Genomic DNA, 54,423 nt, shown 5'->3' with positions numbered 1-54,423 from the left:
GCCTCGCGTACTGGCAAGACTCCGTTTGCAACAGCTATGTGCAGCTCGGGTGTGACTGATTCACTCGAAAGGGAACGTATCAAGACGCTCATAACCGTTCTCGGTCACCAACACCTGGGTTTCCAGTTTTACGCTCTCTGATCCTTCCTCGGCGATGAGGCTTTCGACACAGACGACCATGCCAGCCTCTAGCCTGCCTGAGCTGACTCTGGGGCCCCAGTCTATGTGCAGAGGCACAACGGGCCATTCATCAGCCATCCCCACGCCATGAAGGGCAAGCGAATAGCGGTATGGGATGTGCTTATCAGGGATCCGCCAGCTTTTTTCGTTGAATTCAGCAAAACTGACCCCGGCGCGGACCAAGGCCAGGTTGTGATCTATCTGCTCCTTGGCTGTGTCATAGAGGCGTCTTTGCTGGTCGCTAAAATCGGTGTAACCGCATGTCCAAGATCGGGACAGATCAGCACAATATCCATAAGGGCCGATCATGTCGGTGTCGAAAGAGATCATCTCTCCTCGTTGGCATACCCTGTCGGAGCATTCCTGATACCATGGGTTGGTGCGTGATCCGGAGGTTAGCAATTTGGTCTCAAGCCAGTCGCCGCCGGAGCGTGCATTCTCAAAATGCAGGTGGGCCCACAACTCCTGTTCCGTAACGCCGGGCACCGAATGCTGGTATATCCGCGCCATGCCCGCCTCGCAGACCCGGATTGTCCAGCGCATCAATTCTATCTCATCCGCGGATTTAATCGAACGCGCGGTTTCGGTGAGTTTTGTTCCGTCCAGTAGTGACAACCCAAGTGCTTGCAAAGCTGCAACGCCGCCCGCCTGCAATGTATCGCAGGCTATGCGACGATTGCCGCCGCCATGCTGATACACAAGCTCTGCTACCTCATTTCCCCAAAGCTCTGTCGCATCTTCGGTCTTGTCACCCGATGCCATATACATCCAGGTCTTCGCGACCCTGAGTTCATCAATTCCCGGCAATCCTTCGGACTGATGCAGGCATCCTGCGAACTCGAACATGATGGCCGGGCCTCCGGCCAAAATCAGTGCGTAGCGCATTGGGTTGTGCAGCGTCCAAACCTGCATGTTTGAACAATCAAATGCGTAGCGGATGTTGCAGGGGTCGTATAACAACAAAGCCGCACAATTTTCTTTATCCAACTGTTCGCGCAACCGGTGCAACCGATAGCTTCTGGCCCTGTCCAGGACGTCCTGCCCGACCGGGCTTTTCAACGGTTTGTCCGCACCTTCGGCGTTCAGATATGTCAGCTTTCGCTCGTCTTTGAAGGCGTGCACTCCGTTCATGACACGCGCCCGTAAAAGCCCATGCGCTCTTCGTCCGAAAACTGAAACCCGGACCGCTCGTAAAACGAAAAGACCGCGATAATCCTGTCTCGGTTGCCACTGACAGGGGTCACGCGATGCGCAGTGTTCTTGCCTTTGAAGATATTGAGCGTCCCAGCCTCCAGGGGCATTTGTTTCGGAGCCAATCGATCCGTTAGCAATTGGGCGACGCCTTCATAATTCGGGTCTGTATCGCTGCGCAGGTCTTTATAGTACTCAAAGGCCCCGCCACTTTCTGGCGCCTGCAACAGTAACGTGGTCGTAAATTCCGAACGGTCAAAATGCCAATTCAATGCCTGACCCTGCGAATACCCCATGACGTTCACTCGGGCCAGAGGGTCATCCATTGTATGCAGTACGTCTTTTTCCATCACAGCAGCCAAAAACCGTGCGAATTGCGGCCATTCATACAGGCGCAGAATAGTCGATTGATCCATCTGATCGGCGCAGATCGTGCGGTTTGATGTTTCAAACTCGGTAAGGGCCGGGTGATCTTCGGGCAGTCCTTCGATCGATTTCTTGAAATAGATGTTGTGCCGTCGTGCATGGACAAACGCGTTTTTCGACAACAGCTGTACCAAATGCGCAACCGCTTGGTCCATCGCAGTGCGGCGAAAGAACCCCGGCAAATTGAACATCCCGTCCCGCGTCAAATCAGCTTGGCAGCACTGCACCAGAGCGCTCCAACTTTTGCTATTTGGCTGATCCAGCGGGTACCGGACTAGGTCGACAAGATCCTGCATTCATACGCTCCAACATCTGAGACAAGCCAATCTTGTGCCCAGTCTTCGTTTGCATCAACAGGGAATCTTTTTATGATACCTAAGATTTTCTTAGGGTATTGATCATGTCCAAACTCGCACCTCTTAATGCGCTCCGTGCGTTTGAAACAACCGCGCGCACCGGATCCTTCACCAATGCAGCGCGTGAACTCGGTGTGAGTTCTGCGGCGGTAAGTCAGCAGATCAAGCTGCTCGAGGATTTCTGGGGCGAAATACTTTTTGTACGTCAAGGCAACCGAATTTCTTTGACCGATGCGGGGCTAACTGCCTACCCACAGCTTTCGGGACCGATGTTGGCGCTTGCAGAACTGTCGGACAAAATGCGGCGCAGCGAGACTCGAAAACGCTTTGTGCTGAGTGTGCCGCAGTCGATTGCAGAGACATGGTTGGCGCCGAGACTATCAGGTTTGGGTATGGAACACTGGAAATCGCCGGTCAGCATTCGCGTCGATGACGATCCTGTAGACCTTGTTCGCGACCGTATCGACATGCGCGTGTTTTATGGTCATGACTTGTACAATGAATATCAGGTCGAAACCCTTTTCACCGATCAGCTTATCGCGGTCGCATCGCATGAATTTGTCTTGCAACACGGAACGGATTTGGCGGCGATTGACGCCAACCTCTTGATTCATACAGATTGGGGGAAAGGGTTTTCCTCTTCGCCTAATTGGACAAGCTTCTTTGCGAACGAGCGGACCATTGATCGCAACAAGGGCATCTTGGTGCAAGCAAGCAGCACCGCCCTTGCCTTCGCACGAAACGGATTGGGGGTAGCCTTGATGCCTGAACGAATGGCCGAAGATTCTCTGGCCGCGGGTCAAGTTGTTTCAATACCGATCCCACCCGTAGCCATGCCACAGCCTTACCGCGTCGCCTATCCGAAAAGGTTTTCGCGTGACCCGGTTGTGCGCGCCCTGGTTCACGCTCTTGCCGGGTTCGATATTGAAAACCCCAAGGAAACGCGCCCTTTCACGTCAGAGGGTCCGAGTTAACCCAGTTCAGGGCTGTACCTTGATCTACCCGATCAGCCCGCGCCCGCGACACTCCGCCAACGAGGGCCGCAGCGCATTTTTTTGTCTCTAGATCTACTTCGAAACCGAAACAATTTCGCTTTCAGGGCGTTTAGCTTCGAACGCACGAATATCGTCCATTAGCCCCAAAGAGTCGCTGAGTTCGTTACGATCCTCTACAAGAGCAGTATGAGTTGCGGTGTCAATTTCCACGTCAAAACTTCCAATCGGCGTATGCAATGCTCGTTCTTTGATGTCGAATGTCAGCTTTTGTGGTTGATCGCTCAAGTGATCCAAAAGCCCGTCTCGATCTTCAGCCTTGAGCATCGCCAGTGCCAACCCGTTCTTGCGCGCGTTGTCGTAGAATATGCCTGCAAATGACGTACCGATAATGGCGCGAATGCCGAGTTGTTTCAGTCCCCACACCGCGTGTTCCCGGCTGGAGCCGCATCCGAAATTATCACCGACGACCAACAGAGCACTGTTCGCGAATTCCGGTCGGTTGAGGACAAATTCAGGGCGCTGCGTGCCATCAACTGTGAACCGGAGATCAGAGAACACACCTTCAGCAAGACCCTCGCGTGTGATCGTGCGAAGAAAGCGTTTTGGCATGATTACATCGGTATCGACATTGTGGTGTGGAAACGGGGCCGCCAGGCCTTCGATCAAGCTGGGCATATTAAGCCTCTTCCAGAGGTGGAAAATCGCGAACGTCAACCAACCGTCCGGCGACAGCAGCCGCCGCGACCATCGCCGGGCTCATTAAATGTGTGCGCGCCCCGCGCCCTTGCCGCCCTTCGAAATTGCGATTTGTCGAGGACGCGAAACGCTCACCCTCCATGGCGACATCATCGTTCATCGCAAGACACATGGAACACCCGCTTTCGGCGCGCCAATCAAAGCCGGCCTCACGGAAAACCAGATCTATGCCCTCTGCTTCTGCCTGCAACCGCGTCAGCGCAGAGCCCGGTACAGCGATTGCCCGAATCCCATCCGCGACTCGGCGTCCTTTGAGTACGGCAGCCGCCGCGCGCAGGTCCTCGATCCTTGAGTTGGTGCAAGACCCGATGAACGCGCCGTCGATGGGAAGGTCCTGAAGTTTTTGACCGGGCCTGAGACCCATATAGGTCAGCGCGCGCTCTGACGCCTGGCGCAGGGGATCATCCGCAACCGGTACGGTGCCAGTGATCGGAGCGGATTGATCAGGGCTCGTGCCCCAGCTGACCAGCGGCTCGATCTCGCCTGCGTCGATCACGACCTCACGATCAAAGGTCGCGTCCGGATCGCTACGCCAGGTCTCACGCTCGAACTTGAACGTCGCTTTAGTCGCCGCCGTGGTAACTTCGTCGACGCCAATGAGAGCTGCGCGCGCGCCAAGCTCGACAGCCATATTGCAAATCGTCATCCGCCCCGTGATGGACTGGGCTGCGATCGTGTCTCCGGCAAACTCGACCGCATAACCGTTCGCACCACCGGCGCCTATGACCTGGACCACTTTCATGATGATGTCTTTGGCGCTGCAACCCGGCCCAAGAGCACCGCTGATCGTGACGCGCAGGTTCTTCATCCGACGATAGCGAAGGGTTTGCGTGGCCAAAACATGTTCGACCTCGGACGTACCGATCCCAAACCCAAGCGCACCAAATGCACCATAGGTGGTGGTATGACTGTCGCCGCAAACGATGACCATACCCGGCGCGACCAGGCCTTGCTGTGGGACAACGACATGCTCAATGCCCTGACGGGGATCACCCAGCCCGTAATAGGCAATACCATGCGTGTCACAGTTCTTTTTCAGGTTTTCGATCAAAAGCTTCGACGCCGCATCTGGCGGTTCGCGCCGACGCGTGGCGTTAACATGATCAACCACAGCCAATTGGGCATCCGGTCTAAGAACCGGCAGGCCTTTTTCAACCAGCCCAGAGAAAGCTTGCGGGCTTGTATATTCGTTCATGACATGGAAGTCGCAATACAGAAGGATCTCGCCCCCCTCCAGGTCCGCGACTTTGTGGGTATCGACAAGTTTGTCGTAAAGCGTTCTTGGCATCAGCCATTTTCCTTAAAGAATGCCAACATGAGCTCGGCGATCTGGTCTGGTATTTCCTCGGCCATGTAATGTGTTGCGTCAAGCACTGTGCCCTGGACCGTGTCGGCGCGCAGCCGCCAGAGTGCAAGTGGATCAAAACAACGGCCAATTGCGCCCTGATTTGCCCAGAGCGCCAAGACCGGCATCGCGAGTTTTCGGCCGCAATCAGCGTTGTCGTGGTCGATGTCAATACTTGCTGCAGCGCGATAATCTTCACAGGTTGCGCGGATACAGTCCGGATCTTCGAACGTAGACAAATATTCTTCCAGGGCGTCCGGATGATAGGGTGTTCCTCCTCCTGCCTGTCGCGTGTTCTTACCCAGCCAAAAGGCTCTTGGATCCGCCTCGATCATCCGTTCAGGTTGCGGGCTGGGCAGAATGAGGAAGAACCAGTGCCAATACGCACGCGCAAAAGCCTCGGTGGTGTTGGCATACATTTCGCGCGTCGGGGCAATATCCAGGACCGTCAGCGCCCGGACGCGATCAGGATGGTCAAGACCAAGCCGATGTGCCACACGCCCGCCCCGGTCATGACCGCAAACCAACGAGGTTTCGTAGCCGAAATGATCCAATACACCCACGATATCCTGCGCCATTGCGCGCTTGGAATAACTTGAATGATCGGGTTGTGAGGCTGGTTTTTCAGAGCGCCCGTAGCCACGTAAATCCGGGCAGATCACATGGTAATCTTCGGCGAAAAACGGAGCGATGAGGTGCCACATTGCCGAGGTTTGAGGGTAACCGTGCAGCAGTAGCAGAGCCGGCTTTTGGGGTGTCGCATTGTGCCGCACGAAAAGCTCAACCGCGCCGCTGTCGACGGTTTCCTCAACAAAGCCTGTAAATCCCCTCATGCCACCATCACCTCAAGTGCAGCCAAACGCGCCCAACCGAGTTCTACCCAATAAGCGCATCCAAAGGGAATGGTATTATCGTTGAAACCATAGGCAGGATGATGAAGCCCGGCCATGTCGCCCTGACCCAGAAACATGTGCGCGCAATGTGCCGCGACACGTTGGACTGCACAGCATCGCGATCGTGGGACTGACCGGCAGTTATGCCAATTTGCTCCCACAAGATTTCATAGCACTTTTCCCAGAGAATTTGGAAAACTGAGGTGAAGAACGTTGCTTCCTTTTGTGCCCTTAAACTGGGTGCCAGTTTAATGCGCAATAATTTTCCATGTAGATCTGGGTAATAAGTTTCGGATCGTTCGACCATAGGCCGATGTCAAAACATAAGCCAACTATCAGCTAGGCCCAGCAGCCACCGCTGCACGCGCAGGAGCAAATCGGACCGCCGAGATGCTTCAGGCCAAGGCCGGGCGCGCCTCCTACATCAATGCCGAACAACTTGCAGGCCATATCGACCCAGGCGCCGAAGCGGTCGCGCGTCTGTTCGAAACATTGGCCGCAAATCCAGAGCTGGTTGCTGCGGAGTAAGAATAATGGACGACCGCGTCTCTGACACGGTCTTCTTCCCACCTTTCATATGGCGCAGGAAAAGAAGTTTAATCGTTAAACTAAAATTTTGACCTTGTATGTGATCATATCTCGCCGTCCGGGAAGGCTATGAATCTCAGTGGTCAAATAAACGCTCTCAACCTATCCAGATCCATTCCTGGGGCCTTGTGAAGCAACGAAGCCGGGTATGATTTGTCTGTTATGAGTTGATGTACCGAAAAGTCAGGCTCAAGCTCTTTTAACAACGTCACTGCTTTCTCAACTTCGCCTATGCGTTCCATGTTCGAATACAATGCAACAAGATACCGAAGCGGGGGCCTGAAACCTGGATTTTGTGCATGGCATTCCTCGGCAAATGCAAGCGCAAGCTTCAATTTACCAGCAACCAAAGCTGACCCAAACAACTGATTATCCCACCAGAACTTGTTTGGAAGAGTCGTGACTAGACGACCTGCACGAACAGCATGCTTTAAGGAAGCTTCGATTTCGCCAATGTATACCGAGGCTGAACTGAGAGCCCACCACGCCATAGGGTTGGCTGGGTTAAGCTGTACAGCTCGTTTCGCCAATGCAAAGCTGTTTTTATGATTGCGGAACAATTGGCCTTGTGTATTCGCAACGGTTGCAAGGACCATTGAATTGTTTGGTTCTAACTCAAGAGCTTGCGCACATAGTGCATCAGCGCGCTCTTCCAACGCTTTCGGATCTGATGCGTAACGCTCGGCTTTTGTAATAGTCAGACATTGTGCTCGCCAGGCCAGATAGAGCCCTCTTGGGTTGGTCGCAAAGGCAGTCGCAAACAGCTTGTCAGCTTCCGCCGCAGCATTTTCGTTCATTTTGAAAAGCGACCGAATGGCCAAACGGCAATCTCGATCCGCACTTTGTACGCAATCACCTCGAACGAGCAACTCGTCCCCGACGGCCTCGATAAGTTGATTGCAAACAAGTTGGACATGCGGATGCGCCGTCGGCGGAGATCCCGCGACCGGAATGATTGCTTCATTTGCCCATATGCGCGTTTTTGTAGACGGACATTCCAAAGACAATCTCAAGCGAACATTGCTATGTTCGAATGCCCAGGTTCCAATGTGGACCTGCCAATGAGCTTCGCTGTTGTCGCTTATGCCCGGGGTTCGCACATCAACTGAGAAAGACTCGTTCAAAAGACGCGCAACAGAATCCGTAACGGATTGAACAAACCACTCCATCATTGGTTCATTCGGAGCTTCTGTGGTGATGGAGACAATTTTTCTTTGTGGAATTCGCGCTAGTGTCTCAGTGGGTGTAGCTGGGGTTTTGAGTGGCTTTGTTGACAAGCTCTGACGTTCTTTGTGCAACCAAGTTTCAAACGCGTCATCAAAGATCGGAGCCCCTTCCAGCAACTCCCCACGGGCAGGTTCATGAATTTTGACCTTAGCCAGCTCAAGGGTCACATTTTGCCGATCGGATGAAATTGCCGGCTCTGCTGATCTAAGAGATCGACGAATCTGGAGTAAACACTGTCGTAAACTACCCGCTGCTTGTTTCGGTGCGCGCGTGCTCCAGAGTGTCGATTTCAACCACTCCCGACTGCGTGTTCCATTTGGAGCGACCGCAAGCATAGCCAACAAAGCCTGAGCTTTGGAAGATGTTGGAGTTACATTTGATCCGTCCGGTAATTCTATCCGGAACGGTCCCCGCATATGTAAAACTGCAACGTGTTTCGTTGTTTGCGACATAGGCTGTGTCTCAGGATGGGCTAGGCGACGCTAGCAGCCAGGTAAGAATGGATCAAGAAACGCCAAATCGTCAATGCTCCGTCAAAAACGCGAACACCTGAGATCAGGTATTGATCGGATCGCCAAGTTGAATTGCAGTGCCTTTACCTAAGGTAACTTGCGAAGGGGGAGTCGATGCCAAAATATGGTGGGAATACTGGGGGCAACACCGGCGGTAATACTGGCGGCAACACAGGCGGAAATACCGGGGGAAACACGGGTGCATTGAACGCCTTTTCCCGAGATCACGCGGATAGCCCTGCTTCTCCTTTACTCAGCAACGCGCTCATCACATCGCGAGACGGCGTCACGGGATATTGGAATGGTGAACCGAGTCCTCTTATCAATGATCTGGATGATCTGAAGCTACCATTCGATAACGCATATCTTGATCATTTGCGTCGGCCATACCACGCCAAAGTTCTTTCTTCGCTTCTGGCCCAATACGTTCAGTTTGACGCTATCGAAGAAGATCCGAAAGACCCAAAATCTCTTGCTGGCGCTGCTATCAAAGTTGAAAACAGGGAACTTACGGTTCTTACCCGGCCAGATCAGACTTTCTTTGCCTCGCAATTGAAGTGGCTTCGGGCATATGCCGATCTCAGAGATGACCGGCTCTCAGAAATTCATATGCAACTGGATGACATGCTGTCCTTTTTCGGTGCCCAGGCCTATCTGGACAATGGGCGCAGGAAAAACAGCTTGATGCTTCTCGATATTGTGCGGGACTTTGCGATACATATTGAAACCCCGCTAAAATTCTATTGCCGAGCTGCACGACCGATCGATTTCGCCGAGCAGGTCCAACCGATGATTCAAACGCCGGATCACTCAAGCTTTCCGTCAGGTCACAGCTTAGAGGCTTTTGCAATCGCCGCTGTTCTTTATCGACTTCAGTCTGGTCAACCTCCCGAGACAGGCTGGGGAGGCAACGGTGCTGTTTCTGCGCTCCCATTTCGTCTTGCGCATCGAATTGCGACAAACAGGACGGTTGCAGGTGTGCATTTTCCGATCGATTCGCTTGCAGGCGCTTTTGTGGGATGTCTCGTCGGAGACCTTCTATGGGCCATAGCATCCGGCAGCAAATTGGAGCCGAAAGATGTAGACATTGGTGATTCCGAAGCAGACTTTTTGCTAAGCAACCTATCCGGCCAGACAAATGGCCGTCGAAGCTTTGCAGTCACGCAGAACCTTCTTGCCAAAGAGATTTGGAACCGCGCAGCCAGAGAATGGCCCGGTCAACCGGCTTTGATTTAAGAGGGCAAGGAGACATGGATCTGAAATGGAAAACAGAAAAGAAACCAACAAATAAAGATCGGGGGCCTTATGCCCATTGGTGGGAAGAAAAGGAAATGCCCTATCTTCCTGCCGATTTGCTCGATGATAGAAATGCAAGATTGGATCTAGAGCAGCCGTTTCGATTGAAATCACGCGAAGGCCAAAGGTTGTCGGATGCGTTCTACGCCGGGGGTGCAATCGTACCACTTCCGGTCGGGGCCGGAAACGGTGGGAAAATAGCCGATTGGGACGAAGACAGAACGAAGGCAAAGCTCCCTCTGGTTCCGGATGACACAGTGCTAGTTGGCATAGTGGATACGGGAATTGCGCTCAGCAATTCTCGGTTTCGTTCCGCTGATGGAGAAACCCGTTTCATCGCCGCATGGCAGCAATCAGCACCATTCATAGATCAGTCGGATCTCCCGTGTGGGCAAGAAATCTACGCTTCGGATATTCAAGCCAAACTCAAAGAACACAGCCAGTCAGATGTGCTTGGATATGTAGATGAGACTGCTTTCAATCGCGATCTTTACCTGACAGAGCCAACAAAACCTGCGGGCCAGAGGGACCTTGAAATGGCGGCGGCCCATGGGACACATGTACTTGACCTTGCTGCGGGTTTGGATCCCGATGGAAGCCAAGCTGATTTGGCAGATCGTTTGCGATTGATTGCGGTGAACCTACCCGCACAATATGCTCATGGCACGGCTGGCGGGTTTCTTGCCTATTTTGCGGTCTTCGCCATTGATCGGATTATCCATTTGGCGGACGCGCTTTGGAAGCGAAACAATCCAGATAAAGACGGCGGCTATCCCTTGGTGATCAATTTTTCATATGGGATGACTGCTGGACCGAAGGATGGCACGCATGTTTTCGAACGTGCGATAGAACGCATCTTGCAAGAACGCGAAGCGCGGCAACGTCGAACGGGGTCGAAAGGGGCACCAATTCGTCTACTGTTACCTGCAGGGAACGACAATCTTGAACGTTGTGCGGCGTCATGTGTTCTGGGTTGCAAAGACAAACATCATGCGAACACCGGCGACGAAGCGCAACCAAGTGTAACACTGCCTTGGCGTATTTTACCCGCTGACACGACAGCAAATTTTGTAGAGATCTGGTTTGAAAGCAGATCACAAGATGACCTCATCACGCTCATGAATGATCTGGTGGTATCGGTCAGCCCACCGGGGACCGGGGATATGACGCTCGAACCCTTGCAACTCGGACGCTACCAAGATCTCGGATCTTTTGCGCGGGTCTATGTGAGTGCAAGCGAAACGAAACCAGGCCAAAGCAGATTAGCGCTGTTGATCTGCGTTGCTCCGACAGTATCGGACAATGCGCGCGCGCCAATCGCACCCGCCGGGCTATGGCAAGTTAAGGTCGAATATAATGGCGAGCCGGTCGATACATCGTTCTATGTTCAATCGGATCAATCTGCGGTTCGTACCAGCAAAACTGGGCGCAGATCCTATTTCGACCACGAAAAATACAGGGTTAACCTCGAGAATGGCAGTCCAGCAGACACGTTCAGCTATGAGCCAAATCAGGGGAATGTCACAGATAACGACTATTGGCCAACCTTCGGTCCCGTGCAGCGAAAAGGTACACACAACTCTCTCGCGACATTAGGGGACGGAAATGTTGTTACAGTTGGCGGTTTTGACGACTGCTACGGATACCCTGCAAACTATTCCTCCTCTGCTAATGAAAACCGGACAAAACCAGTGGGAAGTGAGGCAATAACAGTCTCCTATCCCAGTGAAAACAGTCCATCGCTCTTTGGGCTTCTCGCTGCTGGCGCCCGAGATGGATCGGTGACCGCATACAGAGGGACCAGCATGGCGACAGCGCTTGCCACCCGAGAGGCCGCGTTTGCGTTTCTCGGACGGAAAGGCTCTGGAGAGCGGCTAGGGAACGAGTTCTGGTTCAGAAAGCGGGCAGAAACCTCAGAGCAAAGGACCAAATTTGCAAAGATCAGCGATCACTGGGGCCAATATCTTGGCTGGCCGAGTGTCAGGTTACTTAAGAGCGGTGTAGGCCGCATTGACTCACCCGATGTCGATCGAATGTGGAAACGTTTAGGCGGCACCAAATAGGCCGCAATAAGCCAATAAATACAAAGAATTTTGGACGAGATCCCCTGGGGCACACACCCATGGACAGGCGATTGTTGTCTTAGTCAACCAACTTAGGACCCCGACATGGCCAATGATAGCGTAGTCTTATCGAAATTCAGAAGAGCCTCGAAAGCCTGATCAAAGCTCCACATCAGGGCACCCTAAGACCACATCTTGGCCATAACATTCGGAACGTCACCAAGAACAAAGCGATCATCTATTTTGAAGTAAACGATGACGAACTGGTCGTACGTGTACTCGCCATCTTTTACAGTGGCCAAAACCACGATGCGCACATTCTGCTGCGCCTATTGTCCTGACCCCAAAGCATCGATTGGATGTGCGATCATTCGGCAATTCTCATGATTGGACTACCATTTATGAAAATCGAACGGTGCTGAATTTCGGGTGCTTTCCCACGGTCCGAAACCAAGGCCCATCCAAAGTCTTCAATTCCGCCCCAACGAAACTCCCTTATGTTCCGGAAGGGGCATGTTCAGGACTGTGGGGTTTTCCAAAATACCAGCGTCCAATACCGGCAACTCAGCATTCAAGTTTTCTGTTTCCATTCTGATCGCTTCGACCAAGTCCGTAACAAGCGACACTTCAACGTCCTCACGCGCAACAAGTGCGGCAACAACTGAAATGGTCTCGACGCTGCGCGGGGGCAAGCCGTACACTCCCAAATCGATGGTGGATCTCTTGAAAACCGGGTTTTTGTCCAAGAACTCGTTAACCGCAGGACCCGAAACCTGAACCAGCCTTGTATCACACTTCTCAAGAGCATGTTGGATCAGATCGCTTGGATGTCCCAGAACAAAAATACTGGCGTCGATCTCGTCATCGCATAGCTGTTCTAAAGCATTAGATGGCTCCAGTTCCTGCGCTGAACCAAAGAAATTCAGATCAAGCCCCATCTCTTCCAAGAAATTTCGGATTGTTGCATTCCGTCCGGATGCGGAGCGACCAATGTCTACCGACTTCCCTCGCAGATCGCGGAGGGTTTCTATTTCCGAGTTCGGCGATGCCAGAATTGTCACAGATTCCTTGAATAAAGGCATGACAATGCGCAGGTCATCTATCGGTCCGTTTTTGGCAAATATGGCACTACCTTCGAAAGCTGCTTGCTGCCAGTCGGACTGCGCGATCGCAAAATCCAATTCTCCGGAATTCATCATTGTCAAATTGTAGATACTGCCCGGAGTGGGTTCAGGGCTGCACCTGCGACGCGAGTCGTCGCGTGCATTAAATGCATCACAGATTGCGCTGGCGACCGGGAAATAGTTACCCGCAACATTTCCAGATCCGATGCTAAAAACCCTGACGTCCTGAGCGGCCAGAAAACCCGGAAAAAATAGGAGAAACCCGAGGAAAATTGCGAATAACCGTTTTGTCATTGTCCGAACCAATCGTACTATTTCTGGGGTACTAACAAGCGGCAGAGATATGCCTGATTTTATTTACGACATCCCGACGCGGAACCTGGCAATATGGTTTGTTCTGATTGCTCTGGCCGCGGTCGTGATCGGGTTGTTTGTCGTCAAACCCATTCTTCGCATTCTTCTGGGAACGGGTCCCGATTTCAACTCATCAATTAACTATGTGACCTCCGGGTTCAGCCTTTTTTATGGCCTTTTGTTGGGTCTGTTGACTGTTGCAGCCTACCAGAATTCTGAACGTGTCAAGGAAAGCATTCTGCTTGAGGCGACATCGCTGGGATCGCTTTATGCACAGCTCAATGTCTATGCCGAACCCTACCGCAGCGAAGTCAAACTGATCATGCGGGACTATGTCCTCTACACCATCCATAATGAGTGGCCTGCGCACCGAGAGGGCGAAATCCTAAACGGCGGATACAATCGCGCAGAGGCCATTCGGCGCAAGCTGGCCGAGTATTCCCCCGAGACCGGGGCTGAGCAAATCGCGCACACCGAAGTTGTGTCATCCTTTCAGGACTTTTCGGATGCGCGGCAGCTACGACTGGCCGGCGTGGGGACCGCCATCCCCGACGTGCTTTGGCAGGCTGTGCTGGTAGGTGCCGTGATCAGCATCCTTTTGATGACCATGTTTCGGATCAGGATCCGTCAGCACCTTGTGCTGGGGAGTATCACAGCCGTATTCCTGGGTGTGATCCTGTTCGTTATCGTGACGCTTGATCGACCCTTACGCGGTGGCGCGGCGCTGCAACCTGAACCCTTCAGACTCCTCTGGAGTCGCCTGATGGTCTGGGATGAGCCCCCGGGCGAGAGGTTCTGACATGGCCAGGTTCGACGTTACAAATGTTGAGGGAATGCGCCAGTTGCGTATGCATCTGGATGAGGAAACGGTTCAGGCGGCCCGAGGCGCGTTGTCAAACTTTCGCGGCGACATCTCGTTTACGCCGAGACTGCCTGGGGTGAGAGATATTTTCCGCAACATCTTCGCCCGTGAATCCCGGATCAGGCCATATTACAGCGGTACCGGAACGATCCACTTGCAGCCATCTCTTGCGGGCTTTCACGTGTTTGACGTTCAGCCCGACGAGACATGGATTCTGGAACCCGGTGAATACTGGGCCAGCGAAGGAACAGTGCGCCTTGGCCTAAACCGTGACCCAATGCTCGCCAGTTGGTGGGCCGGAGATGGCCTGTTCGCATGGAAGACAACATTGCGCGGGGCAGGCAAAGTAGCGATCAACGCACCCGGCCCTGTGGAGGAGATTTCTGTCACTGATGGAGAGCTCAAGGTGCAAGGTCGCCTTGTTCTTGGCCGCACATCGGGGCTGCGATTTCGGTCTGTCCGATCGGCGCGGTTTCCCCGGAACCTGATTTCTGGCCAAACCCGGCTTAGGTTGTTCGAAGGGACGGGAAAGGCGCTTGTGTCATGGACGCCTTACTGGAACGAATACCTGCACAATCAGATGAGCGGCGGGGACCATGTCAGAGGATCTTTGTTTGAATAACCGTGGCACGGGTCGGTCTTCGTACGACACAAATTCAGCCTATCTGATCATCGCAGCGGGTAGGCGTCAGGTAGAATAATACCAGGCTCTTCTAACGTCCAATCGCGCGCGTTCAACTTGTCCGCCGCAAGTTCAGAAATTTCGCCCGAAATATAGAGCACGACCGGGCCTTCGCTCACCTCTGCAAGATTTGCAGAGAATGTATCCAGCGTTTCGGTCCAACTCAGATAATCCACCGGGGCCATGACCAAGGAATTCCCGTCTCCACCAACACCAATGATTGTGCCTAGAACTTGCAAACGGTTCAGTGGTTCTTTGGTCAAGTGATACGTTTTAAACATGTCTAAGGTCTGGACAAGGAAACGCGCCTGACCTTCGGAACCAATACTCAGGATTAACGCAAGGACTTCCGCCCTGCCCTGCACACCGTCAAGCGATCGCAAAGAATCCGCCACCACGGCCTGCATGCTGAGCGTGTAATAACTGTGCCGTAAAAAGCGGTCGACCTGATCGCCCGGCACACCGATGGACAACAGCGTTTCCTCAACCTGCACACGCAGATCCCCAGGGGCCGTATCCCAGACCCAATCACTTAGCCGCGAGGATGACGACAGGATCAGCCCACCCGGAACAAGACTGGTCAATACGTTGACGCCCAGCCCACCGGCAAACGCGGCCCACGTGACCTCGTCCAGACGCGCTGCCAGCAATTGATTGGTGGTGTAGGGATCGACACCCAATTCCTTGGCCAACCGGCGGCGTTGTTTGTCAAACCCGAGTATGTTGACCGCAACATCGCCCCCAGCGCGTGCAACATTCTCAGTAAAGCTGCCCTGCGGGCTTGCATGTTGATCCGCCGAACCGCCGGGAAGGTTCGAAACATTCTCGGGATCAACGCCTGGCAAGTTTCCCTCTCGAACATCACCCAGTTTTTGCAGACCGGTCTTGGCCGACCGTCCTGTGCGTTTGAAAAACCGCCCGATGCCTTCGGGCACGCCTTTCAAAGTTTCTTTCGGCTGCTTGGCGAATTGGCGCAGGTTTCCGAAGGTTTCTCCGGCTGTTTCCTCAGCCGCATCGATGAATTGCTGATCGTTCTGGATGTGATCAAGTGCGGCAAGAGCCTGGATTTCGGTCAAACGCACCTGCAACATGCCTGGACCCGAGGCCGAGAATTGTCCAAATGCGGTATTGATCCGGTAGATCGCCATGAACCCGTCGGTCGGCACCTGTCCTTCTATCCGATAAGTCTCAGTCCAAAGCGGAAGGTCTTGAACAGTTTCCTGCGCCGACAGTTCAGGTGGCTCTTCGTATTCAGCGCAGAGCGCGGCGCTTGTCACAAACAGAAACGCAGCCGGAATTGCTTTGACGAGGTTCATTTGTTCCACCTTGTTTTGTCGGTAAGCGAGTCGATTTTTCGCGCTCAGAACACCGACCAGCCAAGCCGATGTGCCAATTCTTCAACGGCCTTTATGGCCAGGACCGAGTTGCCTTTCTTGTCCAGACCGGGGCTCCATGCAGCGATAGACCCAACACCGGGTACAATGGCGACAAGTCCCCCGCCGACCCCGCTTTTGCAGGGCAATCCGATCCGAAAAGCCACCTCGCCCGATGCGTCATAGCAGCCACAGGTCATCATCAGGGCATTCAGGCGCCGGACGCGTTCTGGTGTTACACCCGCGGTTTCGGCATCAGCCCCTTCGCCGCCGGTTGCCAGAAACCGGGTGGCCGCAGCGAGCTGACGGCAACTCATCTCGATGCTGCATTGACGGAAATAGCTTTCGGTGACCGCGGTTACGTCTCCACGAATGTTGCCTTCGGCCAGCATAAAGTAAGCCAAGGCTCGGTTGCGATCACCCGTCGCAACTTCGGAGGCAAAGACGTCTTCGTCGACCGCGATATCAGGTGCGTCGGCCAGACGTTGGCAAATCTCAAGAACCGGATGCGGTGCAGCCTGGCCGGATTGATGCTCCAAGATCACGTCAGAGACAACAATCGCGCCGGGGTTGATGAAGGGGTTTCGAGGTTTTCCGCGTTCGAATTCAAGCTGGACGATCGAGTTAAAAGGATCGCCCGACGGCTCGCGCCCAACACGCCGCCAAAGCGTCGCGCCGACATGCCCAAGCGCCACGACCAGCGCGAACACTTTCGAGATGCTCTGGATCGAGAACGGCACCCCGCCGTCACCCGCAATGATCGGTTCTCCGTTCAACGGTGCAAACGCCATGCCAAACCGGTTCAGCGGAACGCGCGCCAGTTCCGGTATATAGCTTGCCACCTCACCGCGATCAGTCTCTCCCGCCATTCGGGCGGCGATATCGTCCAGCACTCTCTGGGTTTCAGCGGGATCAGGCAGTTGGGGCATCTTCATTCCAAATTTTATCAGATATGCCGTCCGTCGCGCCTTCGAACTCTTCCAGCACAAAAGTCGGTTCCTGCCCTGCCTTTCTCTGAGCAAAGTAGTCCTTGGTCAGCCGGTACACCGTCCCGGACAACAAAAGAATTGCGGTCAGGTTGATGACGGCCATCAAACCCATTGCTGCATCGGCAAAGTTGAAGACTGTCGCGACGGTTTGCAGTGCTCCCCACACAACCATCGCCAGACAGGCCGCTCGCAAGATAGTTATCGGGACCTTGCCCTCCAGCCCCAGAAAAACCATGGCATTTTCAGCATAAGAATAGTTACCGAGGATGGATGTGAAGGCGAAGAATATGATGGCGATGGCGATGAAATACGTCCCAACCGGACCCAGATGAACGTCCAATGCGTTTTGTGTCAGTTGCATGCCCGTAATTTCGCCATCAATCACGCAAGACAACAAGATCAGCAGCGCGGTCGCCGTACAAACAAGGATCGTGTCGACGAAGCACCCAAACGCCTGCACCAAACCCTGGCTTGACGGGTGATGTGGCGAAGGCGTCGCAACAGCAGCAATATTGGGGGCCGATCCCATGCCCGCTTCATTGGAAAACAACCCGCGTTTGATCCCGTTCAACATGGCGGCCATCACACCGCCGGCAACACCGCCCGCGGCCTCTTGCAGACCCAGTGCGCTGGATACAATCAGCCACAGCAGTCCAGGCACTTCGGATATGTTGAGGACCATCACGATAATCGCGATCAATAGATAGCCCCCCGCCATGAACGGCACCAGAATTTCGGCGACTCGCGCAATAGCCTTGATCCCACCAAAGATCACGATTGCCGCGCCAACTGCGATGCCGAGACCAACCCACAGCTTTTCGATCCCAAACGCGCCGTTCAGCGCCTCGGCAATCGAATTGGACTGAACAGCGACAAAGATCAGACCAAAACTGAGGATCAGGCAGACCGAGAACATCGCACCTGCCCAAGGGGCATTCAGTCCTTTTGAGATATAAAACGCAGGACCGCCGCGAAAGTCACCGTTCTTGGTGGTCACCTTATAAAGCTGCGCCAGGGTGCTTTCGGAATAGGCCGTCGCCATGCCAACCAGGGCAACCATCCACATCCAGAAGATTGCTCCGGGACCACCCAGAGTCAGAGCAACGGCGACTCCTGCGAGGTTTCCGGTGCCGACCCGCGACGCAAGACTGACGGTTAAAGCTTGAAACGGAGTGATTCCGCGCTTGTCGGTGCTGGGGGCGGCAGTGATGACGCGCAGCATCTCGCCAAAGTGCCGGAACTGCGGGGCGCCCAACCGGATCGTAAAGTAGAGCCCTGCCCCCAACAGGCCGTATACGAGAACATAGTTCCAGAGAATTCCGTTCAGACCATCAACAAAGAAATCCATCAACACACCTCAATCAATATCAAACTCCGGTAGTATATCAGAAATTCTGTGGTTCACTTCCCGATGTATCTTAGCACCTCGGTGTCCCATGCCAGACTTTTGCGGACAGACAGCAAAGCGCGATTGAGAACTTCAACATACTCGCTTTCATCCTGCAGCGCGAAGGCATAGTTCTGCTCTTCGAACTCATAGGGCAGCACTTCAAGGTCCTCGAAACGCCCTTGTCCGCGGCCGCGCAGAATTTCGTATTTCAGGGCGGGCGCGTCCATGACAACCGCATCGACGCGGTGCGCTTCCAAGCTGGTGACCACCTCGGTCAGACTATCATAGCTCCGCGCGGCAATGCCCGAACGCTGTAGATATTCTGATGAGGTTGAATCCGCTAATGTCGCAACCCTTACATTTACCAAATCGTCTGGCGAGCGTGTTTCGGTTGAGCTTACAGCGCGCATGCTGGCAACAATCCTCGGTTTCCCTTACGAGCGCCGCCATGACCTGATTTGGTGGTCGGATCGCGCCGCTGCCCACGACGCCATGACCGGTGGTGGTGCCGACCCCGATGAGTTTTACGAAGCAGCCGCCGGAATCGTTGAAAACTTTACAGCGCTATGGCGCGAAAAGGAGGCACGCCTTTCTCGTGGTGAAGAGATGGGTTTTGACGCCATTAGCCTGATGTTACAAAACGAAGGCACTAAGCATCTGGTAAAAACCCCAATGCAGTTTCTGGGCGATCTCGCGCTGTTGATCGTAGGTGGTAACGACACCACACGAAACTCGATGACCGGTGGCGTTTTGGCGCTGAACCAGTTCCCAAACGAGATGGCCAAGCTTCGGGCCAATCCCGATCTGATCCCGCAGATGGTCTCTGAGATCATCCGCTGGCAGACCCCTCTTGCCTATATGCGCCGAGTCGCAAAGGAGGATGTCGAACTTGGTGGAAAGGTGATCCGGAAGGGCGACAAGGTTCTGATGTGGTATGTGTCCGCCAACAGAGACGAGCGGATGTTTGAAGACCCCGACAGCCTTAGAATCGATCGAGCAAATGCGCGTAATCATCTATCTTTCGGGACGGGGGTTCATCGCTGCATGGGTAACCGGTTAGCAGAAATGCAGCTGCGCATTTTGTGGGAAGAACTGCTAACGCGGTTCGAAACAATCGAGGTGGTTAGCCCACCAGAAGGTGTGCAATCAAATTTCGTCAAAGGCTATGAGCGTCTGATGGTCCAAGTCTCGCCGGCAACATAGGGTTGGGACCTTCAGGTCTATTGTGACGTTCCGAGGAGATTTGCTTCTCGGTCATTGACCCCAGGACTTTGGACACACCGCCCTGGCAGGTTTCGCAATCTAATTTCCGATTACTCGATCCCCTGCCCCGATTGCCTCTTAGCTCATGATGACAATTTACCGACGAAGCCGATGCACAACGTCGCAAAAACTGAGAGCAAAGCGATGGCCAGCCCAGACCGCACAAGAAATGATGAAACGAGAAAAGCGGTGGTACTTTTTTAGTACGATTGGGAAATCTGGCTGATTACAGTCAGAGGCTTGTCGTCAGTGCGTGCGTCGCCAACGACTTGAAAACCAACAAAAAACAACCTGGCGAATTGGTAGGCCCCTTCTTTGGTAGCCTAACAATTCAATCGCTTGAGCCAAACTTGGTTTGGATAATGAATTGCGTCACCGGATCAATATCTTCGCTTTCAAGCAAGTCTGCAAGTTGGCTATCCAAACGTGTTTCATTCCAATCGCGCATCGCAATCGCAATCTCCAATGCCGAAGAGTGATCTTGTTCCAACTCGCGGGAAAAGATCAATACGATCTGATCCCTAAGAGCCGGTGACACGGTACCTGAATCAGCCAAGGCCCGCATGAGCGAGCGCTTATGCTCCAGCGAAAGATTTGCCGCTTCCAAAGCGGCGTCAATGGTGCTTACGGCTGACGGCCCATCCATCGCGACGCCGGCCAGCGCCCAATCATAGGCATATGCCGAGTTTTGAAGAACGGATCTGGGATATCGGGACCGGACAACGCGTTTGGCTTTGTCGTCATCAAGCTGAAGACCCAGCAACCGGATCGCGACCGGAACGAAGCTGATCCGGTTGATGTTGTTGAACTCGTGCAGCAGATCGTCCGTCGAAACTGAATTTCGCAACATCTGGATACTGTCGTATGGCGCACGGTCCATCTCGACCAACGCGGTGTCACGTAGAACCGGATCCTCATGCGAAAGATACTTTGCGAAAAATGCAATGCGCGCATCGGGTTCTGTTGCACTTGTCCGCCAAAGCTCTCGTTCCCTCCAGAGCGCATCCAGAAAGTGTTCGCGCGCAGTGTTCAGCTTGAATATCCTTGTCCACTTGCGTGACAAACCACGTCCGGCAGCGTCTTTAGTCACGGTTCCGTAGGTCAGCAGAACTGTCATCTCGGGGTTCGCACGGAAGGCCGCGCGGGTCGTGCTATCAATCAAAAAGGGGATTTCAGGAATTCTCGCAAGCTCGTCTGGTGAACCTTTGATTTGTTGCTTTGGAACGAATTTGAACGGGTTTCCCGGTACGGGTGCTGCAAGAACAATGACATCGGCAGCAATCAAATGATCTGCGAGTGTGGTCTCTGGCAATGTTGTGCAGACTGGGCATGCCAAAGCAAATCGCGGACCGAATACGCAGAAGAACAAAACTGTAGCGGTAAGAAATAGCCTTGAAAACGGCCGCAGCAACCGCCCGCAAAGCTGAGAGACGCAAATCCCAATACCGCGCTGCACCCGGTTCGATGTCAGGTCGATAGATAGTATTATCGGAAAACCAGCGCGCACTATTCACTCCTCAACCACTTATCGTGAACTACCCAAAACGGATAAGACGGTGTCGCCATACTCAGCCTGCAGACGGGCTTTGGTCAACATTTGTCTAAAATAGGCAAAATATCCGCCACGGCGCTGCCGTCTGAACGGCTCAGCTGCATATGGATCTGTTGCAAAGCTTCTTACTGACCGAAGAGTTGGCACCGGCCCCGCAGATCATCTGCACCACTTCGATCCCGTTCAGTGTAGCCGCCGCTCAAACGAAGGCGTTGAACCCTAACATCGGCTGGGTTCGTCTTTTGACGAAGCGATGGTCCTGTTCCACGTTGCTTTGCGGGTATTTCCGCCTGACCATCTCGATGGAGATCGGACAGCCAAAGCTTCCCAGCATCTTGTTTATGGCGGTTATGCCAGCCGTATTTGCATCGCTTTTGTCGCTATCAATCTCTCTCTGTGGGCCGTTGACCTCCAGCATCCGCGCAAAGAATTCGGCGTTGGCGGGTTTGTTTCGACGACGCACAGCATCTGCAATCCCACAAGGGTAATGTATCACCCAGTGGTTCAGTGTAGTGTGACGGGCCAACTTACCGCATCTCTTCGAGATCGCGTCCGACACAGCGAAAAGAGCAACGTCATTTGGACAATGCGCAGCTTTGAAGGAAACCATGAGCAGTCTTTCAGTCGAATACTAACACTCGCCAAACCGGCGCAAACTCTACGATGGTCAATGATCATACGCTCGCAACAGATCTTAGTGTTCTCGACGCGCCACCAGCATCTTAATTCGCATATGTGCAAAATATATTCTTTTTGCACATAACGTCTGATCTTCGCTTGTATTGTAGAGTTCTGCGAAAGAGGGCCTTCGCACTAACATTGTAGCTTCTTAGCGAAAACGAGCACCATATGATGCTGGAAAGCTACCTTCTCCTTAAATACAGCAAAAGCTCGACGTGTTAAACCAGCGAGATAGAACACCTTCACTTAGCGCTTGGGCATACGGAAACGTACCTGCCGTCCTATTCTCCGAAGCCTACTCACCCATCCCTAAACATCGCGCACATCGCCAAGTCGGGTTCTTCCATAGTTTAAGCCATCATTTCAGCTTAGATCTTCGCACCAAACCACAGTCCAGATTGCACTGACAGCCACGACAAGACAAAGCTTAAATCGGCACGAGAACGCTTGTCGCATCAACGTTTCTCATCACGATGAACTGGGTTTAGGCGAACCTGTCAGCAGTCTGTCCGTTTTCAGTCACTCATCAATAAAGAAGGCGGTAACCCGTGGGTTACCGCTTGGCAAATGTGAACTCCGATGGGACGTAACCCGTGGGTTACTCCTCCCTTAAGATTGCCTCAAAAGCCTCTACAGCTTTCTGCAGCTTGGAGCGATCAATTGAACTAAAATCCAGACGAGACAGGATTCTGCATTCACCTTTTCGAGCAGTAATCTTCGAAGACCCTACGTGAAACTCGTACTTCACACTCTCGCTTTTTTCTTTCGCCCTGCCCTCTGCGGGTTTCTCAGCGGGCTCGGCCGCAAATGCTGCAAGAATTTCGTTTTGTTCCTCTGCCGTGTTCACACGCGCCAAACGCTCTTTCAAAGCCTCAGAAGTACCTGCCGCGCGAAGCTTGCGCGCCACCTCCACGCCAAGGTTTCTCGAAATGGCCTTGGGGTAAGGCAGAGCTTCCTCGAGCGCGCCAAGAAGAAAAACAAAGCTGCGAATATATGAGCGCTTCATCTTGTGCAAAGAGGCATAGAGCCTCCCAACCAATGCGTCAGCGTCCCCTGCCCCCAGCTCAGCATCACGAGCTGCAAGAATAGCAACCTGCGCCATCTCTGCGAATGTCAGGTCTTCACGAACGACATTCTCCTCGACCATATCAACATACAGATCGATACGATCGACCCGAGAGTTGTCTACACGCGCCGTAACGCTGGCAAAACGCTCATCACCGGTTTCTTCGAAAAGCTGGCTGAGAGCAGTCAGGCGCCTCCAACCTTTCTTAAGCTGGAAACGACCTTCGGAGTCTTTGTAAACTTCAATCGGTTCTTTCTGACCTCTTTCCTGTATCGACGCTTTGAGCTCATCCATTTCATCCGAACTCGCCACCGCTGAGAGATCCAACCGATCACGTGGAAGATCCGAGGTGTGAATTGCATCCAAACCGATCACAGCTAAGACACGGCCTTCGTCCTGCGCTTTGCGATACTCCTTCGCGTCTGAAGCGTTCTTGCGCCGTTGCTCCACACGATCTTCCGTGCTTTCGCTCAAACTGTTTGCTGTTTCGCGCACAGCCGCACCCATGGGACCTACGTCGCGACGACGGGTTTTCTTGAGATCGTTCTCATTAATCGGAGAGAAACCAAACTTGTTCCGGCTCATTCGATGCGCTCCTCAACCTTAGTCCGCGCGTTCCACGCCTTAAGTACAACGCCCTTGAATTCTCCATAGGCATTGTCGAATGACTGACGCGCGCGCTTCCATGTGTCTCGGGTCATTTGCCTATAGTCTTGCTCGTAAACCGACATCTGGAACCTTCCAGACTGTTCAACCGCGCGCGTCATCTCGATAGGATTTTGACAGACATCCGCACCAAAAACGTTTTTGAAAGCGTCCATCATCGCGACATGCAGCGAATTGCTTGCTTCAAAACGCGTCATGAGAACGCGAATGTCGTCAAATGTCTTTGGAAGAGTAATACCTGCATCCTGCGCGATACGTTCGAACCCGTTCGTAATATCTTCCAACGCATCGCCCAGTTGTCCCAGGTAGCTGGTTGTACTGTCATACTCCCAATAGCCGGGACCCGAGGGTATGTAGAGAATGTCTGCGGCAAACGCTGCATTCAAAGATTGATACCCAATCGCGGGCGGGCAATCGAAAATGATCAGGTCATATTGGTCATCAGGAAGTTCATCCAGATACCGGGCGATGCAACCAAAGAAACTCCAGGCCTTGTGAATGGATCTGTATTGCGCGGAAGCAAACTCGACAAACGCGGCATTCGCACAGCTTGGGATAATATCGATTGTCGACCAGGACGTCTTTTGAATGAAATCCTGTACGCGTTGCGACCCAATTGATTGCACATCTTCGGGCAGTTCGTCGGCGGTAGGGTAGGGGCAGTCCGCTGGATCGTCATATTCTTCTGCGATCCTGTTTGCCTCACGACAAAGGTCACGACACATAATGCCCCAAACCGTATTCCACTCTCTGACTTCTGCCAGACCCATTGAATGGGTCAGAGTCGCCTGAGGATCGAAATCCACAACAAGAACGCGGTAGCCATCCAGGGCAGAAGCGTTCGCCAGATGCTGTGCAACGACAGTTTTGCCGACGCCGCCTTTGAAATTGGAAACTGCCACCCTCATTGCGCGTCCCGCTGGTCTTTGCGGAAGGAGGCTCTTGCCTCTGAACCTCAATCGACGCCTGAGCTCGTTTATTTCTGCGAGGGAAAACCACCTTTGGCGCCCCTCATCTTCAGTAGCACCCTGTGGAAGAGACGGATCGTCCGCCAGTTTCTTCCTCAAAGTGTCTGCTGGGACATCGAACATGAACTGGCTAATTTCCCAGATTGAAAATGGTCGAAGCACTTTCTCATCGGAAGGCGAAAAGGTAGCGCGGCGAACGGCCGCCTGTTGGGCCAGGCTTCGTTCGTTCATCGCTTGGAGGTCGGTGTGGTCACGCATAGTGCTGCTCTTGTTATATTACGAATACTTTCTAATAACGCGATTTAGAGAATCTGCAAAACGCAAAGATTCAAATTTCCGCTTTTTGCTTGGGATTCTTTGAAATACGGGAGTAATTCTGCGTGAGAAGCTAAGTTTTGGTGACAGAAAATCAGCGCTGACCACATATAGGGTGACAAATTGGGGCCAATAGGGTGACATGTATCTGTCACCTATAACCAATATACCGAAATTTCTTTTGATTTTGGAAAATTGGATTTCGCTCCCGTTTTTCGAAGTGAGTTGACAAACTACGGGATTTCACCACACTGATTGCAACAAATGGAATCGGACGTCGAAACCGATCCGCATCAGGCACAGCGGCAGTATCAAAATGGAAATAAAACGATTTACAGGACCTCAAGCCGGATCCCAGAAATATGACCTTCTGACTGCTATGTCCGTCGCCGGGCTCAATGGAACGAAGGGATTTCAATGTTCGATGATGCGGCTCATTGCATTGGTCACTGCTCGATACAATTGGCGAGTCGATGAACTGACGGTGGGGCAAAAGGAAATGGCGCGCCTTTGGTCGGTTGATCAGCGCACCGTCAAGCGGGAGGTCAAGCGGTTGACAGAATGTGAAATCCTTCTTCAACTTCGACCTGGGGTTCGAGGTCGTGTAGCCGCATATCGCCTGAACTACAGCGAGATTTTCCGGCTCAGTGAACCGACTTGGAAAAATGTTGGATCTGACTTTGTCTCGCGTATGGAGGCCCAGACTCCAAAACCCGAGAACAAAGTTGTTCGTGTTCAGTTTGGACAGGACGTACCAGTGACCTCGGACCCAACAGAGCAGGACCTGAAAAACCCTTGGGGCAGGGCGCTTCGTCGTCTTTCGCAGTCCGAAACGCTATTGTTCAAAAGCTGGTATCGCGATCTCGAACATGTGCAAACACAAGATCAAATCGTCACACTGCGAGCACCCAGCAAGTTCATTGCGCAATACATCCAGTCACATCATTTGAAACCCCTGTTAGGGGCGATCCAGCTTGAATTCGGGCAGTCTTTCAAGGTTGGTCTGATCGAGTAACACCTGCTGCTGATATTTCTCGGGGTATGCGGAAAATAGCGCCAAGTAAGTTCACAAAACGAACGATACGCACGCGGCTCCAAGGTCAGGCAAAAAGAGGGCAGGGGAGGGGTATTCCCGGATCCACAACTCAGAATAGTTAGAGCAAAAATGCCCGCTTCTGGGGCCTCAGATTTTGACCGATTTGGCTTGAAATAGCTGCAAATGATCATCTCTCCCGACGTGCCGTGATGGGTTCAAAAACCGACGCGATTCTAAGCAGAAATTTCTTAAGCGATTGATCAATATGGAAAATCTTTTGTTGCCGAAACCGGTTTCGAGTGTAAGATTGCTCGCATGGGGGAGAATACCGCAGATCAAAACAGCTTGTCCAAGCGACCTACGAAGGTGACAATCCAAGATGTCGCCCGTTCTCTCAATATGACCAAGGGTACCGTCAGCCGCGCGCTGAACAATTATGGGGACATCGCCGCTGAGACACGCGCACGTGTGAGAGCAGAAGCGGACCGGATGGGATATGTCCCAATGGCTCTGGCTCAGGCAATTCGTACGGGCAGGGCAAAATCCATCGGTCTTGTGATTCAAGAAGATGAACTTGGGGGGTTTGCTCCGTTCTTGGCCGATTTTCTGGCAGGTGTATCTACCGCGGCCAGTAAAAGCGGTTGGACTTTAACCGTAGCAACAGCCAACACCATGGACGGTGTTCTGGAAGTGCAATCCAGGCTCATAAGTGAACGTAAGGCTGATGGTTTTATTCTTCCGCGCTCGCGGGTTTCGGATCCTCGGGTCGACAAATTGGTTCAGGCCAATGTCCCGTTCGTTGTTTTTGGCCGGGAACCAGAAGGCATTCAATGCGACTGGTTCGATGTTGCGGGCGAAGATGCCATGCATGATGCCGTTTCGCGGCTAGTGAAATTTGGGCATTCGCGAATAGGGTTTTTGAAGGCCGGCGAGGACTATGTCTATTCCGGCCTCCGCGAGCGAGGCTATGTTCAGGGCTTGGCTTCCGCAGGATTGCCGTTCGCACCAGAACTCGTCGCAAAAGATGTGATGACACTAGAACAGGGCTCCATCGCCGCTCGTAAATTGCTCAGCTTGGAGGTCCCGCCAACGGCTATCGTTTGTTCGGTCGACCGAGCGGCACTTGGTGTTTACAGGACAGCATCAGAAGCAGGCATGGAAATCGGAAAAGATCTTTCGGTCATTTCCTATGACGGGATTCCTGAAGGCGAATTCGCAGTGCCCGCGCTGACAACCTACTCAGTCAATCGCCGTCATGCGGGAACACGGCTGACGCAGATATTGATTGATCGCATACGCAATTCCGATGCTGAAGCATTTTTGGAACTTGTGCCAGCTCAACTGATCGAACGCGCCTCTGATGGGCCACCTCGATGCAATTCGGCTGACTTGGCTAAACTCTGGCACACATCATTAAACTAGCTGTTCTTACAGGGAGGTAGAACATGAAAATCTTGAAAAATTCCACGTTATTGGTCGGCGCGAGCCTGATGGCCACGATTGCTGTGGCAGACATGCTTGCGGCTCAGGAATTGCGTGTCTGGACCACAGAAACTCAGCCTGCGCGCTTGGAACGTCAGCAAAAAATGGCGGCAGATTACGAGGCTGCGACCGGTGTGAAGGTGGAAATGATCCCTGTGGATGAACAGGAATACGGTACGCGCGCAACCGCGGCCTTTGCGGCCGGTGACTTGCCAGATGTGATCTATTATCCGCTCCAATATGCACTTCCCTGGACCGAAGCGGGAATCCTGGATGCCGAGGCCGCGCAAGAGGTCCTTGAGGAACTGGGAACCGAAACTTTTGCCCCGGGACCGATCAATATGGCCCAGACTGAAGATGGGGTCGCAGGTGTTCCCGTCGATGGCTGGACTCAGATGATCGTCTACCGGAAGGATCTGTTTGAAGAGAATGGCCTAGAGCCCCCCACCTCTTATGCGAATGTTCTGGCTGCTGTAGAGGCATTGCATAATCCACCAGAGATGTTTGGATTTGTTGCTGCAACCAAGGTCGACGAAGGCTTTATGAGTCAGGTCTTGGAGCATGTGCTTCTCGCCAATGGCGCAACCCCCGTTGATGAGAACGGGTTCAAAGGTTTTGATGAAGCCAACACCATCGAAGCCTTGGAGTTCTACAAAGCCATCGCTGAAGCGTCGCCTCCTGGTGAACTGTTCTGGAAGCAATCTCGTGAGCTTTATTTCGCGGGCCAAGCCGCAATGATCATCTGGTCACCATTTATCATGGATGAATTGGCCGGGTTGCGGGACGCAGCTCCTGTTACCATCAACGATGACCCAACGTCTCGTGAATTGGCCAACGCAACGGGCTTTGTCACAAACTTTTCTGGGCCTTCAAATCCAGATGGCGCGGCATGGGCCGACTCACGCTATTTCGGTATTACAGCGGATGCCGACACTGAAAAAGCGCAGGACTTTGTTCGGTTCGCTGTAAGCGACGGTTATATGGATACGCTTGCTATTGCACCTGAAGGCAAGTTTCCAAGCCGAAATGGTACCGCAGAAAACCCAACCACCTATATTGATGGCTGGTCCAAGCTGGATGTGGGCGTTGATCGCCGCGCACCGCTTTCCGAGCTTTACGATGCGGCTGTTATCGACAACATCGTTGCTGGCCTAGATGTCGGCCAGCGTTGGGGTGTTGCTGAAGGTCAGTTGGGCCTGGCGTCCAAGATCATCAACAGCCAAGCCATCAACCGTGTTGTGCGTGAGTACATTGACGGTGACATTGACGCAGCTGCAGCAGTTGCGAAAATGAACGAAGAACTGGCTTCGATCGAATAGGCATCAGACCTTTCTCGAAAATCTGATCGGCGGTTGTGTACCGCCGGTCGGTGCCTGCGAATTCCCAGACAGGAGAGGTCGATGTCGACTGCAGTACCACCAAAGGGTACGGGGCCACTTGCCAGACGCGAAGCGCGGTTGGCTTGGGGGCTTCTGTTTCCAACCATCTTCTCTGTCTCACTTGTGGTGATCTTGCCGTTGCTGGCAATCTTCTGGGTCAGTTTTAAGCCGATTGGGCTCGAAGACCTTCGACCACCAGAAACCGTTGTTCGTGAACAGTTGCGCGGAAGACCAGCCGAGGCAGGTGACGACGCGACGCTCAGGTATCGGATACGGAATTCCAGCCAAAACAAACCACTGTCCAATGTCTCGATAATCGATACTTTGCCGGATGGCTTGACTGTCGTTCAGGTGGATGAACGTTGTTCGATCGATGGCGTGCTGCTGACTTGCGAGTTGGGAGATTTTGAAGGCGGCCAACGCGAAAACATTGAGATCGATGTGACGGTGAGCCAGGCATTCCTGGACGCTGATCCCGATCTTGAGGATACTCCAACAATCACCACGGGCACGGGCGAGAACATTCTGACGAACTCAGAGTTCACGCTCGAGAATTTTGCGCGCATCTTTGATGGCCGTGAATTCTGGGCTGTTCTCTATGCAACTATGTTCTACACAATAGTCGGAACAATCGGAGCCCTTGTGGTTGGTCTCTTCGCGGCGTTGCTTTTGAACAAGGAGTTTCGAGGAAAAGGCATCATGCGTGGCCTTTACTTGTTTCCCTACGTTGCTCCGGTCATAGCCGTGGCGTTCTCATGGGTGACACTTTTCGACCCGTTCTCCGGCTCTGTGAACGCTTTGCTGGTTCAAATGAACGCCATCGACAGCCCAATCAACTTTTTCGGACAGCGGCCTCAAGCACTTATCATGGTGACCGTTTTCGAGATATGGCGATATTTCCCGCTTTCGTTCCTGTTTATTCTTGCCCGGATGCAGTCCATCGACACCGATATGTACGAGGCAGCGGATATGGATGGTGCAAGTCCTTTCCAAAAATTTTGGTATCTGTCATTGCCAATGCTGCTGGGCATTCTCAGCGTATTGTTTTTACTCAGGTTCATTTGGACCTTTAACAAATTCGACGACATCTTCCTTTTGACGGGTGGTTCGGCCGGTACGCGTACTTTGACAGTTAATGTCTACGAGCAGGCTTTTGCTGTCTCCAACATTGGTGCAGGTGCGGCCGTAGCAGTTGTCATTTTCGGCTTTCTGCTGGCGTTCTCGATCTTTTTCTTCAAGTTCATGAGCCGGGAGGAAGGGCTGTGATGCGGGTGATCCAAAACGGCTATATCACAGCGGCAGTTATCGGTTGGTTCTGGGCCTACACCATAGCCATCGTTGTCGCGGTCCTAATGTCTTTCTCAACGGGCGACCCGTTCAAGCCTTCGTTCATGTTTTCGCTGCTGCTAGGAGCGGGAACCGGGCTCGGTACACTTTTCTACCGACATAAATTAACCATGGCGGCGGGGTTGATGCTTTTGTCGATCCTGCTTGGCATGATTGGTTTCGGTCCAATCATTGTTGGTGAAGAGGCTGGCACATTCGGGACAGTTGTCTCGGCAGCTTTGTTCGGGCTTTTTACTGCGTGGCCGTTGCTCACAATGCTTGAAAGCTTGGTTCCGGGTCAGCTGGACAAACATGAATTCGAAGAGGCGGTTATCCATTTTCTGACCGGATTTGGGTATATTTTCTTCACCACAGCAGTGTTGGTTCCATTCTATGTGATGGTGATGACCAGCTTGAAGAACCAACAAGAGCTGTTGCAAAATCCGTTGGACTTTACGATCGACTTCTCCAAAGGCACGGACCTTTTTCGCAGCTATGTCGAGCTTTTTGCTGACTTCAATTTCGGGTCGTATCTTTGGACGAGTTTCTACGTCTCTGTCCTGACCGTTTTCATAACCTTGGCGTTTTCGATCCCCGGGGCCTACGCAGTCGCGCGACTGAGGTTCAAAGGTCGCGCTGCGTTTGGCCGTTCGATCCTGCTTATCTACATGGTTCCGATGATCGTTCTTGCGTTGCCGATCTACATTGTTTTTTCGATGACCGGGCTCAGAAATACAATTGTTGGCATCGTCATGATCTATCCTGTGACAACGATCCCTGTCGCTTTGTATATGCTGCAGGGCTATTTCCGAGGCTTGCCCTCCGAGGTTGAGGAAGCAGGTCTAATGGATGGCCTTTCACGCATTGCAGTCATTTGGAAAATCACCTTACCTTTGGCTCTGCCGGCACTTGCCTCTGTCAGTCTCTATGTCTTCATGATCGCCTGGAACGAGTTTCTACTGGCTTTCATGCTGTTGGATGACCCAGCGAAATTCACGCTTACGCGGGGTGTCGCTTCGTTGAATTCATCTGAGGTACCGCGCCAGCACCTGATGGCCGGGGCGGTCATCGCGACCTTGCCGATCATGGCGATTTTTCTCGGGCTAGAACGCTTCATGACCAAAGGCCTCACCGCCGGTTCGGTAAAGGGCTAGACCGATGGACCAGATCGTTTATTACCGCAGACAAACGGTGGTTTGGCTTTCAAAAGTTAATGAGAGCCCGGCCAAGCCTTTGGGTCCGGGCCGTCTTGATGCGCGTCCCACTCGCGGCTTCGAAAATGTGAAACAAGCCGCCGCCCAGAAATTCAAAGCGTACAGTCTGGTTGATGAACCGCGCACCGCTGGCGATTCACAATTGAATACGAAAGCTCTGCTTTGTGGGGGCGAAATTTTGGGCACAGCTGGGGTCTGCGTGACTTCTGCTTCGCCATTCAAAGGAGGACACTGATGGGTTCGATAAAGCTGGATGCCGTAGAAAAATGGTACGGTGATCTTCAAGTGATCAAAGGTGTTGATCTCGAGATTCAAGACGGTGAATTCATCATTTTCGTTGGTCCGTCAGGGTGCGGAAAATCGACTCTTCTGCGTATGATCGGTGGTTTGGAGGAAACTTCGCGCGGCGCGATTGTCCTTGATGGTACGGACGTGACCGATCAGCCCCCGTCCAAACGCGGGTTGTCGATGGTGTTCCAGTCTTATGCGCTTTATCCCCACATGACAGTCCGCGACAATATGGGGTTTAGCCTAAAAACCGCAGGGGCGCCCAAAGAAGAGATCAGACAAAAAGTTGACGAAGCAGCTCGGATCTTGAAACTTGAACCCCTGCTTGAACGTCGACCGAAGGATATGTCGGGCGGTCAACGCCAACGTGTAGCCATTGGCCGGTCTATTGTTCGGGCTCCAACAGCTTTTCTTTTCGACGAGCCGTTGTCGAACCTTGATGCGGCGTTGCGCGTTGAAATGCGCTTGGAAATTGCCAAGCTGCATCAGTCGCTTGAAACCACGATGATCTACGTCACCCACGATCAGGTCGAAGCCATGACATTGGCCGACCGTATCGTGGTCCTGGATGCTGGCCAGATCGCGCAAGTCGGAACGCCACGAGAGCTTTATAACAACCCTCAAAGTTTGTTTGTGGCTCAATTCATCGGCAGCCCCAAGATGAACATCCTACCTTGCAGCGCATCAGCAGGTGAGTTCCACTTGGAAGACGGGCGGGGTGGTGCCTATGGCGGCGGCGGTTCTCCAGTGAAACTGGGTATCCGGCCAGAACACATTACTGTGGGCCAGCCTGGCAGCGGGAACTGTGATGGTGATATTGAAGTGGCCGAATATCTCGGGGCTGACATATTCCTTTTTGTCGATTGCGGCGCATTGGGTGTTGTCAACGTCCGTGTCGAAGGTGGTGCCAATTTCAAAGTGGGGGACAAGGTGGGACTTGCTTTTGCGCCTGATCGCTTGCACTTCTTCGATGAAAACGGCCTAGCCACCTGACAACGAAGCTGAGGTAGACATCGGCAACGATCGCATTGATCAAGTCGGTCGCCTATCGAGGCGACCCTGCCGCGTCTCGTGAGATCGCGTGGTTCCACCCAGACAGGACCAATTGTTCGTTCGGGTGCTTGTTTCCATCCTCGATTTGATCTTTTCCGTCATAGATCTGGCACAAGACTGTTTTGCGTATCTTGTTCGAACGGTTGGGCATCGAACCGTGCAATGTGAAATAATGGAAAAATACGACATCGCCCGCCTTTGCTTCTACGACTGTGGCGTTTTCTATCGGATGGGCATCCAAAACATTGTTCGCTTGTCGGCCATTCGCCCCTTCGATCCGCCCAAGTTTGTGAGAACCGGGATAGACCCGGAGACACCCCATATCATCTGTTGCGTCTGAAACATGAATTATTCCAGCTATCATGCTGTCGTTCTTGATCGGAAAATACGGCCAATCCTGATGCATCGGAAAGGGTGAGCCATTCTCGGATGGTTTCTGAAAAAGCTTGGAATGGTGAAGGATGAGATCATCGCTGACGATTTGACGAACGACATCTAGAAAGCGGGTGTTCAAAAAAGCATCTAACCAAAGTCGCGAATACCTCTGCACGTTATGGGTATGTAAAATAACATCATCTTCGCTTGCCAGTTTACGAGTTTCTGTTCCATCCCAAGTTGCATCAATTTGGTCGCCGCTTCGGTTTATTTGATCAACGATAGCGTCAAATTCCTCTTCCAGAGACGCAATCATATCAGTGTCAAAAACACCTTTTGCATGGTAGTAACCATTCTCGGAAAAGAACTCAGCGACGTTTGACATACTTCCATCCTCATGCACGCGATAGAAGAAACATAGTGTGCTGAACCAACCAGCTGAATTGCAAAACATCGGCAAAACATTGCATAATCCGTGATAATGACCGCTATCGACATTATCCCGGCACTTACACCAAACGAAGGATTTCGTGTCTGGCGTCGCAGCACGAGACGGAAATACGATTCAGCACCTCGGCGTTTGCCTGAGTGGAACGTTCTAATCTGTGTCAAGGGTCGGGCGCGCTATTTCGTTAATGGTACAATCGTGCAGTTTCGGCCGCGCGCTGTTCTTGTCCTGCCACCGGGTGACAGCCATTTCCTCATAAGTGAGACCAGTGAGGCGGACTTTGTCGTGGCACTTTTCGACCCACAAATATTGAAGCAGACCCCGGTTCATCCTGATGTCAGCAGCATGCCAATCGGAGGGCACCGTCAGCTAAAGCTGTTGGAGGAGAGTGCGTATCGCGAAGTGGTCGAAATGGCCCAGACTTTGATAAACGAGGAACATCCTTCTGCTCTTCGGGTCGGCATCGAATGGTGGTTGCACCGCGTTTGGCGCCATTATCTCACTGCTGGAGAGACAATTCGTCAAGACGGATTGCATCCAAGCGTCGCGCAGGCTTTGACCCTGTTGAAAGATGATCCAACGCGTAGCGTCGCAAGCATAGCAAACAGTGTGCCGCTGAGTGGTGATCATTTAAGTGTTCTGTTTCGTCGCCAAATTGGAACAACCCTAAGCGGCTACCGTACAGCACTTCGGATTGAGATGGTTGAGGACATGGTGCTCGGTGAGCCTAGTATTCGCCTCGAAGAAGCTGCCGCCAAGGTTGGTTTTGCGGATTATTCGTCATTCTATCGCGCGTATCGGAAGCTTAGGGGACAGGCGCCGCGAAACCTGCGCTCACAATCAGACGGATGAACAGCAAGCTGACAGTTTCGAAAGCACCTGACGAGGATACCTTTGAAACTGGATGATCTGTTCGGCCAAAAGGTTGATATGCGCGGGTTTGATACGCCGGGACGCGCAGATCAGGTAAGTGTCCGACACGCGCACTTGTCGTGGTGTGAAATCGTGCCGGTTTCATTATTGTGCAAGGCTTCTGAATTGTGTTGGGCTCAGACCTGTGTGTTTTCGAAAGCACCGGTTGAAGTTTGAAAGCGACCCAAAGCCACTTTCCGTAGCAATTTTTAGGATATTGTCCGTGCCGCGCATCAGCATGGCCTGCGAATAATTAAGCCGCAACAACTGGATGTATTCGTTCATCGTAACTCCTGTTGACCGCTTGAAAACGCTCATGGCGTACTTTGGGTGCAGCCGCGCGACTTCGGCGACGGCACTGGCGTTCAAGTCTTCGCGGAAGTTCTCGACGAGAAAATCTAGAATTCGCTTTACCTTTTCGTTTGTCGATGGGTCCGGAGCAACTGCAGAAGCATCGTTCGGGCTTGCCAAAACGAAGTCTTCGAATGCAATCCGTTCAATTCGAAGGATCAGTTCCTCACCAGCGTGTTGCATCAGTTTAGCGTCACCCGAGCGCAAATATTCGCAAATACGGCGAAACGCGTGCCTGTCCTCGCGCGAACGGGACTTCGACAGGAGCGCACTTCCCTGCATCAGGGCTTCGCGGATCGTTTCGGGCAAGCGCAACCGGAAGTACATCGATAGGGGCAAATGGATTGCTTCGACCAAAGTCGTATCTTCGCATTCGCTCAAACGGTGCGGCAGTCCACCCCAGAACAAAGCGATTTCGCCAGCTTCTACCGTAAACTCGCGACCACACATTTCATAGGTAAGGGCGCCCTCGAATACATAATTGAGTTCAATCTGCATATGCCAATGGGCGAGCTTCATTATTGCAGCTTGACCGCGACCAATCACGATATCATTCGGCGCAAGTTCAACAGTCGATTCGGCGGGGTTCCAGATCTTTGGTCCTCGAATCTTACTATCTGCGCAATATTCCTGACTGTCAGGCAAGACGTGGCTCCTTCCTTGACGAATGATACTCACAGAGCGGCTTGGGGCAAGCCGCGACATCAGTGGAGGAGAGACCATGAAAAAAGTGATGTTGCCGACAGCAATCTGTCTGGCTGTTTCTACGGGTTCCGTTCAAGCCGAAAATGACATCACCGTATGGGCTTGGGGGAGTGCTGCACCAGCTCTGCAAGCAACGGTCGACGGGTTCAACGCACAGCACTCCGATATCAAGGTCACGATTGAACAGAATGGGTATTCGGATGTCAAAAGCAGGGTCTTGGCAGCTTGTGCTGCCGGTGGGGCAGGGCTGCCTGATATATTCCAGTTCCAAAATGTCGAGATGGAGTTGATTACTGCACAATTCCCGGACTGTGCCGCTGACCTTGTTCCGTTGGGCTTTGACCAAAGCGCACAATCTGCTTTTCCCGACTTCAAGCTTTTTGCGCAGAAACAGGGTGATCGTGTGCTTGGGATGCCCTGGGACAGTGGGCCTGTGATGATGTTTTATCGCCGTGACTTCTATGAAAACGCAGGGGTTTCGCTTGAAGATATCGAAACGTGGGACGACTTCATTGAAGCGGGGAAAAAGGTGCAAGCTGCCAATGATGGCGTCACCATGATCAATGACAATCTCAACGGTGGAGCAGAGTTCTTTCGAATGATCGCCGAGGAACAAGGTTGCGGCTATTTCTCGGCCGATGGCAATCAGATCACGATGGCGCAGCCAGGATGCGTAGCTGCGCTTGAAGTGATTGGCAAATTGAACGAGGCGGGTTTGGTCACTGCGGCCAACTTTAACGAAAAACTCCAAAACAACGCAGCAGGTGTGGTTGCAACGCAGATGAGTGGCGCCTGGATGGAAGGCCCAATCCGCAACAACGCGCCAGAAGACCAAGCAGGTAAATGGGGTATTTACGAGATGCCCAGTGTCGTCGACGGCGGCGCACGCGCGGCAAATTTCGGTGGCTCGCTTCTGGCCGTCGCTGGAAACAGCGATCAAAAGGAAGCCGCATACGCGTTCCTGTCTTATGCGCTTGGGTCGGTCGAGGGCCAGGTCACTATGCTGAAAGACCAAGGTCTGGTGCCATCGCTGACGACTGCTCTGAACGATCCTTTTGTAAGTGAGCCGAGTGCTTTCTGGGGCGATCAGGCGATTTGGACAACGGTGCTTGGCCGCTTGGAACGGATTCAACCGATCAACGGTACCGAGTTCTTTAGTGACGCAGACCAGGTCATGATCGCAACGCAGACCGCGTTCCTGAACGGCGAATTCGAGAGTGCTCAGGCCGCTCTTGATGATGCTGCAAAGCAAGTCAGCTTTGCAACAGGGCTCGCGGTGGCAGAATAATTCCACGAATATCGGGCGCGCGCCAACGTATCGGTCGCGCGCCCATCGGAGGACAGCCAATTGCGTTTGCGCACAAAAACCGCCTACGGCTTTATCGGCCCTTACTTGTTAATTTTCATAACGTTTTGGGCTTGGCCGATCTTGTATTCCTTTTACTTGTCCTTTCTTTCGACGCGTCGTGCACCTTGGTCCTTTGATCCGACCATGACCTGGGGTCGGCTGTCGCAGGACCCTGCGTTTTACAATGCTTTGAAGAATACGCTGACAATACTAGCAATACAGGTTCCGATCATGATCTCGTTGGCCTGCGTTCTGGCCGTGATGCTTAGCTCTTCGCTATTGCGAGCCAAAGGTATAGTACGTTTCGCATTCTTCGCGCCGGTCGTGATCGGGGAAGCAGCTTATGCAGCGGTTTTTCGACTGATGTTCAACGCTGAATTCGGGATTGTGAACAAGGCGCTGGTCGGTATCGGGCTCCCTAAGATCGACTGGTTTGCTAACCCGACGGCGGCGATGGCATTGATCATCCTTGCTGTCACCTGGCGATGGGTCGGCTACAATGCGATCATTTTGCTCGCGGGGCTCCAGTCTATTCCGAAAGATGTCTACGAAGCCGCTACTTTGGATGCGGTATCACCGCGACAGCAGTTTCTGTATATCACTTTACCGCTGATTAAGCCTGTCATCGTTTTTTGTCTGGTCCTGTCGACTATTGGTTCGATGCAGCTTTTTGCCGAGCCGTTTTTGATCACAAATGTCGGTGGGCCGGGTGGCGCGACCGAAACGCTTGGGTTGTTCCTATATAAGCAAGCTTTCCTGAACCTGAACTTCGGATATGCCTCTGCGATCGCCTACACCATCGCCGCGCTCGCTCTTGTGATCTCTGCTGTGAACCTTTGGGTCTCGCGTGAGGATGAAGCATGAGCGTGCAAAACAGTACAACGCGTTGGCGGGCGTTCGGTCTACATGCCTTTATTCTGCCATTGGCGCTCGTCTGGCTCATGCCGATCTGGTTGATGTTCGTGTTCGCGACGCTTGGGGACAAAGCCATCTTTTCCCCAGAAATCCAGCTATGGCCCGGTTCAGAGTTTTTCACCAATTTCGAACGTCTTCAGGAAGACCTCGATTTCGTCCGGACAGTCTTTGTCAGCTTTGTTGTCGCTCTTGTTTATACCGCTGCTTCGGTGGTGCTAACGTCAATGGCTGGCTGGGCAATCGCGATCTACAGTTTTCGCGGAAAATGGGTCGTTCTGGGCCTAATATTGGGCACACTGACTTTGCCGTACTTTGTAGTTGTAATACCGCAATTCATCATGGTTGCCCGAGACTTTGGTCTTTCAAACACCTGGGTTGCGCTTGTTGTGCCCCCGCTTTTCAATTCGCTTGGCGTGCTATTTATGCGGCAAGCATTTGCATCAATGCCAAAAGAGCTTTTTGACGCAGCGCGCGTCGAAGGGGTCAAAGAATGGCAGATATTTGTCTTTGTAGCGATGCCTCTGGCAAAGCCAATGCTGGCGGCGCTTTCGATCATTTTGTTCCTGCACTCCTGGAACAACTATCTGTGGCCTCTGCTGATCTCAAACGACAAAACGATGATGACCGCACCAGTCGCGCTCGGCTCACTATTTGGGTTGGTCGACGTGTCCTGGGGTGGGGTCATGGTTGGGGCGACCTTGATGACCGCACCCATGCTTGTGGTCTTTGTTTTCCTGCAGCGTTTCTTCCTCGCGGGGATCACCGCAGGTGCTGTCAAATGACCAATTCACATGCTTTCCAATAAACCACCCATAGGTCCAATTCATGCCTCTTAAGCCGCTTTCACATCAGACGCTTGGCGTTTGCTACTATCCTGAACACTGGCCGCAGGATCGCTGGCCACAAGATGCGCGCATGATGGTCGAGGCTGGGATAGAATTTGTCCGGATCGGTGAGTTCGCATGGTCGCGGCTGGAACCGGAACCCGGTCGCTCTGACTGGGCTTGGCTTGACCACGCTTTTGAGATCTTGGCCGAAGCGGGTTTGAAGGTCGTTTTGGGCACCCCAACCGCAACACCGCCCAAATGGCTTGTCGATGCAATGCCAGACATGCTGCCCGTTGGGGCTGATGGTCGGGTGAGGGGCTTTGGATCCCGGCGACACTATTGTTTTAGTCATAAGGGTTACAGGGCCGAATGCGCTCGGATCACAACTGCTTTGGCAAAACGCTATGGTGAACACCCAGCCCTCGCGGCCTGGCAGACCGACAACGAATATGGATGCCACCGGACAACGCTTTCCTATTCGCGGGCTGCACTATTGGGTTTCCGAGACTGGCTTGCCCAACAATATCAAAGTATCGAAGCGCTAAATCGAAGTTGGGGCAATGTATTCTGGTCGATGGAATACAGATCATTTGATGAGATCGAGCTGCCAGTGGGGGCTGTGACGCAGGTTAACCCGTCCCATTTGATTGATTTCCGCCGATTTGCTTCTGATGAAGTGGTGGCCTTCAATCGGTTGCAGACAGAAATCATCCGTCTCCACTCACCCGGTCGGGCAATCAGCCACAACTTTATGGGCAAGTTTTTCGAATTTGACCACTACGCCGTAAGCGCCGATCTCGATATCGCAACTTGGGATGCGTATCCTTTGGGTTTCCTCGATCGCGAGATAGGGGATCCGGTTTTTATGGAGCGGTACATGGGTGTTGGTCACCCGGATTTTGACGCGTTTCATCATGATCTATACCGAACTTGTGGCCAGATGCGGCAGGGCACGGAAAACGGGCGCTGGTGGGTAATGGAACAACAGCCACCGGGGCCGCTTAATTGGGGCGCATTCAATCCGGAACCCAAACCCGGCGCGGGGCGACTCTGGGTATGGGAGGCCTTTGCGGCTGGAGCAGAGGTCGTAAGCTTCTTTCGGTGGCGTCAACCACATTTCGCACAGGAACAGATGCACGAAGGCCTACTGTTACCTGACGGAACGCCAAATCATGGGTACGAGCTTTGCAAAGAGATAACAGCGGATCTGGCCACTCACACCCCTGTGCCTGTGAACACGAGATCTGATGTCGCTCTTGTCTTTGACTACGACAGTCAATGGATGACCGAAATCATGCCCGTCGCTGAAGACGCGTCACATTTCGATAGCGTCTTCCGTAGCTATTGCGCCCTGCGACGAGCTGGGATCAGCGTTGACATCATACCGCCGTCGGCAGACGCCATTTCCAACCGCAAACTGATTGTGATGCCCATGCTCGTGCACTGTACTGATGCCTTCGCAGAAGCGCTCGACCGCAGTGAGGCCGTCATTCTTGCAGGTCCTTGGACGGGGGCAAAGACGCGTAACCTCGCTATTCCTGAAACCCTACCACCGGGTCCGCTTCAATCACTCATCGACATCGCATTGCGGCGCGTCGAAACTCGGAGGCCCTTTGCACCATTCAAGATCGCCAACAGTGAGGCCTTTGACGGTTGGCGCGAGGACATTGTACCAGGAGAAAGTGTTGACGTGATCGAACGGCTGGAAACAGGTGGGCCGGCTGTTTTGCAGAAAGGCAAAGTGGTTTATGTCGCCGGGCGCGGGGACGAAAAAATGCAAGACAAACAAGTGCGTCGAGCGCTTGATCTGGCAAAGATCAAATGGACAGATCTGCCCGACGATCTGCGAATCCGCGATAACGGGCAACTGAGCTATGTGTTTAACTATGGAAGCAAAACGCGAGATATTACTTCGATTGCCAAGGGCCGGAAACTTGAAATGGGGTCTTTGCAATTAGAGCCGTGCGGCGTGACCTGTCTTGGACCGCGCGTATAAAAACTGAGCATCCGTAAACCGGTATAGAACCAGCGGCAGGCCGAGTGCGAAGCGCCGGATCGTCAGTTGGGCTGGTGGTCTTAGCTGTGGTTTCTGATCGGACCAGAACAGGGATTGCTCTGGCCCGGATCAAAAGTCTCAAGGCTTGAAAGGGTCAGAAAGACCAGCGTAGCCCGGCAAGAAAGTTCGGTCCTTGTGCATCAGATCCAAACTCTTGTTCGGCATTGGCCTCGAACCGCATATTGTCGAAGAACTCGTGCTCATAGCCGATTTCGATGCTGCCACCGCTAAAGTCATTTGCGGCAAAAGACAGGGTCTGGGTCGTCGAGTAGAGTGTCACCGCTGCGCTGGTGTCATCAAGGTTTTCGCGCACCACTCCGCTCAGCTGGCCATAGATTGTGCCACCGCTGTTGAGAATCTTGTCGATCTCGATACCCAACCGTGCTTCGACAACCTCGGTCGTGCTGTCGCCAACCGTGACGTTGGCCAGTGAACCGGTTTCGGTATAGCTGTCATCGTCCTGGTTGCTATAGCGCACCTCTCCAAAGCCTAGCAGACCAAAATTGTCACTGACGTCAAAGGCACGCTGAGCGCCCAGATGGACGGTCCACAAGGTGCTGTCGAAGTCGGCTTGGGCTTCGCTGCTGCCGTTGATCTGACGCGTGCGGTCGGTGGACAGCCACGCGTATCCAAGGCCCGCCTCGACCTGATAGGCGCCGAACTGGCGCCCGACAGCGGCGTTGACGTAAAAGCCGTCCGTGTCGAAATCGATATTGCTGGTATCCCCGTCAGAGCGGAAAACGCCGATTCCGGCCGAAAGGGCCAAACCGTTTTCCAGATGGCCGGAATACCCGGCGCTGCCGTTGAAGACAGTAACATCTGTGTCGCTGCCTGGAACATTCTCGAACTCGCGCGATTCCCCTTCGATCAGGGCAAAGGGCCGAAACCCGCCGATGGCAAAGCGCGAAATCCCGCCTTGGGCATTGCGCGTCACTTGTGCCTCGGGCTGAAAGCTGAGCGTATCTGCCGACCGGCCGATCAACTCACCGTAATAGGCGGTCAGGTTGGCCTGGGCCAGCAGGTCGACCGCATCGACGCTGGCATAGATCGGATCAGTGCCATCTTCATCTTCGATGAACCAGGCGAACCGGTCGTCCGAGACAGTGGTCACAAAGGCGCCGCTGCCCGGGGCTGCGTCTTCAAAGCGGAACACCGCGCCACCGCTGACTGCATCCAGATTTACATTGTGATCCTGCACCCGGATCAGCCCATTGACCTGATCGGTGGTGACAATGTTCAGCGTGCCGGTACCTGTGCCCAAGAAGATGGCATAGCCATCTCCGGTGTCCGAACTGGCCGAGATCTGGCCCACCCGGGTGATCACCCCGTCGAAGTTTTCGAAATACAAACCAAAGGCTTGCGAAGTTTCGGCACCCGAAGCGCTGGCCGAGATAACACCGGTATTGGCAAAACTGCCCTGCATATCCTCGACCCAGATTCCCGCGGCGCTGACTTTATCTGACGGCCCATTTCCGGCGGATACGGCCGAGGCCGTGATCGAGCCCGAGTTTCTCAGTGTACCGCCATAGGCGCTTTCAAGCTGGATGCCTTGTGCCGAGCCATTTGTGCTGGCATTGGCGCGCGCAACAATCGAGCCGCTGTTGCGGATCGCCGCGCTTGTGTCTTCATCGAGGTAGATGCCCTGCACCACGGCCCTATTGCCGGCTGAGGTACCGATCGCCGTGATCGAGCCGGTATTCGACAGGGATCCACTCAGGATGTTCTTGATCGCAATGCCCTGCGCTTCGACGCTTGCGGAAGAGGGGCTGCGCGCCGTGACACTGATCGTGCCAGAGTTGGTCACGTTGCCTGCGGTCGTGCCGCCACCGCTGCTGTAGATGCCAAAGGCTTCGGCTGAACTTGTCATATCGACAGATTCGACAGTTATTGAGCCCGAGTTCGAAATATTTCCACCGACGCCGCCAAGGAGGTAAAGACCGGCAGCAGTCGCTTCGGTCTCACCGCGTGCGATTGCGGTGATATCACCCGAGTTTTTCACGCTGCCTGTCGTACCACCTGAGACGGAAAGGCCGTATGCCTCGGCTTCTTCTGCCACCGAATCCGCGAAAACAGAGATTGTGCCCGAGTTGTTGAAGTTTCCGGTCAGGCCACCCGACAGATCGATCCCGTATCCGGTCGCCGAAGCGTCCCCCTCGGCGCTCACAGAGATCGAGCCGCTGTTTGTAACGTTGCCGGTCGTCGCGTCAGACACAAAAAGGCCGTTTGCCTCAGCGTCCCCGTCGGTCGCGTTTGCCGACGTGGAGATGGTGCCCGAGTTGTTGAAGCTACCATTCAGGTCACCCGACAGGTAGAGGCCTGCCGCCGTTGCGGATGTGCTACCTTGGGCGTTGCCGATCACGGTGCCGGTGTTGGTGATGTTGCCGGTCGTGTCGCCCTGAATATAGACGCCTGCACCGTCGGCTGAGGCGCCGGTGGAGTTGGCGATGCCCTGGAGCGTTCCGCTGTTGGTCAGGTTGCCGTTCAGATCACCGATGATGTGATAACCCCAGCCTGTTGCGCTGCTGAAACCGTTGCCGGTTGCGCTGATGGTGCCGCTGTTGGTCAGGTTGCCGTTAATATCATTATTGACGCGTACACCGATGGCTTGGGCGCTGGTGCCTTGGTTGGCGGTTGCCGTGATGGATCCGCTATTGCTGAGGTTGCCATTCACATCCGTGGCAAAAAATAGGCCCATGGCCGTGACCGAGCTGGCATCGCGTGCAAGCGTGGTGATGGTGCCGGTGTTGACAACGGATGTATCGACGTCATCAAAGAACGAAAACCCGAACGCACCTGCGAAGCTGGAGCCGTCGCTGTCGGCCTGGGCGGTGATGATGCCGTCATTTCGGATCATGGCGGTGGATTCGGCGCCGTCATCAAAGAAAAGGCCTGCGGCGTTTGCGCCACCACCGGCGCTGTCGGCAATAGCCGTGATCGTGCCGGTATTGGTTACCGCGCCTTCGACACCGTCGTCGAACACCAAACCGCCCGCAGAAACGCCGGAGCCCATTGCGTTGATGTCAATGGTGCCATTGTTAATGATCTGGCCGCTGGTCAGGATTTGTCCGTCAAAGAACGCACCCACCCCAACATTACCCCCGGCCGATGGGCCGGAAATCGTGCCATTGTTTGTGAGGGTGCTGCCATAATCGGGAACGACAAAAAGCGACGGACCGCTTGTTGTGGTCAGGTTGATTGCTCCGGTCGGCGTGATCGTGATGTCGTTGTCGACAACAACCACTTCCTGTGTGGTCTGCGGTGCCGAGATTACCTGGGCCGCTGCGATACCAGCCGACAATGCCGCAACCGATACGCTTGCCAGGAACACTGAAGGTGCGACGCTTGCGATCTGCCCCTTCCACTTCACCACTCGCCCACCACGCGATACACGCGACGGCGTGTTTGTCGCTGCACAACCCTTCATATCAAGATTAACCCCGAAATTCACTTATACGTTTACTGATCCGTTAGCGTAGTGCTCAAGGTGGGCGCAAATATGGCCTTTGCGTAAAACTTTCGAAGATTTTGTAGTATGGCATAAAGAACACACATATGCTGGGGTTAGATCGCACCTATCGGAGTGGCAGAGGATGGACGCGCTTTGGTGTTTGGGCTACCAGAGCGGGGCTGGCCTAGATCCTTGAATAACGTCGGCGATCCAGAGGCAGGGCGATGACGCAACAAAAACAGCTTTCGATTCAACAGGCGTTTGAGCTTGGGGTCTCGCACTATCAGGCTGGCCGTTTGCAGCAGGCGGCGGCGTTGTTTTCCGAGATTGTCAAACTTGCGCCGAAACATGCGCAGGCACACCATCTTTTGGGGCTCGTGGCATTTCAAGCCGGGCAGGTTGATCAAGCTGTTTCGCAATTGGAAACAGCTGTGAAAATACAGCCAGATAATGCGCATTTCCTGGCCAATTTCACTGAAGTGCTGCGCCAGGCCGGTCGGTTGGACCAGGCTCGGGCGGTTGGTGAGCGCGCTGTACAACTGGAGCCGGGGAACGCGGCGGCGCAGTCCAATTTGGGGCTCGTCTACTACGATCTGGAGCTTCTTGATCAGGCCAAAACCGCGCAAGAGCGCGCGGTTGCCTTGTCGCCCGATTTCGACCGGGCGCTGAACAATCTGGGCAGTATTGCGCGGGATCAAGGGGATCGCAACACGGCAATCACGCAGTACCGCGCGGCGCTGCGGGTCAATCCGGGCTCGGCCGAGACCTCCAACAACCTGATTTCGGTTCTGATCGAGGCCGAGCGGATTACAGAGGCGCGAAGCTTTGCAGAAGGGCAGGGTGCGCGCTTTGCCAAGGATGCCGAATTTCAGCGCAATCTGGGCCGGATTTGCGTGATGGAGAATGATCTGGATCGTGCCGAACAGGCGTTTCGACGCGCGCTGGTTTTGGATGATCGTAAGCCGGAAACCTATGTCGGCTTGTCTCAGGTCCTGTTTGAGAAGAACCACCCCAAGCTGGCGCTGATCGAAGCAGAGCAAGCCCTGCGGCTTGAGCCCGACAACGCTGCGGCCTGTCATCAGGCGGGGCTGGTTAAAGCGCATCTGGGCGATGTCGAGGCCGCCACGGCGCTTTACAACAAGACGATTGCGCAAAAGCCCAAGCTGATGGCAAGCCGTTTGGCGCTGGGTCATCTGGCCGTCGAGCAGGGAGATTTCGACACAGCGCGTGACTACTTCGAAACGGTGGTTCAATCCCCTGACGATGCGCTGAGCGCGCATATCGCCTTGGTGCGGTTGGGCAAAATCATCGAAGATAGCCCGTCTTTTCAGGCGCTTCAGGCGGCACTGCCCGATGTTGACAAGATGGTGCGCCCCAAGGCGGCTGCATTCCACTACGCCTTGGGCGACTGCTATGACAAGCTGGGGCACTATGACGAGGCCTTTGCGCAGTTCCAGCAGGGCGCCCGGATCAAGCGGCGCCTGGTGTCTTATGATGCGGATGCGACGGATCGGATGTTTGACGATCTGATCTTAACCTTCGACGCCGAACGGATTGCGCAGTTGCGGCAGAACGCCATTGCCAGCGCCAAACCGATCTTTGTGGTGGGAATGCCACGGTCGGGCACCACTCTGACCGAGTCTATTCTGGATTCGCATCCCGACGTGTTTGGCGCGGGTGAGTTGAACGATCTACAGGCGCTGTTTGGCTCGGTTGGCGCGGGTCAGGCAAATGTGGCCGCTGCAATCCGCACCATGTCTGCGGATCAATTGACGCGCCGGGCCGAGGATTTTGTGGATGTTTTGACCGCTGTGGGTGGCGACGCGCCCCGTGTTGTCGACAAGATGCCTGCCAATTTCCAGATGATCGGGCTGATCCATGCGCTGATACCAAATGCGAAGATCATTCATATCAGCCGCGATCCGCTGGATATCTGCCTGTCCTGTTACACCCGTTTGTTTGAGCGCAGCCAGCAGCACAGTTATGACCTGGTCGAGCTGGGGCGGTACTACAACAACTACGCGCGGATCATGTCCCATTGGCAGGATGTTCTGCCAAGTGACGCGTTCTATTCTATCCGCTACGAAGAGCTGGTGGATGACATTGAAACCGTCACGCGCGGGATGTTGGAGTATTGCGGGCTCGACTGGGCCGACGATTGTCTGAGCTTTCATTCCGGCAAACGTCGCGTGCGCACAGCCAGCGTGCAACAGGTGCGCCAGCCTTTGTATCGCAGCTCAAAAGAGAAGTGGCGGCGCTATGAGACGCATCTGCAACCGCTGATCGACACGATTGGTGACAACCGGATCTAGGGCCTGTCCTGATCCTGTAGCTTGTCGGCCAGTTTTTGCAGCAGGGTCAGCAGCTTGTCGTGATCTTTGTCACCCAAGAGCGTGCGATAGTGCTCTGCGATCTCAATCGCTTCGCTGAGATGCGTGTCGATGATTGCCTGACCCTGCGAGGTGATCGCGATATGGTGGCGTCGCCGGTCATCGGCGTCGGTTTCGCGCTGGACGTAGCCACTGTTTTGCATCGATTGCACGATCCGCGTTAGGCTGGGCGACATCAGGCCAGCGCGTTTGGCAAGATTGCCCGCATCCATCGGCCCACTTTCGCTGAGCACCCGCAGAACCCGCCATTGCTGCTCGGTGATGCCAGCCTTGAGCAGCATTTTACGGATAGGAGCCATGACCGCCTCGCGCGCCAGGATCAGCGACACGGGTAGGGATTTGCGGGTCGGGGGCAGGGAAGCGCGCTGCTGAGAGGGGGCGGGTTTGGTCATGAGGCACCGTGATTACATCACATGTTAAATAAATCGATTGACTCGACTCTGCAAGCTTGGGTATGACTGTCATTAGTTAACATGTAAAATAAAAGCGAAGCACTATGCCGCATATTCATGTCGAATATTCAGGGAACCTCGAGGGGGTCGTTGACATGTCGGCCCTGTGCGAGGCGATCCGGCAGCGGGCTGTGCAGATCGAGGCGTTGCCGATGCCTGGTCTTCGGGTACGGGCGGTGCGGGTGGATCACTATGCCATTGCGGATGGGGATCCAAAGCATGGGTTTGTCGATATCAGTGTGCGTATCCGCGAAGGGCGCCCGGATCCTGTGAAACAAGACGTGGTGACCCAGATTTTTGAGGCAGCGCGGGATTTTCTGGGTCCTGTGATGGCCAAACACCCGGTCGCTTTGTCTGCCGAACTGCGCGACATTGATGCCCGGTATTCGCCGAAATGCGGCACGATCCGGGATCATCTGGAGTAAGCACATGACCACACGCGACGAGAATATCAAAAAGCTTGAGGTTTTGCTGGCGCGGTTTCGTGAGGGCGGGATTCAGAACCGCATTGCGGGCGAAGATCGGCCCGGATCGGGCGGTGTGTTCGACACGATTTCGCCGGTGGACAAAAGCCTGATCTGTAAGGTAGCGCGAGGAGGGCCTGAGGATATTGACGCCGCGGCGCTGGCAGCAGCGGACGCGTTTGCAGGGTGGCGCGACATGCCCGCTAAAGAACGCCGCGCCATCCTGATCCGCGTGGCTGAGGCGATTGAGGCCCGCGCGGAAGAGATTGCCTTGTGCGAATGCTGGGACACCGGGCAGGCGTTCAAGTTCATGTCCAAGGCGGCGCTGCGCGGGGCCGAGAATTTCCGGTATTTCGCCGATCAGGTTGTGCAGGCCCGCGATGGGCAGCATCTGAAATCACCAACCTTGATGAACATCACCACCCGCGTCCCCATCGGACCGGTTGGGGTGATCACGCCTTGGAACACGCCCTTTATGCTGTCCACCTGGAAAATTGCACCTGCGTTGGCGGCGGGTTGCACTGTGGTACACAAACCGGCCGAGGCCAGCCCATTGACCGCGCGCCTCCTGGTCGAAATCGCCGAAGAGGCCGGGCTGCCCAAGGGCGTGCTGAACACGGTGAACGGGTTCGGTGAAGAGGCAGGCAAAGCGCTGTGCGAACATCCCAAAATCCGCGCCATCGCCTTTGTCGGCGAAAGCCGCACAGGCAGCCTGATCACCAAACAGGGAGCGGACACGCTCAAGCGCAATCATCTGGAGTTGGGGGGCAAGAACCCGGTCATTGTGTTTGACGATGCTGATCTGGACCGGGCGCTGGATGCGGTGATCTTCATGATCTATTCGATCAATGGCGAGCGCTGCACCTCTTCATCCCGGCTGCTCGTACAAGACTCGATCCGGGCGGAGTTTGAGGCCAAACTGATCGAGAGGGTCAACACCATCCGCGTCGGCCATCCGTTGGACCCCAAGACGGAAATTGGGCCTTTGATCTCTGAAGAGCATTACAACAAGGTCACCGCTTATTTCGATATCGCGAAACAGGATGGCGCGACCATTGCCGCCGGGGGCGAGACCGTTGGCGATGAAGGGTTTTTCGTGCGACCCACCTTGTTCACCAACGCGACCAATGACATGCGCATTGCCCGGGAAGAGATCTTTGGCCCGGTGCTGACCGCGATCCCGTTTTCGACCGAGGACGAAGCGTTGCAACTGGCCAATGACACGCCTTACGGCCTGACCGGCTATGTCTGGACCAATGACCTGACCCGCGCGCTGCGCTTTACCGACCGGCTTGAGGCCGGGATGATCTGGGTGAACTCGGAGAATGTGCGCCATTTGCCAACCCCGTTTGGCGGCGTCAAATCCAGCGGCATCGGGCGCGATGGCGGGGATTGGTCGTTCGAGTTTTACATGGAACAGAAACATATCGGCTTTGCCACCGGTCAACATAAGATCACCCGGCTGGGGGTTTAGACCTCATGCCGATCGTCAGCTCAGGAGTTTGACATGCCCGTACCCGCTCCGATTCTATACCCGGATTTCAACACCATCCGTCTGAGCCATGTGTGCCTGAATGTCAGCGATCTGGCCGCATCGCGCGCTTTTTACGTCGATCTGTTTGGGTTGCAGGTGTCTGAAGAAAGCGACAGCCATATCTATCTGCGCGCGTTGGAAGAGCGTGGGCATCACAGCGTGATCCTGCAGAAATCCGATCAGCCCGGCACGGTCGAGGTGATGGGGTTCAAGGTCTTTGATGAACAGGATCTGGACAGAGCCGAGGCGTGGTTTCAGGCAAAAGGACGTCCAACAGAGTGGATCGAGCGCCCGCATCAGGGGCGGACGCTTCTGACCTCGGACCTGTTTGGCATTCCGCTGGAGTTTTACCACAAGATGGACCGCCTGACGCCGATCCATCAGGATTATGCCCGCTATCACGGGGTGCGCCCGTTGCGGATCGATCATTTCAACTGTTTCAGCCCCAACGTGGATGACAGCGTGGCCTTTTACAGTGAGATGGGGTTCCGGGTGACGGAATATACGGAAGACGAGGAGAGTAAGCGGCTTTGGGCCGCGTGGCTGCATCGCAAAGGTGGGGTGCATGATATGGCCTTCACCAACGGGACGGGCCCTCGGATGCACCATGTGGCCTTTTGGGTGGCCAACCCGTTGCACATCATCGACTTGCTCGATGTGATGTCGACCACTGGCTATGTCAGCAATATCGAGCGCGGGCCGGGGCGGCATGGCATTTCGAACGCGTTTTTCCTCTATATCCTTGACCCGGACGGGCATCGGATTGAAATCTACAGCTCGGATTACCAGACGGTCGATCCCGATCATGAACCGTTGAAATGGGATCTGAAGGACCCGCAGCGTCAGACCTTGTGGGGGGCGCCTGCGCCGCGCAGTTGGTTCGAACATGGCACAAGATTTGTGGGCACGGATGTGCGAGAGCCTGATCTCAACGCTACACCGATCATCGCACCATAAGGGGGGTCTATGGACTGGGAGGATTTCAGCGACTGGGGCAAGAAGATCGCGGATTGGGCGGCGGAGTATCACAAATCTCTGCCCGACCGTCCCGTGCGGGCGCAGACCGCGCCGGGTGAGATTGCAGCGCAATTGCCGGGCCACCCGCCCGAGGTCGCCGAAGAAATGGAGCAGATCATGGGTGATTTCGAGCGGATCGTCATGCCGGGCATCACCCATTGGCAGCACCCCAGGTTCTTTGCCTATTTCCCGGCCAATGCAGCCCCACCATCAATGCTGGCCGAGATGCTGGTGACCACGATCGCAGCGCAATGCATGTTGTGGCAGACCTCTCCGGCTGCGACCGAGATGGAGCAGGTGATGATCGACTGGTTGCGGCAAGCGCTGGACCTGCCCGAGGGGTATACCGGTGTGATCCAGGACAGCGCGTCCTCGGCCACTTTGTCTGCGGTTCTGACCATGCGCGAGCGGGCCACCGGCTTTACCGGCAATCGCGACGGGCTGAACGGTAAAGGCGCGTTGCGCATCTATTGCTCGGATCAGGTGCATTCATCGATTGATCGAGCCTGTTGGGTGGCCGGGATCGGGCAGGAGAACCTGATCAAGATCCCAACACATGGGCCGCGTCACGGGATGGATGTTGGTGCGTTGCAGGCAGCGATCACCAGGGATCGCGACGCAGGTCATTTCCCTGCCGGGATCATCGCGGCCACCGGCGGCACCGGAGTTGGGGCCAGTGACCGTTTGGGTGACGTGCTGGCTGTTGCGCAGCGCGAAAACCTTTATACCCATCTGGATGCTGCCTGGGCGGGATCCGCGATGATCTGCCCCGAGTTTCGCCAGGATTTCTGGGATGGGGTCGAAGGCTATGACAGTATTGTCTTTAACCCGCATAAATGGCTGGGCGCGCAGTTTGATTGCTCGGTCCAGTTTCTGCGCGATCCGCAGCCGCAGCTGAACATGCTCAAGATCGAGCCGGAATATCTGAAGACAAGCGGGTCCGAGGTGACCAATTATTCGGAATGGACCATTCCGCTGGGTCGCCGGTTTCGGGCACTGAAGATCTGGTTCCTGATCCGCGCTTACGGGCTGGAAGGGTTGCGCGCCCGTATTCGCAACCATGTTACCTGGGCCGGCGAGGCCTGTGAGGCGATCCGGGCCCTGGACGGGTTCGAGATTGTCACCGAACCGATCCTGAGCCTGTTTTCCTTCCGCTGCCCCGGTGACGATGCGATGCAACAAAAGCTGGTGGATGCGCTGAATGACGACGGGCGGATCTATCTGACCCAAGGCATGTTCGAGGGGCGCAAGGTGATCCGGTTCTCGGTCGGGCAGTTCGACACGACGCACGAACAGGTGATGATGGCGCCCAAGGTGATCGCAGACGTCTGGAGGTCGTTGACATGAAATTCGCCACCTATTCCGTGGGCGATCAGACCCATTACGGGGCCGTCACCGATCAGGGGATGATCGCGCTGGATCCGGTGTTTCCGCATTGGCCGACGCTGCTGGATGCGGTCAGGGCAGGGGGGTTGCCTGCACTTACCAAGGCGGCTGAGGAGCGGCTGGTCTCGCATACTGACTTCACCTATGAGATGGTCTTGCCCAATGCCTCGCGCATTCTGTGTGTCGGTGTCAATTTCCCGGACAGGAACGCTGAATACAAGGATGGCACCGCGCAGCCGGACAACATGTCCTTGTTCCCGCGTTTTGCCAGCGGGTTTACCGGCCATGACAGGCCGCTGATCCGTCCCCCGGAAAGCCATAAGCTGGATTATGAGGGCGAAGTGGCCATCGTGATCGGCAAGGGGGGGCGACGTATTCCTCAGGCGCAAGCCTATGACCATATCGCGGCACTGACCCTGTGCAACGAAGGCACGATCCGCGACTGGGTGCGCCATGCCAAGTTCAACGTCACCCAGGGCAAGAACTGGGATCGTTCTGGCGCGATGGGGCCCTGGCTGGTGCCGTTCACCGATGCGGCGCAGCTGGATGAGGCGCGGATCCAGACCCGCGTGAATGGAGAGCTGCGACAGGACGACAGTCTGAACCGCATGATCTTTCCGATCCGGCGGCAGATCGAATATATCTCGACCTTCATGGCCTTGCAGCCGGGCGATATCATCGTCACCGGCACGCCCACCGGCGCGGGCGCGCGGTTTGATCCGCCCCGCTTTCTGACCCCCGGCGATGTGGTCGAGGTGTCGGTCGAGGGGATCGGCACGTTGCGCAATACGGTCGAGGATGAGGCACCATGACGCCCGAAAACCACGCCCGTGCAGCCGAAGATCTGTTGCAGGCCGAACGGAGCGGGCAGCAGATCGGATTGCTGAGCCTGCGCTATCCCGAGATGGGCATGGATGACGCCTATGCGATTCAGAACGCGCTCTATCGTGCCAAGCTGGCGCAGGGGCGCAGCGTGATCGGGTGGAAGATCGGTTTGACCTCGAAAGCGATGCAATATGCGTTGAATATCGACATCCCCGACAGCGGGATCTTGTTTGACGATATGCTATTTGACACCGGGGCGCAGGTGCCCAAAGGCCGGTTCATTCAGCCAAGGATCGAGGCTGAGATCGCCTTTGTCATGAAAGCGCCGCTGAGCGGTGTGGATGTGACCCGCGATCAGGTGCTGGCCGCAACCGATTATGTCGCGCCTGCGCTAGAGATCCTCGACACGCGTATCCTGCGCCGTGACCCGGAAACCGGCCAGACGCGCTCGGCCTTTGACACGATCAGCGACAATGCGGCCAATGCCGGGATCGTGCTGGGCCCACAGCGCCACGCGGTGGATGCCCATGATTTGCGCTGGGTCGGGGCGATGACCTTCCGCAATGGGCAGATCGAAGAGACCGGACTGGGGGCAGGGGTTTTGAACGATCCGGTTGAAAGTGTCGTTTGGCTGGCGCAACGTATGGCTCAATACGGGCAGAGCATCGCACCGGGGCAGGTTATCCTGTCGGGCAGCTTTATCCGCCCTGTCGAATGCCCGCCGGGCACAGAGATCCACGCCGATTTCGGCCCGTTTGGCCAAGTCGGTATCACGTTTGAATGAGGTACAAATGCCCGCCCCACATAATCCGTTCAAAGCCGCGCTGATGCGGGGCGAATTGCAGGTTGGCTGCTGGTTGGGCCTGGCCGATCCCTATATCGCGGAAATCAGCGCGTCGGCGGGGTTTGACTGGGTTGTGGTCGATAACGAACATTCGCCGAATGACCTGCGATCAACCGTGGCGCAGTTGCAGGTACTGGCGGCCCATGCCTGTCATCCGGTTGTGCGTCCGCCGATCGGAGAGGCCTGGATCATCAAGCAGATGCTGGATATCGGGGTGCAGACCCTGCTGATCCCGATGGTCGAAAGCGCCGAGCAGGCGCGCGAGTTGGTGCGGGCGGTGACCTACCCGCCCGAAGGCATTCGCGGGGTCGGGGCCTCGCTTGGACGTGCCTCGCAATTTGGCGGCATACCCGATTACCTTTCGACCGCGCGGGACGAGATTTGCCTGTTGGTGCAGGTCGAAAACCGCAAGGGGCTGGAGGCTCTGGACGAGATCTTGAATGTGGACGGTGTGGATGGCGTTTTTGTGGGCCCGGCGGATCTGGCTGCGGATATGGGCTTTCCGGGTCGACCGGACGCACCTGAGGTCAATGCCGCCATTCTGGATGTGATGCGCAAAGCCGTGGCCGCCGGTAAGGCTGCGGGCATTTTGACACTGGACCCCGGGATGCAGGCGTCTTGCATTGCCGCAGGCGCCACGGTTATGGCCACCAATATCGATGTCACGGTTTTTGCCGGATCGATGCGCGCTGCGGGCAAGGCGGCGCAAGGGCTGAAAGGCGGCAGCTGAGGCGCAAGAGCTTGGTGGCGATATGGCAGATCTGTTAAGAAAACCGTTTGGAAAACGCGGCAAGGTGCATGATATCACACCCAGCTCTGCCGGGTGGCGCTATGTCGGGTTTGGTCTCTATCACCTAAAGGCCGGAGACAATGCCACCGAAGTGACGGGCGAAACCGAAGTGATCCTGGTCATGGTTGAAGGCAAGGCGCGGCTGACCGGGGCCGGGCAGGACTGGGGTGAGCTGGGCGATCGTATGGATGTGTTCGAAAAGACCGCGCCCCATTGTCTCTATCTGCCCAACGGTTGCGATTGGCGCGCCGAGGCGGTGACCGATTGCGTCATCGCCGTCTGTGCCGCTCCGGGCAAGGGCGGGCATGGGCCGCGCCGGATCGGCCCCGAGGGCATCACCCTGACCGAACGCGGTAAGGGCAACAACACGCGCTATATCAACAATATCGCGATGGAGGATGCCGACTTTTGTGACAGCCTGCTGGTGACCGAGGTGTTCACTCCT

Annotated in this window: 48 protein-coding genes and 1 pseudogene (1 of these 49 cut by a window edge); 29 read left to right on the top strand and 20 right to left on the bottom strand. The window is 54.5% G+C overall.

What is annotated here, in order from left to right:
- Positions 1-60: 60 nt before the first annotated feature.
- Positions 61-1,179 carry a Xaa-Pro peptidase family protein gene (locus GOX45_RS16435; RefSeq protein WP_254446047.1) on the bottom strand — a complete coding sequence of 373 codons (1,119 nt, stop codon included), beginning with the start codon at positions 1,177-1,179 and terminating at the stop codon, positions 61-63.
- Positions 1,180-1,307: 128 nt separating this feature from the next.
- A complete protein-coding gene (locus tag GOX45_RS16430; RefSeq protein WP_171102247.1) occupies positions 1,308-2,093 on the bottom strand; it encodes a 2OG-Fe(II) oxygenase in 786 nt (261 codons plus the stop codon).
- Between the two features lie 104 nt (positions 2,094-2,197).
- Here GOX45_RS16430 and GOX45_RS16425 point away from each other — a divergent pair, with 104 nt between their 5' ends.
- Positions 2,198-3,127: a LysR substrate-binding domain-containing protein gene (locus GOX45_RS16425; RefSeq protein ID WP_171102246.1), complete on the top strand. Its 930-nt coding sequence runs from the start codon at positions 2,198-2,200 to the stop codon at positions 3,125-3,127.
- A gap of 93 nt (positions 3,128-3,220) precedes the next feature.
- Here GOX45_RS16425 and leuD read toward each other — a convergent pair whose 3' ends face one another.
- Genes leuD through GOX45_RS16405 form a run of 4 tightly spaced genes read right to left on the bottom strand, consistent with a single transcriptional unit; the run spans position 3,221 to position 6,219 of the window.
- Positions 3,221-3,823 (bottom strand): 3-isopropylmalate dehydratase small subunit, encoded by a 603-nt coding sequence (gene leuD, locus GOX45_RS16420; protein ID WP_171102245.1) that lies wholly within the window; start codon positions 3,821-3,823, stop codon positions 3,221-3,223.
- Position 3,824: 1 nt separating this feature from the next.
- On the bottom strand, positions 3,825-5,192 hold the full coding sequence (gene leuC / locus GOX45_RS16415) for a 3-isopropylmalate dehydratase large subunit (protein ID WP_171102244.1): 1,368 nt from the start codon (positions 5,190-5,192) through the stop codon (positions 3,825-3,827).
- Positions 5,192-6,082 (bottom strand): alpha/beta fold hydrolase, encoded by an 891-nt coding sequence (locus tag GOX45_RS16410; protein ID WP_171102243.1) that lies wholly within the window; start codon positions 6,080-6,082, stop codon positions 5,192-5,194. The genes leuC and GOX45_RS16410 overlap by 1 nt, the downstream gene beginning before the upstream one ends.
- Positions 6,079-6,219, bottom strand: coding sequence for a hypothetical protein (locus GOX45_RS16405; RefSeq protein ID WP_171102242.1), 141 nt, complete (start codon positions 6,217-6,219; stop codon positions 6,079-6,081). The genes GOX45_RS16410 and GOX45_RS16405 overlap by 4 nt, the downstream gene beginning before the upstream one ends.
- A 262-nt stretch (positions 6,220-6,481) precedes the next feature.
- Between GOX45_RS16405 and GOX45_RS16400 the strand changes: the two are divergent.
- A pseudogene (locus tag GOX45_RS16400) lies at positions 6,482-6,670 on the top strand (DAK2 domain-containing protein); the annotation flags it as partial.
- A 143-nt stretch (positions 6,671-6,813) separates the two neighbouring features.
- Here the strand turns inward: GOX45_RS16400 and GOX45_RS16395 are convergent.
- A complete protein-coding gene (locus tag GOX45_RS16395) occupies positions 6,814-8,124 on the bottom strand; it encodes a tetratricopeptide repeat protein (RefSeq protein WP_217350512.1) in 1,311 nt (436 codons plus the stop codon).
- A gap of 459 nt (positions 8,125-8,583) precedes the next feature.
- Here GOX45_RS16395 and GOX45_RS16390 point away from each other — a divergent pair, with 459 nt between their 5' ends.
- From GOX45_RS16390 to GOX45_RS22345, 3 genes are all read left to right on the top strand, one after another.
- Positions 8,584-9,705, top strand: a complete 1,122-nt coding sequence (locus GOX45_RS16390) for a phosphatase PAP2 family protein (protein ID WP_171102253.1) — start codon at positions 8,584-8,586, stop codon at positions 9,703-9,705.
- Positions 9,678-11,828 (top strand): hypothetical protein, encoded by a 2,151-nt coding sequence (locus GOX45_RS16385; RefSeq protein WP_171102239.1) that lies wholly within the window; start codon positions 9,678-9,680, stop codon positions 11,826-11,828. Before GOX45_RS16390 ends, GOX45_RS16385 begins: the two co-directional genes overlap by 28 nt.
- A gap of 128 nt (positions 11,829-11,956) precedes the next feature.
- Positions 11,957-12,169 carry a type II toxin-antitoxin system RelE/ParE family toxin gene (locus GOX45_RS22345; protein ID WP_371808987.1) on the top strand — a complete coding sequence of 71 codons (213 nt, stop codon included), beginning with the start codon at positions 11,957-11,959 and terminating at the stop codon, positions 12,167-12,169.
- A gap of 129 nt (positions 12,170-12,298) precedes the next feature.
- On the opposite strand, the gene GOX45_RS16375 is transcribed toward GOX45_RS22345, so the two are convergent.
- Positions 12,299-13,246, bottom strand: a complete 948-nt coding sequence (locus GOX45_RS16375; protein ID WP_171102238.1) for a TAXI family TRAP transporter solute-binding subunit — start codon at positions 13,244-13,246, stop codon at positions 12,299-12,301.
- A 49-nt stretch (positions 13,247-13,295) separates the two neighbouring features.
- Here GOX45_RS16375 and GOX45_RS16370 point away from each other — a divergent pair, with 49 nt between their 5' ends.
- Entirely contained in the window at positions 13,296-14,105 is an 810-nt protein-coding gene (locus GOX45_RS16370) for a DUF4239 domain-containing protein (protein ID WP_171102237.1), read from the top strand.
- A gap of 1 nt (position 14,106) precedes the next feature.
- A complete protein-coding gene (locus GOX45_RS16365; RefSeq protein WP_171102236.1) occupies positions 14,107-14,790 on the top strand; it encodes an AIM24 family protein in 684 nt (227 codons plus the stop codon).
- Positions 14,791-14,837: 47 nt separating this feature from the next.
- On the opposite strand, the gene GOX45_RS16360 is transcribed toward GOX45_RS16365, so the two are convergent.
- From GOX45_RS16360 to GOX45_RS16345, 4 genes are read right to left on the bottom strand one after another with little or no spacing between them, the layout of a single operon-like run.
- Positions 14,838-16,166, bottom strand: a complete 1,329-nt coding sequence (locus tag GOX45_RS16360; protein WP_171102235.1) for a hypothetical protein — start codon at positions 16,164-16,166, stop codon at positions 14,838-14,840.
- A 44-nt stretch (positions 16,167-16,210) separates the two neighbouring features.
- Entirely contained in the window at positions 16,211-17,152 is a 942-nt protein-coding gene (locus tag GOX45_RS16355) for a glutaminase (protein WP_171102234.1), read from the bottom strand.
- On the bottom strand, positions 17,136-18,560 hold the full coding sequence (locus GOX45_RS16350; RefSeq protein ID WP_171102233.1) for a sodium:alanine symporter family protein: 1,425 nt from the start codon (positions 18,558-18,560) through the stop codon (positions 17,136-17,138). Before GOX45_RS16350 ends, GOX45_RS16355 begins: the two co-directional genes overlap by 17 nt.
- A gap of 53 nt (positions 18,561-18,613) precedes the next feature.
- A complete protein-coding gene (locus GOX45_RS16345; protein ID WP_217350510.1) occupies positions 18,614-19,012 on the bottom strand; it encodes a transporter substrate-binding domain-containing protein in 399 nt (132 codons plus the stop codon).
- Positions 19,013-19,094: 82 nt separating this feature from the next.
- On the opposite strand from GOX45_RS16345, the gene GOX45_RS16340 reads away from it, so the two are divergent.
- Positions 19,095-19,805: a cytochrome P450 gene (locus tag GOX45_RS16340; protein WP_217350506.1), complete on the top strand. Its 711-nt coding sequence runs from the start codon at positions 19,095-19,097 to the stop codon at positions 19,803-19,805.
- A 391-nt stretch (positions 19,806-20,196) separates the two neighbouring features.
- Here GOX45_RS16340 and GOX45_RS16335 read toward each other — a convergent pair whose 3' ends face one another.
- The 4 genes from GOX45_RS16335 to GOX45_RS16320 all read right to left on the bottom strand — a co-directional run bounded on the left by GOX45_RS16335 (position 20,197) and on the right by GOX45_RS16320 (position 25,056).
- Positions 20,197-21,027: a hypothetical protein gene (locus tag GOX45_RS16335; protein WP_171102230.1), complete on the bottom strand. Its 831-nt coding sequence runs from the start codon at positions 21,025-21,027 to the stop codon at positions 20,197-20,199.
- 589 nt (positions 21,028-21,616) lie between these two features.
- Positions 21,617-22,027: a DDE-type integrase/transposase/recombinase gene (locus tag GOX45_RS16330; RefSeq protein WP_171102229.1), complete on the bottom strand. Its 411-nt coding sequence runs from the start codon at positions 22,025-22,027 to the stop codon at positions 21,617-21,619.
- Positions 22,028-22,696: 669 nt separating this feature from the next.
- Entirely contained in the window at positions 22,697-23,749 is a 1,053-nt protein-coding gene (locus GOX45_RS16325) for a ParB/RepB/Spo0J family partition protein (RefSeq protein WP_171102228.1), read from the bottom strand.
- Positions 23,746-25,056 (bottom strand): AAA family ATPase, encoded by a 1,311-nt coding sequence (locus GOX45_RS16320; protein ID WP_171102227.1) that lies wholly within the window; start codon positions 25,054-25,056, stop codon positions 23,746-23,748. Before GOX45_RS16320 ends, GOX45_RS16325 begins: the two co-directional genes overlap by 4 nt.
- A gap of 373 nt (positions 25,057-25,429) precedes the next feature.
- Here GOX45_RS16320 and GOX45_RS16315 point away from each other — a divergent pair, with 373 nt between their 5' ends.
- The 7 genes from GOX45_RS16315 to GOX45_RS16285 all read left to right on the top strand — a co-directional run bounded on the left by GOX45_RS16315 (position 25,430) and on the right by GOX45_RS16285 (position 32,831).
- The gene (locus tag GOX45_RS16315; protein WP_171102226.1) at positions 25,430-26,128 is read left to right on the top strand and encodes a hypothetical protein; all 699 of its coding nucleotides are present in this window, start codon (positions 25,430-25,432) and stop codon (positions 26,126-26,128) included.
- Between the two features lie 336 nt (positions 26,129-26,464).
- Positions 26,465-27,571 (top strand): LacI family DNA-binding transcriptional regulator, encoded by a 1,107-nt coding sequence (locus GOX45_RS16310; RefSeq protein WP_171102225.1) that lies wholly within the window; start codon positions 26,465-26,467, stop codon positions 27,569-27,571.
- A gap of 23 nt (positions 27,572-27,594) precedes the next feature.
- Positions 27,595-28,950 (top strand): ABC transporter substrate-binding protein, encoded by a 1,356-nt coding sequence (locus GOX45_RS16305; RefSeq protein WP_171102224.1) that lies wholly within the window; start codon positions 27,595-27,597, stop codon positions 28,948-28,950.
- 81 nt (positions 28,951-29,031) lie between these two features.
- Positions 29,032-30,276: a sugar ABC transporter permease gene (locus tag GOX45_RS16300; RefSeq protein ID WP_171102223.1), complete on the top strand. Its 1,245-nt coding sequence runs from the start codon at positions 29,032-29,034 to the stop codon at positions 30,274-30,276.
- Positions 30,276-31,490, top strand: a complete 1,215-nt coding sequence (locus GOX45_RS16295) for a carbohydrate ABC transporter permease (protein ID WP_171102222.1) — start codon at positions 30,276-30,278, stop codon at positions 31,488-31,490. The genes GOX45_RS16300 and GOX45_RS16295 overlap by 1 nt, the downstream gene beginning before the upstream one ends.
- A 4-nt stretch (positions 31,491-31,494) precedes the next feature.
- Positions 31,495-31,785, top strand: coding sequence for a hypothetical protein (locus GOX45_RS16290; RefSeq protein ID WP_171102221.1), 291 nt, complete (start codon positions 31,495-31,497; stop codon positions 31,783-31,785).
- Positions 31,785-32,831, top strand: a complete 1,047-nt coding sequence (locus tag GOX45_RS16285) for an ABC transporter ATP-binding protein (RefSeq protein ID WP_171102220.1) — start codon at positions 31,785-31,787, stop codon at positions 32,829-32,831. Before GOX45_RS16290 ends, GOX45_RS16285 begins: the two co-directional genes overlap by 1 nt.
- A 52-nt stretch (positions 32,832-32,883) precedes the next feature.
- On the opposite strand, the gene GOX45_RS16280 is transcribed toward GOX45_RS16285, so the two are convergent.
- Positions 32,884-33,651, bottom strand: a complete 768-nt coding sequence (locus GOX45_RS16280) for a phytanoyl-CoA dioxygenase family protein (protein ID WP_171102219.1) — start codon at positions 33,649-33,651, stop codon at positions 32,884-32,886.
- A 96-nt stretch (positions 33,652-33,747) separates the two neighbouring features.
- Here GOX45_RS16280 and GOX45_RS16275 point away from each other — a divergent pair, with 96 nt between their 5' ends.
- Positions 33,748-34,566, top strand: a complete 819-nt coding sequence (locus tag GOX45_RS16275; RefSeq protein WP_171102218.1) for an AraC family transcriptional regulator — start codon at positions 33,748-33,750, stop codon at positions 34,564-34,566.
- A gap of 165 nt (positions 34,567-34,731) precedes the next feature.
- Here the strand turns inward: GOX45_RS16275 and GOX45_RS16270 are convergent, their stop codons facing one another.
- Positions 34,732-35,622, bottom strand: a complete 891-nt coding sequence (locus GOX45_RS16270) for a helix-turn-helix domain-containing protein (protein WP_171102217.1) — start codon at positions 35,620-35,622, stop codon at positions 34,732-34,734.
- A 76-nt stretch (positions 35,623-35,698) separates the two neighbouring features.
- On the opposite strand from GOX45_RS16270, the gene GOX45_RS16265 reads away from it, so the two are divergent.
- The 4 genes from GOX45_RS16265 (at position 35,699) to GOX45_RS16250 (ending at position 40,768) form a co-directional block, all read left to right on the top strand.
- A complete protein-coding gene (locus tag GOX45_RS16265) occupies positions 35,699-36,970 on the top strand; it encodes an extracellular solute-binding protein (RefSeq protein ID WP_171102216.1) in 1,272 nt (423 codons plus the stop codon).
- Between the two features lie 249 nt (positions 36,971-37,219).
- The gene (locus tag GOX45_RS16260; protein ID WP_217350504.1) at positions 37,220-37,894 is read left to right on the top strand and encodes a carbohydrate ABC transporter permease; all 675 of its coding nucleotides are present in this window, start codon (positions 37,220-37,222) and stop codon (positions 37,892-37,894) included.
- On the top strand, positions 37,891-38,727 hold the full coding sequence (locus GOX45_RS16255) for a carbohydrate ABC transporter permease (protein ID WP_171102214.1): 837 nt from the start codon (positions 37,891-37,893) through the stop codon (positions 38,725-38,727). The genes GOX45_RS16260 and GOX45_RS16255 overlap by 4 nt, the downstream gene beginning before the upstream one ends.
- Positions 38,728-38,770: 43 nt before the next feature.
- Positions 38,771-40,768 carry a beta-galactosidase gene (locus GOX45_RS16250; RefSeq protein ID WP_171102213.1) on the top strand — a complete coding sequence of 666 codons (1,998 nt, stop codon included), beginning with the start codon at positions 38,771-38,773 and terminating at the stop codon, positions 40,766-40,768.
- A 154-nt stretch (positions 40,769-40,922) separates the two neighbouring features.
- Here GOX45_RS16250 and GOX45_RS22340 read toward each other — a convergent pair whose 3' ends face one another.
- Positions 40,923-44,198 carry an autotransporter outer membrane beta-barrel domain-containing protein gene (locus GOX45_RS22340; protein ID WP_217350503.1) on the bottom strand — a complete coding sequence of 1,092 codons (3,276 nt, stop codon included), beginning with the start codon at positions 44,196-44,198 and terminating at the stop codon, positions 40,923-40,925.
- Positions 44,199-44,500: 302 nt separating this feature from the next.
- Here GOX45_RS22340 and GOX45_RS16240 point away from each other — a divergent pair, with 302 nt between their 5' ends.
- On the top strand, positions 44,501-46,588 hold the full coding sequence (locus GOX45_RS16240; protein ID WP_171102211.1) for a tetratricopeptide repeat-containing sulfotransferase family protein: 2,088 nt from the start codon (positions 44,501-44,503) through the stop codon (positions 46,586-46,588).
- On the opposite strand, the gene GOX45_RS16235 is transcribed toward GOX45_RS16240, so the two are convergent.
- Positions 46,585-47,058 carry a MarR family transcriptional regulator gene (locus GOX45_RS16235; RefSeq protein ID WP_171102210.1) on the bottom strand — a complete coding sequence of 158 codons (474 nt, stop codon included), beginning with the start codon at positions 47,056-47,058 and terminating at the stop codon, positions 46,585-46,587. The two genes, GOX45_RS16240 and GOX45_RS16235, sit on opposite strands and share 4 nt — an antisense overlap.
- A gap of 104 nt (positions 47,059-47,162) precedes the next feature.
- On the opposite strand from GOX45_RS16235, the gene GOX45_RS16230 reads away from it, so the two are divergent.
- The 8 genes in view from GOX45_RS16230 to iolB are tightly spaced (at most 33 nt apart) and all read left to right on the top strand, a layout consistent with a single transcriptional unit that may run on beyond the window.
- Positions 47,163-47,543, top strand: a complete 381-nt coding sequence (locus GOX45_RS16230) for a 5-carboxymethyl-2-hydroxymuconate isomerase (protein WP_171102209.1) — start codon at positions 47,163-47,165, stop codon at positions 47,541-47,543.
- Between the two features lie 4 nt (positions 47,544-47,547).
- On the top strand, positions 47,548-49,056 hold the full coding sequence (gene hpaE, locus GOX45_RS16225; protein ID WP_171102208.1) for a 5-carboxymethyl-2-hydroxymuconate semialdehyde dehydrogenase: 1,509 nt from the start codon (positions 47,548-47,550) through the stop codon (positions 49,054-49,056).
- Between the two features lie 33 nt (positions 49,057-49,089).
- Positions 49,090-50,073 carry a 3,4-dihydroxyphenylacetate 2,3-dioxygenase gene (gene hpaD / locus GOX45_RS16220; RefSeq protein ID WP_171102207.1) on the top strand — a complete coding sequence of 328 codons (984 nt, stop codon included), beginning with the start codon at positions 49,090-49,092 and terminating at the stop codon, positions 50,071-50,073.
- A 9-nt stretch (positions 50,074-50,082) separates the two neighbouring features.
- The gene (locus GOX45_RS16215; protein ID WP_171102206.1) at positions 50,083-51,480 is read left to right on the top strand and encodes a pyridoxal-dependent decarboxylase; all 1,398 of its coding nucleotides are present in this window, start codon (positions 50,083-50,085) and stop codon (positions 51,478-51,480) included.
- Positions 51,477-52,331: a fumarylacetoacetate hydrolase family protein gene (locus GOX45_RS16210; protein WP_171102205.1), complete on the top strand. Its 855-nt coding sequence runs from the start codon at positions 51,477-51,479 to the stop codon at positions 52,329-52,331. Before GOX45_RS16215 ends, GOX45_RS16210 begins: the two co-directional genes overlap by 4 nt.
- Entirely contained in the window at positions 52,328-53,128 is an 801-nt protein-coding gene (gene hpaH, locus GOX45_RS16205; protein WP_171102204.1) for a 2-oxo-hept-4-ene-1,7-dioate hydratase, read from the top strand. Before GOX45_RS16210 ends, hpaH begins: the two co-directional genes overlap by 4 nt.
- A 7-nt stretch (positions 53,129-53,135) precedes the next feature.
- Positions 53,136-53,918: an aldolase/citrate lyase family protein gene (locus tag GOX45_RS16200; protein WP_171102203.1), complete on the top strand. Its 783-nt coding sequence runs from the start codon at positions 53,136-53,138 to the stop codon at positions 53,916-53,918.
- Between the two features lie 22 nt (positions 53,919-53,940).
- A protein-coding gene (iolB, locus tag GOX45_RS16195; RefSeq protein WP_171102202.1) for a 5-deoxy-glucuronate isomerase crosses the window boundary here: on the top strand, positions 53,941-54,423 show its 5' portion. 324 nt of this gene lie beyond the right edge of the window; 483 of the gene's 807 nt are visible here — the first part of the coding sequence; its start codon is at positions 53,941-53,943; its stop codon lies beyond the right edge, outside the window.

Origin of the sequence: Ruegeria sp. HKCCD7255 (assembly GCF_013031565.1) — a bacterium.
Taxonomy (GTDB): domain Bacteria; phylum Pseudomonadota; class Alphaproteobacteria; order Rhodobacterales; family Rhodobacteraceae; genus Ruegeria.
Note: the sequence above shows the minus strand (reverse complement) of the source record. Positions and strands in the feature narration are given on the sequence as shown.

What these genes read in the sequence shown, in the direction of transcription:
- GOX45_RS16430 (WP_171102247.1), bottom strand. Translation starts at nt 2,093, where the DNA reads ATGCAGGATCTTGTCGACCTAGTCCGGTACCCGCTGGATCAGCCAAAT.
- GOX45_RS16425 (WP_171102246.1), top strand. Translation starts at nt 2,198, where the DNA reads ATGTCCAAACTCGCACCTCTTAATGCGCTCCGTGCGTTTGAAACAACC.
- leuD (WP_171102245.1), bottom strand. Translation starts at nt 3,823, where the DNA reads ATGCCCAGCTTGATCGAAGGCCTGGCGGCCCCGTTTCCACACCACAAT.
- leuC (WP_171102244.1), bottom strand. Translation starts at nt 5,192, where the DNA reads ATGCCAAGAACGCTTTACGACAAACTTGTCGATACCCACAAAGTCGCG.
- GOX45_RS16410 (WP_171102243.1), bottom strand. Translation starts at nt 6,082, where the DNA reads ATGAGGGGATTTACAGGCTTTGTTGAGGAAACCGTCGACAGCGGCGCG.
- GOX45_RS16405 (WP_171102242.1), bottom strand. Translation starts at nt 6,219, where the DNA reads ATGTTTCTGGGTCAGGGCGACATGGCCGGGCTTCATCATCCTGCCTAT.
- GOX45_RS16390 (WP_171102253.1), top strand. Translation starts at nt 8,584, where the DNA reads ATGCCAAAATATGGTGGGAATACTGGGGGCAACACCGGCGGTAATACT.
- GOX45_RS16385 (WP_171102239.1), top strand. Translation starts at nt 9,678, where the DNA reads ATGGCCCGGTCAACCGGCTTTGATTTAAGAGGGCAAGGAGACATGGAT.
- GOX45_RS16375 (WP_171102238.1), bottom strand. Translation starts at nt 13,246, where the DNA reads ATGACAAAACGGTTATTCGCAATTTTCCTCGGGTTTCTCCTATTTTTT.
- GOX45_RS16370 (WP_171102237.1), top strand. Translation starts at nt 13,296, where the DNA reads ATGCCTGATTTTATTTACGACATCCCGACGCGGAACCTGGCAATATGG.
- GOX45_RS16365 (WP_171102236.1), top strand. Translation starts at nt 14,107, where the DNA reads ATGGCCAGGTTCGACGTTACAAATGTTGAGGGAATGCGCCAGTTGCGT.
- GOX45_RS16360 (WP_171102235.1), bottom strand. Translation starts at nt 16,166, where the DNA reads ATGAACCTCGTCAAAGCAATTCCGGCTGCGTTTCTGTTTGTGACAAGC.
- GOX45_RS16355 (WP_171102234.1), bottom strand. Translation starts at nt 17,152, where the DNA reads ATGCCCCAACTGCCTGATCCCGCTGAAACCCAGAGAGTGCTGGACGAT.
- GOX45_RS16350 (WP_171102233.1), bottom strand. Translation starts at nt 18,560, where the DNA reads ATGGATTTCTTTGTTGATGGTCTGAACGGAATTCTCTGGAACTATGTT.
- GOX45_RS16345 (WP_217350510.1), bottom strand. Translation starts at nt 19,012, where the DNA reads ATGCGCGCTGTAAGCTCAACCGAAACACGCTCGCCAGACGATTTGGTA.
- GOX45_RS16340 (WP_217350506.1), top strand. Translation starts at nt 19,095, where the DNA reads ATGACCGGTGGTGGTGCCGACCCCGATGAGTTTTACGAAGCAGCCGCC.
- GOX45_RS16330 (WP_171102229.1), bottom strand. Translation starts at nt 22,027, where the DNA reads ATGGTTTCCTTCAAAGCTGCGCATTGTCCAAATGACGTTGCTCTTTTC.
- GOX45_RS16325 (WP_171102228.1), bottom strand. Translation starts at nt 23,749, where the DNA reads ATGAGCCGGAACAAGTTTGGTTTCTCTCCGATTAATGAGAACGATCTC.
- GOX45_RS16320 (WP_171102227.1), bottom strand. Translation starts at nt 25,056, where the DNA reads ATGCGTGACCACACCGACCTCCAAGCGATGAACGAACGAAGCCTGGCC.
- GOX45_RS16315 (WP_171102226.1), top strand. Translation starts at nt 25,430, where the DNA reads ATGGAAATAAAACGATTTACAGGACCTCAAGCCGGATCCCAGAAATAT.
- GOX45_RS16310 (WP_171102225.1), top strand. Translation starts at nt 26,465, where the DNA reads ATGGGGGAGAATACCGCAGATCAAAACAGCTTGTCCAAGCGACCTACG.
- GOX45_RS16305 (WP_171102224.1), top strand. Translation starts at nt 27,595, where the DNA reads ATGAAAATCTTGAAAAATTCCACGTTATTGGTCGGCGCGAGCCTGATG.
- GOX45_RS16300 (WP_171102223.1), top strand. Translation starts at nt 29,032, where the DNA reads ATGTCGACTGCAGTACCACCAAAGGGTACGGGGCCACTTGCCAGACGC.
- GOX45_RS16295 (WP_171102222.1), top strand. Translation starts at nt 30,276, where the DNA reads ATGCGGGTGATCCAAAACGGCTATATCACAGCGGCAGTTATCGGTTGG.
- GOX45_RS16290 (WP_171102221.1), top strand. Translation starts at nt 31,495, where the DNA reads ATGGACCAGATCGTTTATTACCGCAGACAAACGGTGGTTTGGCTTTCA.
- GOX45_RS16285 (WP_171102220.1), top strand. Translation starts at nt 31,785, where the DNA reads ATGGGTTCGATAAAGCTGGATGCCGTAGAAAAATGGTACGGTGATCTT.
- GOX45_RS16280 (WP_171102219.1), bottom strand. Translation starts at nt 33,651, where the DNA reads ATGTCAAACGTCGCTGAGTTCTTTTCCGAGAATGGTTACTACCATGCA.
- GOX45_RS16275 (WP_171102218.1), top strand. Translation starts at nt 33,748, where the DNA reads ATGACCGCTATCGACATTATCCCGGCACTTACACCAAACGAAGGATTT.
- GOX45_RS16265 (WP_171102216.1), top strand. Translation starts at nt 35,699, where the DNA reads ATGAAAAAAGTGATGTTGCCGACAGCAATCTGTCTGGCTGTTTCTACG.
- GOX45_RS16255 (WP_171102214.1), top strand. Translation starts at nt 37,891, where the DNA reads ATGAGCGTGCAAAACAGTACAACGCGTTGGCGGGCGTTCGGTCTACAT.
- GOX45_RS16250 (WP_171102213.1), top strand. Translation starts at nt 38,771, where the DNA reads ATGCCTCTTAAGCCGCTTTCACATCAGACGCTTGGCGTTTGCTACTAT.
- GOX45_RS16240 (WP_171102211.1), top strand. Translation starts at nt 44,501, where the DNA reads ATGACGCAACAAAAACAGCTTTCGATTCAACAGGCGTTTGAGCTTGGG.
- GOX45_RS16235 (WP_171102210.1), bottom strand. Translation starts at nt 47,058, where the DNA reads ATGACCAAACCCGCCCCCTCTCAGCAGCGCGCTTCCCTGCCCCCGACC.
- GOX45_RS16230 (WP_171102209.1), top strand. Translation starts at nt 47,163, where the DNA reads ATGCCGCATATTCATGTCGAATATTCAGGGAACCTCGAGGGGGTCGTT.
- hpaE (WP_171102208.1), top strand. Translation starts at nt 47,548, where the DNA reads ATGACCACACGCGACGAGAATATCAAAAAGCTTGAGGTTTTGCTGGCG.
- hpaD (WP_171102207.1), top strand. Translation starts at nt 49,090, where the DNA reads ATGCCCGTACCCGCTCCGATTCTATACCCGGATTTCAACACCATCCGT.
- GOX45_RS16215 (WP_171102206.1), top strand. Translation starts at nt 50,083, where the DNA reads ATGGACTGGGAGGATTTCAGCGACTGGGGCAAGAAGATCGCGGATTGG.
- GOX45_RS16210 (WP_171102205.1), top strand. Translation starts at nt 51,477, where the DNA reads ATGAAATTCGCCACCTATTCCGTGGGCGATCAGACCCATTACGGGGCC.
- hpaH (WP_171102204.1), top strand. Translation starts at nt 52,328, where the DNA reads ATGACGCCCGAAAACCACGCCCGTGCAGCCGAAGATCTGTTGCAGGCC.
- GOX45_RS16200 (WP_171102203.1), top strand. Translation starts at nt 53,136, where the DNA reads ATGCCCGCCCCACATAATCCGTTCAAAGCCGCGCTGATGCGGGGCGAA.